The sequence below is a fragment of the Pseudomonas sp. HP_14 genome (assembly GCF_055283875.1).
Genome location: NZ_JBTOQI010000024.1, coordinates 1 through 47,862, shown reverse-complemented (window position 1 = coordinate 47,862; position 47,862 = coordinate 1). Strand labels below are relative to the sequence as shown.

Genomic DNA, 47,862 nt, shown 5'->3' with positions numbered 1-47,862 from the left:
CGCGATAAGGCTGAACGCGGTTCAATTCAGATCGCGTCCAGCCTTATCGCGAGCAAGCTCTGCTCCCACAGGCTCAAAGATCCGTACGCAACACCAGGTCCACCATCAAATCATCCGCCAGGGTTTCCAACGCCTGTTGCAGATCATCCAGCACCAGCGATTCAGGCACGCCCAACACCGCATCCGCATGGAACAACAGCTCGCTGCTCATGGGGGCGGGTTTGACTTCGGTGACCAGCCTTTCAACGTTGACGCCCTGTTCTGAAAGCAATCGAGTGATGTCGCGCACGATGCCAGGCCGGTCGTTGCCTACCAGCTCCATACCAATGTGTTTCCACGCGCCAGGAACTTCGATGGCTGTTTCGGCGAACAGCACGCGTATGCCTCGACTGGATAACTCAACCAATGCGCTTTTCAATTCTTCGTGAGAGTCCGCAGGCACGCTGAGCCGCAGGATACCGGCGAACTGACCCGCCAGATGGGACATGCGACTTTCCAGCCAGTTACCGCCGTGATCAGCGATGCATTTGGCGATAGCTTCAACCTGGCCCGGCTTGTCGGGGGCAAATACTGTGATAACAAGATGATCCACTGCTGACTCCTTATGGTCTTGAATCCGCGCCAGCCCGATGGGCCGCGACAACGAAACCAGTATAGGCAAGGCTGCCCGTCACGCACCGGCATGGCACTGCTGCCATTTTGTGTACGATTTCCATTTTTATCTGGAACAATCGGCAATATCCTTGAGAACATCTTGATCCTGATGATGACTGGCCATGAAATTTCAGTCGCGAAGTGACATATTCAGTCTCGTTTCCACCCGGCGATACCATCATGTAGTATCCCGCCTCGCGCACTACATGATGTTGACCCTAACAACAGAGCGCCCCCTCCGGGCGTAAAAAGCTGAGCAGAGTGAGGCAAGTGCAATGACTGAACACGTTCAAGTCGGTGGCCTGCAGGTCGCCAAAGTCCTGTATGACTTCGTGAATAACGAAGCGCTTCCCGGGACCGGTCTTGATGCTGCTGGCTTCTGGATCGGTGCAGACCAGTTGATCAATGAGCTGGCCCCTAAAAACAAGGCACTGCTCGCTAAACGTGATGACTTGCAGGCGCAGATCGACGCCTGGCACCAGTCCCATGCCGGACAGGCCCACGACGCCTCGGCTTATAAAGCTTTCCTTGAGCAAATCGGTTATCTGCTGCCAGAAGTGGCGGATTTCCAGATCACGACGCAAAACGTCGATGAAGAAATCGCTCGCATGGCTGGTCCACAGTTGGTGGTGCCGGTGATGAATGCCCGCTTTGCCCTCAACGCCTCGAACGCCCGCTGGGGCTCGCTGTATGACGCCCTGTATGGCACCGACGCGATCAGCGAAGCCGATGGCGCTGAGAAAGGCAAAGGCTACAACAAGGTTCGCGGTGACAAGGTCATCGCGTTCGCCCGCGCCTTTCTGGACGAAGCCGCGCCACTGGCCGCAGGCTCCCATGTTGACTCCACTGGCTACAAGCTGATCGACGGCAAACTGGTGATCAGTCTCAAGGGCGGTAGCAATACCGGCCTGCAGGACGACGCGCAGTTGATCGGTTATCAAGGTGACGCACCAGCACCGACCGCCGTGCTGCTCAAGCACAACGGCCTGCATTTCGAGATTCAGATCGACGCCTCCAGCCCGATTGGCCAGACCGATCAGGCCGGAGTCAAGGACGTGCTGATGGAAGCCGCCCTGACCACCATCATGGACTGCGAAGACTCTATCGCCGCCGTGGACGCCGACGACAAGGTCGTGGTGTACCGCAACTGGCTGGGCCTGATGAAAGGCGATCTCGCCGAACAGGTCTCCAAAGGCGGTGAAACCTTCACCCGCACCATGAACGGTGATCGTCACTACACCGCACCCAATGGTGGCGACGTGAAGCTGCACGGTCGCTCGCTGCTGTTCATCCGCAACGTCGGTCACTTGATGACCATTGACGCGATCCTAGACAAGAACGGCCAGGAGGTACCGGAAGGCATTCTGGATGCTCTGCTGACCAGCCTTGCGGCGATCCACAGCCTCAATGGCAACACCACGCGCAGCAACAGCCGCACGCGCTCTGTGTACATCGTCAAACCGAAGATGCATGGCCCGGAAGAAGCGGCGTTCACCAACGAACTGTTTGGTCGCGTCGAAGACGTTCTGCGTCTGCCACGCAACACGCTCAAAGTCGGGATCATGGACGAGGAACGCCGGACCACGGTCAACCTCAAGGCGTGCATCAAAGCCGCCAGCGAGCGCGTGGTGTTCATCAACACGGGCTTCCTGGATCGCACTGGCGATGAAATCCACACCTCCATGGAAGCCGGCCCGGTCGTGCGCAAAGCACAGATGAAAGCCGAAAAATGGATCAGCGCCTACGAAAACTCCAACGTAGATATCGGCTTGAGCTGCGGCCTGCAAGGTCGTGCGCAGATCGGTAAGGGCATGTGGGCCATGCCGGACCTGATGGCGGCGATGCTGGAGCAGAAAATCGCTCACCCAATGGCAGGCGCGAACACCGCCTGGGTTCCGTCGCCGACGGCCGCTGCGCTGCACGCGCTGCACTATCACAAGGTTGACGTGTTCGCCCGTCAGGCTGAACTGGCCCAGCGCACTCGCGCCTCGGTGGATGACATCCTGACTATCCCGCTCGCGCCGAACACCAACTGGACGCCCGAGGAAATCCAGAACGAACTGGATAACAACTCACAGGGCATCCTCGGTTACGTGGTGCGCTGGATCGATCAGGGTGTTGGTTGCTCGAAGGTGCCAGACATCAACGATATTGGCCTGATGGAAGACCGCGCCACGCTGCGTATCTCCAGCCAGCACATCGCCAACTGGCTGCGCCACGGCGTGGTCAACGAGACGCAGGTAATGGACAGTCTCAAGCGCATGGCACCTGTGGTTGACCGGCAAAATGCGGGGGACTCGCTGTACCGTCCGCTGGCGCCGGATTTCGACAGCAACATCGCGTTCCAGGCGGCGGTTGAACTGGTGATCGAAGGGACTAAACAGCCTAACGGCTACACCGAGCCGGTCTTGCACCGTCGGCGTCGTGAGTTCAAGGCGAAGAACGGGTTGTAGATAACAGATTGGCCGCGGGATTTTTTTTCGCGGCCAGATTGATTCGGTATTCCTGACACTGCGCTGTCGCCTGGCAAACAAGTGACTTGCAGGAGCTGCCGAAGGCTGCGATGGCGGTGCGTCAGGATAAACGCATCGCAGCCTTCGGCAGCTCCTACAGAGAGGCTTGGCACCCCTCACTCCACCCCCAACTCCTTCTTGACCAGTTTCACCAGATGCTTGGTGTTAATGGGCTTGAGCAGGAAGTCGAGCACGCTCAGGTGCATGGCGTCGATGGCGTCGCGCACATTGGCATCACCCGAAACAATGATGATCGGCAGCGAAGCACGCTCGGAATCGCGGACCTGACGAATCAGATCCAGACCGTTGCAGGGCGCCATGCGCAAGTCGGTTATCAACAGGGCGATGCTGTCCCGGGTGCGTATCAATTCCATGGCGCTGTTACCGCCAGCGGCCGTCAGGCAACTGATGTCATTGAGGCTGAGAATCTCGGCCAGCAACTCGCGTGCATCCCGATCGTCGTCCACGATCAGCACCCGTTGCTCCGAACTGGACGGCGGCGCGAGCATCACTTCATTCAGAGCCTCGCGCTCTTCATCGCTCAAAATATCGTAATCCAGCATAACCGCCCCATTCCCTTGCACTGACTGACAAAAACACCGGGTTTTACCCGGAGATATCTCTGTGCTTTTGCAGGCGTCCTTGCATTGACCCAGACGCCGTCCAAGGCATCGTACAACTATGTACAGGTGCTTTTTACACCATGACGGGAATAGTCAGAAATCTTTTTATTGCCGTAAGACTTACGTCCAATGGGCACTACCCCTCAAGCGGTCGACCATAGCTGTCAATAAAAACAAAGCGGTGCAGGTCATGAGTAGAGCCGATGCATTCACCCAGGCCGGGAAAACAGCGGTGTTGCAGAACATTCACGGCACCATGCAGTTCCTGCAGAAATTCCCGCCATTCGACCATATGGAAAACGCACATCTCGCGTATCTGGTCGAACAATGCCAACTGCGTTTTTACGGCGCCGATGACAGCATCATCAAGCCTGGCGATGGGCCAGTAGAGCACTTCTACATCGTCAAACAAGGACGAGTGGTCGGCGAACGCCCGCACACAGCAAAAGGCGGAACGGAAACCACCTTTGAAATCACCACCGGCGAATGCTTCCCGCTGGCCGCTCTACTGGGTGAACGGGCGACGCGTACCGAGCATCTGGCGGCAGAAGATACGTTCTGCCTGCAGCTAAACAAGCAGGCCTTCATCAAGCTGTTTGCCTTGTCCACAACCTTCCGCGACTTTGCCCTGCGAGGCGTCAGCAGCCTGCTTGATCAGGTCAATCAGCAAGTCCAGCAACGCGCGGTAGAGACTCTTGGCACTCAATACTCACTGAACACCCGGCTTGGCGAATTGGCCATGCGCCATCCGGTGATGTGCACGCCGGATACCCCGATGCGCGAGGCGGTGAAGATGATGCACGAGCAGCAAGTCGGCAGCATCGTGATCATCGATCAGCACCAGGCACCACTGGGCATCTTCACCTTGCGTGACCTACGCGAGGCCGTCGCCGATATCAGCGTGGATTTCAGCCAGCCGATCCAGAGCCGCATGATTCAGGCTCCCTTCCATCTCAGCCCTGACGCCAGCGCTTTTGATGCAGCCATCGCCATGACCGGTCGGCACATTGCGCATGTCTGCCTGGTCAGAGACGGTCGCTTGTGCGGCGTGGTGTCAGAACGGGACCTGTTCTCTCTGCAAAGGGTCGACCTGGTTCATCTGGCTCGCACCATTCGCACGGCACCGCGCATCGACAGCCTGTGCAATTTGCGCGGCGATATCGTGCAACTGGTCGACCGCATGCTGGCCCATGGCGCATCGTCGACCCAGATCACTCAGATCATCACCCTGCTCAACGACCACACCGTATGCCGTGTGATCGAGCTGACGCTGCAAGAGCGTGGCGACCCTGGCATACCCTTCAGTTGGCTGTGTTTCGGCAGCGAGGGCCGTCGCGAGCAGACGCTGCATACCGATCAGGACAACGGCATCTTGTTCGATGCCAAGGACGCCGCTGAAGCAGAGCATATTCGCGGTCTACTGCTGCCGATTGCCGAGCGCATCAACCAGAACCTGGCCCTGTGCGGATTCACGTTGTGCAAAGGCAACATCATGGCCAGCAATCCGCAGCTGTGCCTGTCCAGAGCTGAATGGTCTCGACGCTTTGCCGCGTTCATTCGCGACGCAACTCCCGAGAACCTGCTCAACTCCAGCATCTATTTTGACCTGCGCGTGGTGTGGGGCGAAGAAAGCGGCGGCGAGCAATTGCGCCAACAGATCCTCGACCAGGTCGCTGACAACCGCCTGTTCCAGCGCATGCTGGCGGAGAATGCGTTAAGGCAGCGCCCGCCGGTGGGACGCTTCAAGGACTTCGTATTAGCCCGCAAAGGCAGCGACAAGGACACCCTGGACCTCAAGACTCAGGGCCTGACCCCCTTCGTCGATGGTGCGCGCGTGCTGGCGCTGGCCAATGGCATTGGCGTGAACAACACGCTCGAACGGTTGCGCAAACTGGTCGAGAACGAAGTCATCGACCCGCAGGACGGTGCAGCCTATGAAGAGGCCTATCACTTCATTCAACAAACCCGCATGCAGCAGCATCAACTGCAAAGCAGACAAAACCTGCCTTGGTCCAACCGTATCGACCCAGACACCCTCAACCATCTGGATCGGCGGATTCTGCGTGAATCACTGCGCCAGGCACAACGCCTGCAAACCAGTCTGACGCTGCGTTACCAATTATGAGTCTGTTATCCGGCATGAACCTGTTTCAGTGGCTACGACCTCGTCCTCCCAGAGCAACACTGGAAAAACGCGATCAACAACGCCTGGCCAACCTCGCTTCGGCAGCGCCCCTTAGCGAACACCCGCTGCGGCAGCAACGCTGGGTCGTGGTCGATCTGGAAACCAGCGGCCTGAACCTGAACCGTGATCAGGTGCTATCCATTGGTGCCGTCGTCATCGAAGACGGCGCCATCGACCTGAGCCAGCAGTTCGAGCGAACGTTGCTGTGTCCCAACCATAAAGTCAGCCCCGCCGTATTGATCCACGGCCTGGCCCCCAGCGCCATTGCGGCGGGTAGCGAGCCTGTACAGGCCCTGCTGGATTTCATGGAGTTCGTGGGTGAAAGCCCACTACTGGCGTTTCATGCGCCTTTTGATCAGCACATGCTCAGCCGGGCCCTGAAAGAAAACCTGGACTACCGACTGGAGCATCACTTCCTTGATGTGGCGGACATAGCACCGATGCTTTTTCCACAGGCTGGCTTCCGCAAGGCCGGGCTTGATGACTGGACGCAATTCTTCGGGCTGCATGCAGAAGAGCGCCACCACGCCAGCGCCGATGCATTGGTAACGGCAGAGCTGGCGCTCATCCTGTTCAGCCACGCCCGCCGCCAACAGATCGACAGCCCCGCCCGCCTCGACCAGAGCCTGAGCCAATGGCGTCGGCGGCAGCAGAGTCATTCGTTTTAAAGGCACTGAGCAGAACGGTAGGAGCGAACTTGTTCGCGAGCACTTCTACAGACGATGAATATTTATAGCCCGCACCATCTCTTCGCGAACAAGTTCGCTCCTACCGGGGATATTCAAACCTGTGAGCGTCAAGCCCCGCCCGCCTCGACCAGAGCCTGAGCCAATGGCGTCGGCGGCAGCAGAGTCATTCGTTTTAATACCCGTTCCGACGGGCTTAGTGATCCGTGGGAGCGTGGCTTGCCCGCGAATGCCGGCGCCCCGGTTTATCAGGTCTACCGTGTCATCGTTCTTCGCGGGCAAGCCTCGCTCCAACAGGGTGTCGCATAGTGCCAACTATAAAACTTGTGCACATAGGCTGTTAGCGGCTCTGTGGATAACATGTTCGCTTAACCCTAAGTCCCATACAAACCGGGGCCTCCAACCAGCCGATCAAAAAACAACCAGCGTATCCCACGGTTTTTATTGGTTTTTCATTGTGGATAAAGCATCCACTGAGTAACTCATTCATCCACAACTACCCACAAAGTCTGTTGGCGCTTCTGTGGACAAGTTGTTTGCTTACCTCTACAGGCCATGTATATAAAGGCCTGCAAGCAAATGATCAAAAAGCGATCAATTACTGCAAAAAAGCTGGAATCCGCTTCTGTCAACCTTGAAAGACGCGGCTTTCAGCAGTTTTCCACAGATCATAGGCGATATCTCCAGAGTTGCCCCCAAAGTCTGTTGGCGCATCTGTGGATAAGGTGTTTGTGTTCGGCTACAGGCCTTATATTACATGGCCCACAAAGAAATGATCAATTATTGATCAGTAACCGCAATAAACTGCCATTCTGAATAAGTCACGGTTTTTATTGGTTTTTTACAGGGTGAACAATCGACTTTCCCACAATTGCTGTGGGTGGCCTTGTGGATAAGATGTTTGCTGAAGCAGGGAATGCGCGGCCCGGTTAGGCTCGCCAGGATCTGATCAAATTTTGATCACTTACAACCCTGCATGAGCGCGCTTGCCCGCGATTGCGTCAGCACAGGCGATATATTCATCGACCGGCAGACCAAATCGCGGGCAAGCGCGCTTCTACAGGTTTCTAATGGATCACTCGTGATTAACCGCCACGCCCTTCAGATACGGTGCAGGCTCGGCTCCCAGGTTTTCAAGCACGCGGGCGCTATACCAGTCGATGAAGTTGACCACGCCAAACTCGTAGGTTTTCGAGTAAGGACCTGGCTGATAGGCGTCGGAGTTGATCCCGCGCTGGTTTTCTTCAGCCAGACGGCGGTCCTGATCGTTGGTCGCGTCCCAGACTTCGCGCAGGCGAGCAACATCGTAGTCCACACCTTCAACGGCATCCTTGTGTACCAGCCATTTGGTGGTAACCATGGTTTCCTGAGCGCTGATCGGCCACACCGTGAACACGATGATGTGATCGCCCATGCAGTGGTTCCAGGAATGCGGCAGGTGCAGGATGCGCATCGAGCCCAGGTCCGGGTTGGTGATCCGGCCCATGAGTTTCTTGCAGCCCTGTTTGCCGTCCATGGTCATGGACACCGTGCCCTTGAGCAGCGGCATGCGCACGATACGGTTGCGCAAGCCAAAAGCGGCGTGAGCGAACGGGATCTTTTCAGCCTCCCAGGCCGCAGCAGATTCGGCGACGTGGTCCTTGAACGACTGCGTGGCACGCGGATCTGTTACGTCATCCCATTCCAGCAACGTATTGAGCAATTCCGGGTGTGAGCCGCTGCAGTGGTAGCACTCGCGGTTGTTTTCCAGCACCAGCTTCCAGTTGGCTTTTTCCATCAAGGTGGTCTGCACCGCCACCTTGGTGTTTTCCATGTCGTACGGTTCCATGTAGTGCTTGAGGGTCTGCAGGAACTCGTCGATGGCAGGCGGGTTTTCCGCGAGACTGATAAAGATGTAGCCGCCCGCGGTTTTCACGTTGATCGGCTTGAGGCTGAAGTTCTTCATGTCGAAGTCGTCGCCCATCTCGCTGCCCGCGTACAACAGGCGACCATCGAGCTCGTACGTCCACTGGTGGTAAGGGCAAACCAGCTTGGCGACTTTGCCTTTTTCCTTGGTGCACAGGCGCGAGCCGCGATGACGGCAAACGTTATGAAAAGCGTTAACAGCGCCATCCGGGCCACGCACGACAACCACGGGATTCTTGCCGATCTGCAGCGTCAGGTAGTTACCCTTGGCCGGAATCTCGGCGGTCATGCCTGCGATCAGCCACTCTTTATGGAAGATCTCCTGCATGTCGATTTCAAACAACCGCTCATCACTGTAGAAAGGCTGCGGCAGCGAATAGGTGCGTTCGCGATTCTGCAGCATCTCGGCAGTGGCCTTACGTGCCGGTTCCAGCGGATCGCCCAAGCTCAAGGTTGCGGTGACGTCCATCGTTTGAAGTCCTCATGACCATACGGTTTACGGTCGGCGAATGTGGCTAATACGGTTCTTTGTGGCGTTTGGCACGCAAGGCAGCGATTGTTTTGCTGCTCATGCTTTTCGATAAACATTTAGTGGCGAGTGTGGAGTCCGGCGCAGACTTGACCTTATCCATGGGCGACATGGCCGAATCCGTTCCCGACGCGCTAATGCAGGTAATCAGGGGCTGGTCGCGATAAGTACGCCGATGTCGCTGGCAGGTAAGTGGGTGGTCTGCGCCTTACGCAGAATTCGCATCATGAGGCCGGTCGTCGGCCGTTGGAGATTCAGCATGTCCCAAAGCTTCCTGAGCCCGGTAAATACCCAGACATGGGCCAATGGCCGTCACCTGGTGCGCGTCGTCAAGGTTATTCAGGAAACCTGGGATGTGCGCACCTTTTGCTTCATGGCCGATCAGCCAATCATGTTCTTTTTCAAGCCCGGCCAGTTCGTGACCCTGGAGCTTGAAATCGAAGGCGTGCCGGTGATGCGCTCGTACACCATTTCCAGCTCGCCTTCGGTGCCTTACAGCTTCTCGGTGACGATCAAGCGTGTGCCAGGCGGTAAGGTTTCCAACTATCTCCATGACACGCTGCATGAAGGTCAGGAGCTGGCGGTCCACGGTCCGGTCGGGCTGTTCAATGCCATTGACTTCCCGAACCCGAAAATCCTCTACCTGAGTGGCGGCGTCGGCATCACGCCGGTGATGTCCATGGCACGCTGGTTCTACGACACCAACGCCAACGTCGATATGGTGTTCGTGCACAGCGCCCGCTCGCCAAAAGACATCATTTATCACCGCGAGCTGGAGCACATGGCGTCGCGGATCGACAACTTCAGCCTGCACCTGATCTGCGAGAAGCACGGCCTTGGCGAACCCTGGGCGGGTTATCGCGGGTATCTGAATCAGAAGATGCTTGAGTTGATGGCACCGGACTTCATGGAGCGCGAGGTGTTCTGCTGCGGCCCTACACCGTACATGACGGCCGTCAAACGCCTGCTGGAAGCCAACGGTTTCAACATGGCGCAATACCATGAGGAATCGTTCGGCGCGACACCTCCCGAAGCCCGTGCCGATGCTGTGGAACAAGCCGAAATCGCTGCTGAAGCACCGGAAGTCGATGCCTCGGATCTGCACCAGGTGGAATTCACCGACACCGGCAAGAGCATCCGCGTGGCACCGGGCGAAACCGTTCACGCCGCCGCCGCCAAGCTCGGCCTGATGATCCCCAAAGCGTGCGGTATGGGCATCTGCGGGACCTGCAAGGTAATGAAGCTCAGCGGCGAAGTAGAAATGGAGCACAACGGCGGGATCACCGAAGAAGACGAAGCCGAAGGCTACATCCTGTCGTGCTGCAGCATTCCGAAGGGGGATGTGCGGATCGAGTATTGATCGCTGGGCGATTGATACCGGTAGGAGCGAACTTGTTCGCGAGGCGGCTCGGCAGGCGAATTATTCATCGTCCTTACAAACATCTCGCGAACAAGTTCGCTCCTACCGGAGTACGTGGTTAAGTTGGAGCGAGCGGGAGGCGCTCCAACGAACTCAAAGCTTGTTACAAACTAAACCTTGAAACCATGCTGTTCAGGTCAACCGCCAGACGCGTCAGCTCACCACTTGCAGCGCTGGTCTGTGCTGCACCGTCGGAAGACTGGGCCGACAGGTCGCGGATGTTGACCAGGTTGCGGTCCACTTCACGAGCAACTTGAGCCTGCTCTTCCGCGGCACTGGCGATCACCAGGTTGCGCTCGTTGATTTCGACCACGGCGGTGTTGATGGTGTCCAGCGCCAGGCCTGCGCCTTTGGCGATGTTCAGGGTCGATTCGGCACGCTCGGTACTGTTGCGCATTGAGCTGACAGCCTGCTCAGTGCCACCTTGAATGCTGCCGATCATGCGCTCGATTTCGCTGGTCGACTGCTGAGTGCGATGCGCCAGAGCACGCACTTCGTCAGCCACCACAGCAAAGCCACGGCCTGCTTCACCCGCACGCGCAGCTTCAATGGCGGCGTTAAGGGCCAGCAGGTTGGTCTGGTCGGCGAGACCGCGAATCACATCAAGCACTTTGCCGATGTCACGGGACTCCTCAGCCAGATTACCGATCAGGTCCGCAGTGCTTTGCACATCACCGCTCATGCGCTCGATGGCATTCACTGTTTCCTGAACCAGATCACGACCGTCGCCCGCCGACGCAGTGGCGTTTTTCGAGGCTTCGGAAGTACTGACCGCGTTACGCGCCACTTCTTCCACGGCGCTGGTCATCTCGTTGACAGCCGTGGCGGCTTGTTCAATTTCGTTGTTCTGTTTCGAGAGCCCACGAGCGCTCTCGTCGGTGACCGCGTTCAGCTCTTCAGCAGCAGAGGCTAGCTGGGTGGCGGAACCGGAAATGCGGGTCAATGTGTCACGCAGCTTTTCCTGCATTTTCTGCATGGCAGCCAGCAAACGACCGGCTTCGTCTGTGCCATCGACTTTGATCGGACGAGTCAGATTGCCCTCGGCGATGGTCTCTGCCGCTTCAAGCGCAGAACTGATCGGCAGGGTAATGCTCTTGGTCAGCAACCAGGCGAACAGCATGGTCAGGACGGTGGCGACGATCAGCAGGCCGACGACCAGATTGAACGCTGACGAATATTCGTCGGCAGCCGCCTGATTGGTGTTAGTCAATTGCTTGGTGTTGAGGTCGGCCAGCCTGGCCAGGACCACATTCATCTTGTCGGAGTTGGATGCTGACTCCGCATTGAGCAGCCTGGCCATCTCATCGACCTTGCCTGCACGGCTCAAGGCGATGACGCGCGCTTCGATTTGGCGGTACTCGCCCAACAACTGCACAAACTCGTTGTAGGCTGCTTTCTCCTCCGGGGACTCGATCAGTTTTTCATAAACCGCCTGGGCATCGCTGATCTGTTTGTTGCGCACGGCGAACAATTCGATGGTCTTGTCCTGAACGTCCTGTTCGCGATTGGTCAGCAAGCGATAGGACAGAACCCGCATACGAATACCCGCCACAGTCAGCCCGTTCAGGCTCTGAATGCTGGGCACGCTGTTCTGCGCAACCTGGTCACCCGCGGTGCGGATCTTGCTCATCTGTGTCAACGCAAATACGCCAAGGATAAGCATCAGCGTGCCGATCAAGGCAAACCCGAGGAACGCGCGCGGAGCGATGTTCATTTTTCGTAATGACATGTTTTTTTCCAGAAAAGGAGGAGCATTCCCTGCGAATAGGAGATTTAAAGCGCTTGCGATTCCATGCCTATCGGTCGATGGGCGGAAGTCTTGAGGTGAGCGATCTCAAATTGAGACGCGGCAGAAAGTCGCAGTCTTTTTGAAATGCGGCGTAATGCCATGCAAGTCATTGAAAGGTAACGTTTACGGGGCTTTGGTCTGAAAATTCCGGAATATCGGAGGCCATCTGTTTCCTCGGTCGAGCCGGACTGACGAGCAGCAGGAACCAGATCGTCAAATCACAGTCAACAGGGCCTGTTTATGCACTTGCCTTCAGGGAGGACGCCAGCGCGCCAAAACGCCGTTATTTAAGTGGCTTAACTGGTATGCGCAGTGACTTTTCTTTAAGGTGTGCGCCCGTTGAAATTTGCTTGAGAAATCAAAATGTTGGAAGCATCCCTTAGCCAGTTGGAACAACTTGTCACTGACCTGGTGCAACAGAACCAGCAGTTGCAGAACACGAACACTCAGCTCAGCACAGAGCTGGCCCAAGCCAGGGATGACAACGACAGTCTGCAACTGAGCCTGATGGAGCAGGAAGAGAAACAAGGCGCCACTGCTGCGCGCATTCAAGCCCTTGTTGACCGTGCGACCAGCGCAAGCGCAGTCAGCGCATGAGCACTGACAGAAACGGGGTGACAGTCGTTTCGATTCTCGGCAACGACTATTCGATCAAAGCGCCTGCCGGTGAAGAGCAAACCTTGCAGCAAGCCACCGCATTGCTCCGCGCATCGCTGGCCGATACCAAACGCAAATACCCGACCCTGATCGGCGACCGCTTGCTGGTACTGGCGGCCTTGAACCTGTGCTCGCAGCAAATCGAACTCAAGCAGCAGCACCAGCTGGAACTAGACCGCTGCCGGGAGCAGGTCGATGCAACGGTGGATGCGATTTCCAGGACGATTGCGCAGAACTGATTCGAATACACAGGTAGGAGCGAACTTGTTCGCGAGGCGGCGCAGCTGACACACCGTATCGCCAGCCTCGCCAACAAGTTGGCTCCTACCGGAATTGCATCGCGATTTAAGCCCCCATCACCAACCGGATATCCGCCGCCAGCTCGCGCACGCGCTCTTCCTCGGTGTCCCACGAGCACATGAAGCGTGCACCGCCGTTGCCGATGAAGGTATAGAAGCGCCAGCCTTTAGCCGTCAGTGCTGCGATGGCAGGTTCTGACAATTGCAGGAACACACCATTGGCCTGCACCGGGAACATCAGTTCAACGCCCGGGATGTCCTGAACCAGCGACGCCAGCAGTTGCGCGCAATGGTTGGCATGATTGGCGTGTTTGAGCCAGGCATCACCTTCCAGCAACCCAACCCAAGGGGCTGACAGGAAGCGCATCTTCGACGCCAGTTGCCCGGCCTGCTTGCAGCGGTAGTCAAAATCTTCAGCCAGCTTATGGTTGAAGAACAGAATCGCCTCGCCCACCGCCATGCCGTTCTTGGTGCCACCAAAGCACAGCACGTCAACGCCCGACTTCCAGGTCAGCTCTGCCGGAGAACACCCCAGAAAAGCACAGGCATTAGCGAACCGCGCGCCGTCCATGTGCAGATTCAGATTCAACTCTTTGCAGGTTGCGCTGATCGCCTTGAGTTCTTCTGGCTGGTAAACACTGCCGACTTCGGTGGCTTGGGTCAGGGTCACAACACGAGGTTTAGGGTAGTGAATATCCTGACGTTTGAGCGCCACTTCGCGGATCGACTCAGGCGTCAGTTTGCCCTGTTCACTGCGTGCGGTGAGTAGCTTGGAGCCGTTGGAGAAAAACTCCGGAGCGCCGCATTCGTCAGTTTCTACGTGGGCCGTTTCCGAACAGATAACGCTGTGATAGCTCTGGCACAGCGACGACAGCGCCAGGGAGTTGGCGGCCGTACCGTTGAAGGCAAAAAACACTTCGCAATCGGTTTCAAATAATTTACGGAATTGATCAGAGGCGCGCGCGGTCCATTCGTCATCGCCGTACGCGCGCTGATGGCCGTGATTAGCCTGTTCCATCGCAGCCCAGGCTTCAGGGCAAATGCCCGAATAGTTATCACTGGCAAACTGCTGGCTTTTATCGGTCATGGCCGAATCCTTGTCATTGATTATGCTGCGCACTGTAGCGAAGATCGCATCGCAGCAAAACCGTTGGAGCGAGGCTTGCCCGCGAAGAACGATAATGCGGTGTATCTGCTGTATCGAGGTGCCTGATTCGCGGGCAAGCCTCGCTCCAACGCCCCCCTATTCCCGGAGAGATATGGACCTGTCGAACCCGCCTTACCTCCCCGGACGCGACAAGGCGCTGGACTTGCTCAAGTGGCTGGCGATGCTGGCCATGGTACTCGACCATTTGCGCTATGTCGGTTGGTCGATAGATGTGCTGTACGTGCCTGGACGGTTCGCCTTCCCTTGGTTTTGCCTGGCGATCGCGGCAAATCTGGGGCGCAAGTCCGCGCTGTTTCCTGACCCCAAAGTGCAGTGGCGTTATCTGGGCTGGATGCTCTTTTTTGCTGTACTGGCCGAGCTCCCCTATCGGCTGTACATGGCGGATGAAGTCCACACGCTGAACGTCTTGCCGACGCTGGTTCTCGGCCTGCTGATCGCCCAGGGCTGGCGACACCGATTGCCTGCAACGCGATTGATGGCACTGGGTTCGCTGCTGATAGCCGCACTTTTTCACAAATACCTGATGTTTGGTTTCTTTGGCACGCTGCTGCCGTTGGCACTGCTGCTGGTGCTGCATCGGCCGCTCTGGTTCGCGTTGTTGCCGGGCGTGATTTGCGTGGCGGGCAACGCCTGGCCGCAAATGTTCGCGGGCGCAGCGTGGGGCGATCCGATCTCGATTGGCTCGCTAGTTGCCTGCCTGATCGCGCCCATGCTCGGGCTGGCCCTGTTGCGCCGTCGTTTGAGCTTCCCAGTCAAACCGATGCGGCGCTGGGCCTACGCGATTTATCCGGTGCACTTTCTGGTGCTGTTGGGATTGCGGGAAATATTGGCGACATGGATCACGCCCGCCCCCCTGTAGGAGTGAGCTTGCTCGCGATGGCGTCTAGTCAGATGATAATTGCCTGAATGACACAGCGAATCGCGAGCAAGCTCACTCCTACAGGGAATGGGGTGGGCTGAAAATCCCGGTAGACAAAACGCCACCAGCGCCTTTATCTTCTGCGCTGGCCACCGCAGTGGCCAACGTCGCTCGGACGGTTCCGGGCGCTTACGTATCTGAGGCCTCCATGGCAGACTTACCTTCGCCGCGCCGTTTTGCGCGCATCGATCGACTCCCCCCGTACGTCTTTAATATCACCGCCGAGCTGAAAATGGCCGCTCGCCGTCGTGGTGAAGACATCATCGACTTGAGCATGGGCAACCCCGACGGGCCAACCCCACCGCACATCGTCGAAAAACTCGTTACCGTTGCCCAGCGTGAAGACACTCACGGCTACTCGACTTCGCGTGGCATTCCGCGTCTGCGTCGGGCGATTTCCAACTGGTACAAAAAACGCTACGACGTCGATATCGATCCGGAAGAAGAAGCCATCGTCACCATTGGCTCGAAGGAAGGTCTGGCGCACTTGATGCTCGCCACCCTCGATCAGGGCGACACGGTGCTGGTGCCAAACCCGAGCTATCCGATTCACATCTACGGTGCCGTGATTGCTGGCGCTCAAGTGCGTTCGGTGCCACTGATCCCGGGTGTGGACTTCTTCGCCGAGCTGGAAAAAGCCATTCGCGGCTCGATCCCGAAACCGAAAATGATGATCCTCGGTTTCCCGTCCAACCCGACAGCGCAGTGCGTGGAGCTGGACTTCTTCGAACGCGTGGTTGCGCTAGCCAAACAGTACGACGTTCTCGTGGTTCACGATCTGGCCTACGCCGACATCGTCTACGACGGCTGGAAAGCCCCGTCGATCATGCAGGTGCCGGGCGCCAAAGACATCGCGGTCGAGTTTTTCACCCTGTCCAAAAGCTACAACATGGCGGGCTGGCGGATCGGCTTCATGGTCGGCAATCCGGAGCTGGTCAACGCCCTGGCACGGATCAAGAGCTACCACGACTACGGCACGTTCACCCCGCTGCAGGTTGCGGCCATTGCTGCACTGGAAGGCGATCAACAATGCGTGCTCGATATTGCCGAGCAGTATCGCCAACGCCGCAACGTGTTGGTCAAAGGCCTTCACGAACTGGGCTGGATGGTGGAAAACCCGAAAGCGTCGATGTACGTCTGGGCCAAGATTCCGCCCGCCTACGCACATATGGGCTCATTGGAGTTCGCCAAAAAGCTGCTGGCTGAAGCCAAGGTTTGCGTGTCACCGGGTGTCGGTTTTGGTGAATACGGCGACGATCATGTGCGCTTCGCGCTGATCGAGAATCAGGACCGGATTCGCCAGGCCGTGCGTGGTATTCGCGGCATGTTCCGGGCGGATGGACAGTTGCCCGCAAAAGCAGTGGTCTGATTGCGACATTAGCGGCATAAAATCCCCCGGCATCCCCGGGGGATTTTTGTTTGTGAACAGCGGCTCTGTAGGAGTGACCGGGGTGGCGCTCCACCTTGCTCGCGATCGGCTGCGAAGCAGTCGTAAATCAGTATCCACATTTATCCTGACACACCGCAACCAGCCAATTTGTGACCGCTTCGCGGTCAATCGCGAGCAAGCTACGCTCCTACAGATTCAAGCCCTTATCACTCTATTTACTCTTCCCCAGGATGCCATGTCGTAAACGCACCTTTGTGTGGCGTGCGCAGGCATTTGGCGTCCTCGGTCCGGCCCTAGTATCGCTGTCAAAGGGCCCTGCTTAGATGCTGCGGCTCTACCGATAAGTCAGGCGCGACGCCGCCGCTGGGAGAACCGCGATGTTCAGCAAGAACGACCAAATCCAAGGCTATGACGATGCACTGCTGGCCGCGATGAATGCCGAAGAGCAGCGTCAGGAAGATCACATCGAGCTGATCGCCTCGGAGAACTACACCAGCCAGCGCGTGATGGAAGCCCAGGGCAGCGGCCTGACCAACAAATACGCCGAAGGGTATCCGGGCAAGCGCTATTACGGCGGTTGCGAGCATGTGGATAAAGTTGAAGTGCTCGCCATCGAACGCGCCAAGCAATTGTTCGGCGCTGATTACGCCAACGTGCAGCCGCACTCCGGCAGCTCGGCCAACGCCGCGGTTTATCTGGCATTGCTGCAAGCGGGTGACACCGTATTGGGCATGAGTCTGGCCCACGGTGGTCACTTGACCCACGGCGCCAAAGTCAGCTTCTCCGGCAAGCTCTACAACGCGGTCCAGTACGGCATCGACACCAATACCGGCCTGATCGATTACGACGAAGTCGAGCGCATCGCCGTTGAATCCCAGCCAAAAATGATCATCGCCGGTTTCTCGGCCTATTCGAAAACCCTCGACTTCCCGCGCTTCCGGGCCATCGCTGACAAGGTCGGCGCTTACCTGTTTGTCGACATGGCCCACGTTGCCGGACTGGTCGCTGCCGGTCTGTACCCGAACCCGCTGCCGTACGCCGACGTGGTGACTACCACCACTCATAAAACCCTGCGCGGCCCGCGGGGTGGTTTGATTCTTGCCAAGGCCAACGAAGAGATCGAGAAAAAGCTCAATTCCGCAGTGTTCCCTGGCGGCCAAGGCGGCCCGTTGATGCACGTGATCGCCGCCAAGGCGGTGTGCTTCAAGGAAGCCATGGAACCGGAATTCAAGGCGTATCAACAGCAAGTGATCGATAACGCACAGGCCATGGCGCAAGTGTTCATCGACCGTGGCTTTGACGTGGTCTCCGGCGGCACCGATAACCACCTGTTCCTGGTCAGCCTGATCCGTCAGGGCCTGACCGGCAAAGACGCCGACGCCGCACTGGGTCGTGCGCACATCACCGTCAACAAGAACTCGGTGCCGAACGACCCGCAATCCCCATTCGTGACTTCGGGCCTGCGTATTGGCACCCCGGCAGTTACCACTCGCGGCTTCAAAGTCACCCAATGCATCACGCTGGCCGGCTGGATCTGCGACATCCTCGACAACCTCGGCGATGCCGACGTCGAAGCCAATGTCGCCAGTCAGGTTGCAGCCCTGTGTTCCGATTTCCCGGTTTATAGCTGAGTCAGGAGTAGTTATTCATGCAGCATTACTCAGGCTTCGGCCTCTTCAAACACTCCCTCAGCCACCACGAAAACTGGCAGCGCATGTGGCGCACGCCAACCCCGAAAAAAGTCTACGACGTGGTTATTGTCGGCGGCGGGGGGCACGGTCTGGCGACGGCTTATTACTTGGCCAAAGAGCACGGCATCACCAACGTGGCCGTGGTCGAAAAGGGCTGGCTGGGCGGTGGCAACACGGCGCGCAACACGACCATCGTGCGCTCCAACTATTTGTGGGATGAGTCAGCTCATCTTTACGAACACGCGATGAAACTGTGGGAAGGCCTGTCTCAGGACCTGAACTACAACGTGATGTTCTCCCAGCGTGGCGTTTACAACTTGTGCCACACGCTGCAGGACATGCGTGACTCCGAGCGCCGGGTCAGCGCCAACCGCCTCAACGGCGTAGACGGCGAACTGCTCAACGGCAAACAGGTGGCGGAAGAAATCCCGTATCTGGATTGCTCGAAAAACACCCGCTACCCAATCATCGGCGCCACCGTGCAACGTCGCGGCGGCGTAGCCCGTCACGATGCCGTGGCCTGGGGTTTCGCCCGTGCCGCTGACGCCTTGGGCGTTGACCTGATCCAGCAGACCGAAGTGACCGGCTTCCGCAAAGAAAACGGCGTGTGCATCGGTGTCGAAACCAATAAAGGTTTCATCGGCGCCAAGCGCGTCGGTGTGGTCACGGCCGGTAACTCCGGGCACATGGCGAAACTGGCTGGCTTCCGTCTGCCGATTGAATCTCACCCGCTACAAGCGCTGGTGTCCGAGCCGATCAAGCCGATTATCGACAGCGTGATCATGTCCAATGCGGTACACGGTTACATCAGCCAGTCCGACAAGGGCGATCTGGTGATCGGTGCCGGTATCGACGGCTGGGTGGGCTACGGTCAGCGCGGTTCCTACCCGGTGATCGAACACACGATTCAGGCCATCGTCGAGATGTTCCCGGTGTTGTCCCGCGTGCGCATGAACCGTCAGTGGGGCGGCATCGTCGACACCACGCCGGACGCCTGCCCGATCATTTCCAAGACCCCCGTGCCGAACATGTTCTTCAACTGCGGTTGGGGCACCGGTGGCTTCAAGGCCACACCGGGCTCGGGCAACGTGTTTGCGGCAAGTCTGGCTAAAGGTGAAATGCATCCATTGGCCAAACCTTTCTCCATCGACCGTTTCCACAACGGTGCACTCATTGACGAACACGGCGCTGCCGCTGTCGCTCACTAACAGGAGATTCACCCATGCTGCACATCTTCTGTCCTCACTGTGGCGAACTGCGCTCTGAAGAGGAATTCCACGCGTCTGGCCAGGCACACATCCCGCGTCCACTGGACCCGGCGGCCTGCACCGACGAGCAATGGGGCGACTACATGTTCTTCCGCGATAACCCTCGCGGGCTGCATCACGAACTGTGGATCCATGCCGCTGGCTGCCGTCAGTACTTCAACGCGACCCGCGACACCGTGACTTACGAAATTCTCGAAACCTACCCGATTGGCACCAAACCGCAGTTCAGAAACCCTGCGTTTGAGAAGACAGCCAGCGGCGAGGGAGACCAGGTATGAGCCAGACCAACCGACTGCCCAATGGCGGCCGCATCGACCGCAGCAAAGTGCTGAACTTCAACTTCAACGGTCAGACCTATCAAGGCTTTGAGGGCGACACGCTCGCCGCAGCCCTGCTGGCCAACGGGGTTGATGTGATTGGCCGCAGCTTCAAGTATTCCCGCCCTCGCGGCATCTTCGCGGCAGGATCTGAAGAGCCGAACGCGGTACTGCAGATTGGCGCTACCGAAGCGACCCAGATCCCGAACGTGCGCGCCACGCAACAGGCGTTGTATTCGGGTCTGGTCGCGACCAGCACCAACGGCTGGCCGAGCGTGAACAACGACGTGATGGGGATTCTTGGCAAAGTAGGCGGCAAGCTGATGCCGCCGGGCTTCTACTACAAAACCTTTATGTACCCGCAGTCGTTCTGGATGACGTACGAAAAGTACATCCGCAAGGCCGCCGGCCTCGGTCGTTCGCCGACTGAAAACGACCCGGACACTTACGACGCCATGAACCAGCACTGCGACGTGCTGATCGTCGGTGGTGGCCCCGCAGGTCTGGCCGCTGCTCTGGCGGCCGCTCGCAGCGGTGCCCGGGTGATTCTGGCCGATGAGCAGGAAGAGTTCGGCGGCAGTCTGCTGGACAGCCGCGAAAGCCTGGATGGCAAACCGGCTGCTGAATGGGTCGCGACCGTTATTGCCGAGCTGAAAGGCTTGAAGAACGTTGTGTTGCTCCCACGCGCTACGGTCAACGGTTACCACGACCATAACTTCCTGACCATTCACGAGCGTCTCACCGACCACCTCGGTGATCGTGCGCCTATCGGTCAGGTGCGTCAGCGCATGCATCGGGTTCGTGCCAAGCGTGTAGTGCTGGCCACCGGCACTCACGAACGCCCATTGGTCTACGGCAACAACGACGTGCCGGGTAACATGCTGGCCGGTGCCGTTTCCACTTATGTGCGCCGTTATGGCGTGGCACCGGGCAAGAAACTGGTGTTGTCGACCAACAACGACCACGCCTACCGCGTCGCGCTGGATTGGCTCGACGCCAGCCTGCAAGTAGTGGCGATTGCCGATGCACGTCACAACCCACGTGGCGCACTGGTTGAAGAAGCTCGCGCCAAAGGCATTCGCATCCTGACCGGCAGTGCGGTGATTGAAGCCCGTGGCAGCAAGCACGTCACCGCTGCTCGTGTGGCCGCCATTGATGTCAGGGCCCATCGAGTAACAAGCCCCGGCGAATGGCTCGAATGCGATCTGGTCGCCAGCTCCGGCGGCTACAGCCCTATCGTCCACCTCGCGTCGCACTTGGGCGGCAAACCCGTCTGGCGTGAAGACATTCTCGGTTTCGTACCGGGCGAAGCGCCGCAGAAGCGCGTTTGCGTCGGCGGCGTGAATGGCGTCTACGCGCTGGGCGACACGCTGGCTGATGGTTTCGAGGGTGGTGTGCGCGCGGCCAGCGAAGCCGGGTTCAAAGTCGTCGAAGGCGTTCTGCCGAAAGCCCTGAGCCGCGCTGAAGAGCCAACGCTGGCCCTGTTCCAGGTGCCTCACGACAAACCCACTGCCCGTGCGCCGAAGCAATTCGTCGACCTGCAGAACGATGTCACTGCGGCGGCTATCGAGCTGGCGACCCGTGAAGGCTTCGAGTCGGTGGAACACGTCAAACGCTACACCGCACTGGGTTTCGGCACCGATCAAGGCAAACTGGGTAACGTCAACGGCCTGGCCATCGCTGCACGGTCGCTGAACGTGACCATCCCGGAAATGGGCACCACCATGTTCCGCCCGAACTACACGCCGGTGACCTTCGGCGCAGTAGCCGGTCGTCACTGCGGGCATATCTTCGAGCCGGTACGTTTCACCGCCCTGCACGCCTGGCACGTGAAGAACGGTGCCGAGTTCGAAGACGTCGGTCAGTGGAAACGCCCTTGGTACTTCCCGAAAGCTGGTGAAGATATTCATGCTGCCGTGGCCCGTGAATGCAAAGCCGTGCGCGCAAGCGTTGGCCTGCTGGACGCGTCAACACTCGGCAAGATCGACATTCAAGGCCCGGATGCCCGTGAGTTCCTCAACCGCATCTACACCAATGCGTGGACCAAGCTCGATGTCGGCAAGGCGCGCTACGGCCTGATGTGTAAAGAAGACGGCATGGTCTTCGACGACGGGGTTACTGCCTGCGTCGCCGACAACCATTTCATCATGACCACCACCACGGGCGGCGCGGCACGCGTGCTGCAATGGCTGGAAATTTACCAGCAGACTGAATGGCCTGACCTGAAGGTGTACTTCACCTCCGTGACTGACCATTACGCGACCCTGACCCTGTCTGGCCCGAACAGCCGCAAGCTGCTCAGCGAAGTGACCGACATCGATCTGGACCGTGAGGCGTTCCCGTTCATGACCTGGAAAGAAGGTCTGGTCGGCGGTGTTCCAGCGCGAGTGTTCCGTATTTCGTTTACCGGTGAGCTGTCTTACGAGGTCAACATCCAGGCTGACTACGCCATGGGTGTCCTGGAAAAGATCATCGAAGCTGGCAAGCAGTACAACCTGACGCCGTACGGCACCGAAACCATGCACGTGCTGCGGGCCGAAAAGGGTTTCATCATCGTCGGTCAGGACACTGACGGCTCGATGACCCCGGACGACCTGAACATGGGCTGGTGTGTAGGCCGCACCAAACCGTTTTCGTGGATCGGCCAGCGCGGCATGAACCGTGAAGACTGCGTGCGTGAACAACGCAAGCAACTGGTGGGCCTCAAGCCGGTTGATCCAGCCAAATGGCTGCCGGAAGGTGCGCAACTGGTGTTCGACCCGAAACAGTCGATCCCAATGACCATGGTCGGTCACGTAACTTCCAGCTACGCGGCCAACTCCCTGGGCTATTCGTTTGCCATGGGCGTGGTTAAAGGCGGCTTGCAGCGCATGGGCGAGAGGGTGTTCTCACCGCAGGCGGACGGCAGCGTGATCGAAGCCGAAATTGTCTCCTCGGTGTTCTTCGATCCGAAGGGTGAGCAGCAGAACGTTTAAGGCTGGTGCTCCCCCTGTAGGAGTGAGCTTGCTCGCGATCGGCTGCGAAGCAGCCGTAGAAATGGTGAATGCGCCATTATCTGAAAGTCATTCCGACTTTATCGCGAGCAAGCTCACTCCTACAGGGGCCAGGTTCAAAACAGAATTCAAAACAGGTGCTCTATGACCACAGCCAACGTTTACCAGCAGCGGCCATCGACCGGCGAGAAAGCCGAGTCACCGCTGTTTCATGCAGACCTCAATAGCCTGGTCGGTAAAGGGCGCGCCAACCCTGGCGTGACTTTGCGCGAGAAAAAATTACTCGGTCACCTGACCATTCGTGGCGATGCTCACGACCCGGCGTTTGCTGCGGGTGTGCACAAAGCTCTGGGTATGGAACTGCCTGGCGCATTGGCGCTGGTTATCAGCGGAGAAAGCTCGATTCAGTGGCTTGGCCCGGACGAGTGGCTGCTGATCGTGCCGACCGGCGAAGAGTTTGCCGTGGAGCAGAAGCTGCGCGCAGAACTGACCGGCCTGCACATCGCTATCGTCAACGTCAGTGGCGGTCAGTCGATTCTCGAATTGAGCGGCCCGAAAGTCCGCGAAGTGCTGATGAAGTCCACCAGCTACGACGTACACCCGGACAACTTCCCGGTGGGTAAAGCCGTCGGCACCGTGTTCGCCAAGTCTCAACTGGTCATCCGCCGTACTGGCGAAGAAACCTGGGAATTGCTGATCCGCCGTAGCTTCTCCGATTACTGGTGGATGTGGTTGCAGGATGCGAGCGCCGAGTACGGCCTGACGGTTCAGGCCTGAGTACGCACCCCGGTAGGAGCGAACTTGTTCGCGAGACGCCATACCTGACACAACGCGCCGTCAGTCTCGCCAACAAGTTGCCTCCTACCGGGAAATCATGATTTCAGGAGTTGATTAATGAGTCGCGCCCCCGACACATGGATTCTGACCGCCGACTGCCCCAGCGTGCTGGGCACGGTGGACGCGGTGACCCGCTATTTGTTCGAGCAGGGCTGCTACGTCACTGAGCACCACTCGTTCGACGACCGGCTCTCCGGCCGCTTCTTCATTCGTGTGGAATTCCGTCAGCCAGACGGTTTTGACGAACAGGGCTTCCGCGCAGGGCTGAGCGAGCGCGGCCAAGCCTTTGGCATGATCTTCGAGCTGACTGCGCCGAACTACCGGCCAAAAGTCGTGATCATGGTTTCCAAGGCCGATCATTGTCTGAATGACCTGCTCTATCGTCAGCGCATCAACCAACTGTCCATGGACGTGGTTGCTGTGGTGTCCAACCATCCGGATCTGGAACCGCTGGCGCGCTGGCATGAGATTCCGTACTACCATTTCCCCTTGGACCCTAACGACAAGCCCGCTCAGGAAAGCAAAGTCTGGCAGGTGATCGAGGATTCCGGCGCCGAGCTGGTGATTCTTGCCCGTTACATGCAAGTGCTGTCGCCGGACCTGTGCCGCAAGCTGGACGGCAAGGCGATCAACATTCACCACTCGCTGCTGCCCGGATTCAAAGGCGCCAAGCCTTACCATCAGGCTTACAACAAAGGCGTGAAACTGGTGGGTGCGACCGCGCATTACATCAACAACGATCTGGACGAAGGTCCGATCATTGCCCAAGGGGTAGAAGTGGTGGATCACAGTCATTACCCCGAAGACCTCATCGCCAAAGGCCGGGACATTGAGGGCCTGACGCTGGCCCGGGCAGTGGGTTATCACATTGAGCGGCGTGTGTTTCTTAACGCCAACAGGACAGTGGTTCTTTAAAAGCACCGCTTCGCGGTATCGCGAGCAAGCTCACTCCTACAGGTAGACGCGAACAACTGTAGGAGTGAGCTTGCTCGCGATGGCGGCGGCATGAACGACATCAATCCAGGCAAACACCCCAGAGCAATCAGTGCGTTGCTTCGTACCTAACAAAAGCAGCGCATTTCCCCGCGACATAACAACAAAATCGAGGTGAAAGAATGGCTGACAATCGTGGTGTGGTGTATCTCGGCGCTGGCAAGGTCGAAGTACAGAAAATCGACTATCCAAAAATGCAGGACCCGCGTGGTCGCAAGATCGAACACGGCGTCATTCTGCGCGTGGTTTCTACCAATATCTGTGGCTCGGACCAACACATGGTTCGCGGCCGCACGACTGCACAAACCGGCCTGGTACTGGGCCATGAAATCACGGGCGAAGTGATCGAAAAAGGCACTGGCGTCGAAAATCTGAAAATCGGCGACCTGGTATCAGTGCCCTTCAACGTAGCGTGCGGTCTGTGCCGCTCCTGCAAGGAGCAACATACCGGCGTGTGCCTGACCGTCAATCCGGCTCGCCCGGGCGGTGCCTACGGCTACGTCGACATGGGCGACTGGACCGGCGGCCAGGCGGAATACGTGCTGGTGCCTTATGCCGACTTCAACCTGCTCAAGCTGCCGGACCGCGACCGGGCCATGGAAAAAATCCGCGACCTGACCTGCCTCTCGGACATTCTGCCCACCGGTTATCACGGCGCAGTCACAGCCGGTGTAGGTCCAGGAAGTACCGTATACATCGCTGGCGCTGGCCCGGTCGGTCTGGCAGCAGCGGCATCGGCACGTCTGCTGGGCGCGGCGGTGGTGATCATCGGTGACGTGAACCCGGCCCGTCTGGTTCATGCCAAGGCTCAGGGTTTTGAAATTGCCGACCTGTCCCTCGATACCCCGCTGCACGAGCAGATCGCCGCGCTGTTGGGCGAACCGGAAGTGGATTGCGCCGTTGACGCGGTGGGCTTCGAAGCTCGCGGCCATGGCCATGCGGGAGTGCAGCATGAAGCTCCGGCCACCGTCCTCAACTCGTTGATGGGCGTGGTGCGTGTGGCGGGCAAAATCGGTATTCCCGGCCTTTACGTGACCGAAGACCCGGGCGCTGTCGATGCGGCCGCAAAAATGGGTAGCCTGAGTATTCGCTTTGGTTTGGGCTGGGCCAAATCTCACAGCTTCCACACCGGCCAGACCCCGGTCATGAAGTACAACCGTCAGTTGATGCAGGCGATCATGTGGGACCGCATCAAGATTGCCGATATTGTCGGCGTCGAAGTCATCAGCCTCGACGATGCGCCACGCGGTTATGGCGAGTTCGATGCCGGTGTGCCGAAGAAGTTTGTGATCGATCCGCATAAGCTGTTCAGCGCGGCGTAAGTCGCACTTATCGCTCTGAAACTGCGTCGCGCTCATCGCGGGCAAGCCTCGCTCCCACAGGAAAATGCGATCAACTGTGGAGCGAGGCTTGCCCGCGATGTGGGCGACGCAGGTTTGCTTTAACTCATCAGACAAACGCAAGGAACATTGCCAACCCGCCCAAGGTCGAACACGTGTTTCTACCGGCAGCAGCCGGATTTTCTGGTTTGAGGGGTTTGTTGCAATGAAGATTTCCCGCGGTGTAGCACTGGCAACCTTGATGGCCGTCGCCGCCAGTCCGGTGTTCGCTTTCAATCTGAATGACGCGGCCAACGCCGTTTCCAACGCCACTAATGGCAATCAGAAAGCCACCGCAGCGCCTGAAGCTGCAGGCCTGCTCAATCTGTTGGGCTCAAATTTGAACGTCACACCCGAGCAAGCCGTCGGCGGCACAGGCGCACTGCTGGGTTTGGCTAAAAACAAGCTTGCCGGTAACGATTACAGCCAATTGAGCAAATCGGTGCCCGGCCTTGATCAACTCGCTGGGACCAGCGCCTTGAGCAGCCTTGGCAGCCTTAATGGCCTGGGAGGTCTGTTGGGTAACTCGGGCAACAGCGCTGAAAGCTCGGTGCTGAACAGCGCTCTGGGTAACGTACAAAGCATGGGCGACGTGAACAAGGCGTTCAGTGCTTTGGGCATGGACAGCTCAATGGTCAGCCAGTTTGTGCCGTTGATTCTGCAATACCTGGGTCAACAAGGTGCTGGCGGTTCTGCACTGCAGAGCCTGGGCAGTGTGTGGGGCGCAGGCAGCTAACTCAAGCTTGAGACGCATCGCCGCGCAAAGTGGCGATGCGTGCGTTCTTTTCCTGCCACAACTGATTAACCCAGCCCTGTACCTTCTCGCGAAACAGCGGATCATTTTCGTAGTCGCCCTGCCATAGCGCAGGATTAAGCTCACGAGTCTGAATGTCGATGATCACTCGTGGCACGTCACCGCACAGCAAGTTCCAGAACCCCGGGATGCGGTCGCCGGGATAGACGACTGTCACGTCCAGAATCGCATCCAGCTTTTCGCCCATAGCCGCCAGCACAAACGCCACCCCGCCGGCCTTCGGCTTCAGCAGGTGTGAGTAGGGCGAGCTTTGTTCTGCATGCTTGGATGGCGTAAAGCGCGTCCCTTCCAGGTAGTTGACCACGGTAACTGGCTGATTTTTATACAGCTCACAGGCCTGACGGGTGATCTCAAGGTCATGGCCTTTAAGCTCAGGGTTCTTCGCCAGGAACGCCTTGGTGTAGCGCTTCATGAACGGGTAATCCAGTGCCCACCAGGCCAGGCCCAGCAGCGGCACCCAGATCAGCTCTTTCTTCAGGAAGAATTTGAAAAACGGCGTGCGCCGATTCAGCGCCTGGATCAGCGCCGGAATGTCTACCCATGACTGGTGGTTGCTGATGACCAGATAAGAAGTGTCGCTGCGCAGGCCTTCGTCGCCACGGATTTCCCACTGGGTTGGAATGCACAAAGAGAAGATCAGCTTGTCGACTTCAGCCCAGGTTTCGGCAAACCACACGACGGCTCGCGAACAACTGTCGCGCATCTGACCACTGAACGTCAGCTTGAGCAGGCCGAAGATCAGTAACGGACCGATCATGACCAGCGTGTTAAGCAACAACAGCAATGTGACAAAACAGCCAGTGAGCAGGCGACGCATACGGATCTCTGGAGGACTACAAGGGCCGCCATGATAAAGAGCAACAGCGCTCGCGCCAAATCCGCTGGTCGTGGACAAATGTTTCACGAGGTTACGGGTAAGCTCTGACCTGCGAACGATGTGTGATCGCGATGTCTAAAATCGCGAATGAATGACCTGTAGGAGCTGCCGAAGGCTGCGAAAATATTTACCTCATGGACCAATTCGCAGCCTTCGGCAGCTCCTACAGAACCGCGTAACCCAAAAAAGGTACCTACCCAGTGAAATCAACCCTGGCGCTATTGTCCCTGTTGGCATTGCCTGTAATGGCTGCCGAGCCGACGCTGTATGGCCGTTACGAAAACATCAAGGTCGCGGAAATCGGTGAAACCTTCAAAGCCAAGATGGATACCGGAGCGCTGACCGCATCGCTGTCGGCCAAGGACATCGAGCTGTTTACCCGCGATGGTGACGACTGGGTACGTTTCCGTCTCGCCACCAAAGGTGCCAGCAACAAGGTGTACGAACACAAGGTTGCGCGGATCAGCAAAATCAAGAGCCGTGCCGAGGGTGACGATGAGGACGAAGATCTCGATCCAACCAAGCGCCCCGTGGTCGATCTGGAGTTGTGCCTGGGCAGTGTCAAACGCACTGTGGAAGTGAACCTGGTAGACCGTAGCCACTTCAATTACCCGCTGCTGATCGGTGCCAAGGCCTTGCGCGAGTTCGGCGCAGCGGTGAACCCGGCGCGGCGTTATACGGCGGACAAGCCGGATTGTTGATCACCAAGGTATGACGTGACCTCCTGCAGGAGTCGCCCGGTGTCCCTGATACCACGCTGTCGCGCAGCAAACATGGGACCTGTAGGAGTGAGCTTGCTCGCGATTTCGGTCTATCAGTTGGTGAATATATTGCCTGTGCTGACGTAATCGCGAGCAAGCTCACTCCTACAGAGACGCAGCAGTTCCCAGAGAGAAATTTTTCCAGCCCAACAAAAACGGCGCCCTTGCGGGGCGCCGTTTTTGTTTAGCAGCCTTGAATCAGGCGTGAACCAACGCTGGCGCTGGTTCGCGTACAACCGGCTGCAAAGGCAGCAGCGGTGCGTGCGGATCAGCGGCGACAGACTCTCGCCATGCATCCAGCCACTCAGGGTGGCTCTCGCTCCAGACTTGTTCATGCAAGCGGCCCAACGCAACCGGGTCACTCAGCAACATCAAGCGGTCATGGTTGCTGAGTTTCTCAGGCCCGACAGCCAACGCATGACGTACGCGTTCCATCCGTACGAACTCGATAGGCTCGGCGATCCGGTGACGCGAGGTCGCCAGGGCGCAGGCCAGCGCGTTCTGCTGCGGATCGACCACGGCGCGGATGAAGCCTTGCTTCAGTGCGTGCCAACGGTTCTCGTGGGTGTACAGATCAGTGGACACCAACTCTTGCGGCGGCGTGTGCTCTTCCGGAATCAAGAAGAACTTCTCGTCGCGAGCCTTGAGGCCCAGACCAGTACGGCTGGAAATCACCGACACCGGAATCGACAGCATCAGCGAACCAACGATAGGCGCCAACCACCACAGGAAGCTTGGGTTCAACCAGGCCACCAGCAGCGCCCAGCAAGCACCCAACAGGGTTTGCGGACCATGACGCTTGACCGCTTCGAGCCACGGCGTGGAGTCGTCGTCACGTTGTGGCGAGTTCCAGGTCGCAGCCCAGCCCAGGAACGCAGCCAGTACGAAGCGGGTGTGGAACAGCATGCGCACCGGAGCCAGCAGCACCGAGAACAGCATTTCCATCAGCATCGACAGGGTGACTTTGATCTTGCCGCCGTAACCGACTGCGCCTTTGGCCCAGATCAGGATGATGCTGAGCAGTTTAGGCAGGAACAGCAGCACGATGGTCGTCGAGAACAGCGCAACGGCTTTTTCCGGGTGCCATTGTGGCCACAGCGGATACAGCTGACGCGGTTCAAGGAAATAGGTCGGCTCCATCAATGTGTTCACCGCCAGCAGGGCCGTGGACAACACCAGGAAGAAGAACCATAACGGCGCCGACAAGTACGACATTACGCCCGTCAGGAACACCGCACGGTGAACCGGGTGCATGCCTTTTACCAGGAACAGCCTGAAGTTCATCAGGTTGCCGTGGCACCAGCGACGGTCACGCTTGAGTTCGTCCAGCAGGTTTGGCGGAAGCTCTTCGTAGCTGCCCGGCAAATCGTAGGCAATCCACACGCCCCAACCCGCACGACGCATGAGCGCAGCTTCAACAAAGTCGTGAGACAGAATCGCACCGGCAAACGCCCCTTTACCCGGCAACGGCGCCAAGGCGCAGTGCTCGATAAACGGCTTCATGCGGATGATCGCGTTGTGGCCCCAGTAGTGGGATTCGCCCAACTGCCAGAAGTGCAGACCGGCCGTGAACAACGGACCGTACACGCGAGTAGCAAATTGCTGCATGCGCGCATAAAGAGTGTCCATGCCCGAAGCGCGTGGCGCGGTCTGGATGATACCGGCGTCTGGCGTGGCTTCCATCAAGCGCACCAGACTGGTCAGGCATTCGCCGCTCATGACGCTGTCAGCGTCGAGCACGACCATATAACGGTAATCACCGCCCCAGCGACGGCAGAAGTCGTCAAGGTTGCCGCTTTTACGTTTTACGCGACGGCGGCGACGGCGATAGAAGATCTTGCCGAAGCCTTTGGTTTCGCGACAGACATCCAGCCAGGCCTGCTGCTCGGCCACGCAAATGTCGGTCTCGTTACTGTCACTGAGCACGAAGAAGTCGAAACGATCAAGGTCACCGGTAGCCGCAACCGACTCGAAAGTCGCTCGCAGGCCAGCGAATACACGAGGTACGTCTTCGTTGCAGATCGGCATGACCAACGCGGTACGAGCGCCCTTCTCAATCGGCTCATTACCTGCACTGGCACCGGAGATTCGGTATTTGTCACGGCCGGTGAGCAATTCCAGAAAGCCCATCAAGGCGGTCCAGAAACCTGCCGAGACCCAGCAGAACAGAATACCGAACAGCAACAGAATGCTGGTCTGCAAGGCATAGGGCAGAACCTGCCACATGGTCTGCACGAAGGTCTGGTGAGTGATTTCGTCCAGCGAAACCAGCGACCAGCCCTGATACGGCAGAATGCCTTTCATGTACCAGCCAGCAACAATCGTCTGACCAAGCATCAGGATCAACAGGATGTAACGACGAATCGAACCCACAGTGCGCCAGCGCGCCTTGGGCAGATCGCGTTCAACTTTAGGCTCGACCGGGTTACTGCGGCCCGTCAGACGACGCCACATGCGAACCAGGATATTGGTCCGCCATGGCTCAGGCACAACCTTGGTGCGATTGATCGGCGGCGTAGCCTTCAGGCACACCCGGCCATTCGCATCGAGGACGAGCATCTCGGCCTCTTCCAAAGCCTCGGCAGTGGTCAGCGTCAATCGGCGACCCACCGAAGCCTGTGCGGCTTCGGCAGGGTCGCTGACTGGTTGAGCAGACAAACGCTCGTGCAATTCGGCGAACGAGGTGCAGCCAGCCAGTTCGGCTCGCTGCTCATCGCTCATCGGAAGGTGCGCCAGGTACTCGCTGAGCGATACTGGCACCGGTACGGAATTACTCATCGGCTGGCAACTGGTAGCTCCAGGTCTCGGTCATGACTTGCAGCGTCTTGGCCGGTTCCGGAATGGTGGGCGCAGCCTCGGCTTCTGGCTGCTTGGTCTCTTTGCCGTCTTTGTCTTTCGCAGCGTCAGCTTTCGCGGCGTCAGCCTTGGCTACGTCTGCTTTTGCATCAGCTGGCTTGGCTGCATCAGCCGGTTTGGCGGCGTCCGCTTTGGCATCAGCAGGTTTGGCTGCGTCAGCCTTGGCCACGTCGGCTTTCGGATCTTTGGCGGCGTCTGCCGGGGCTTCTTTCTTCGGAGCCTCTTTAGGCGCTGCTTTTTTCTCGTCACCGATATGCGCTTTGGCAGCAACCAGTACCGCAGGTTCCTTGCCTGGCTCAGCCGGGATTTCACGCAGCAGGTAGGCCTGCATCTCGATCGGCTTGTTAGCGTCTTTGACCTTGACCCGCAGCGTCAGGCGATAGCCTTTGGTCACCGGGTTGTAGCGCAGGTTGTTTTCAACCAGCTCGGTATTGGTGTCGGTGGTGACCTGGCTGCGGATGGTCTTGTCTTCAGGCATCGAAGCGAGGATAGGACCCACGAAGTCGACCTGGAACGCAACGCTGCCGTCCAGCTGACGAATCAGGTTGGACTGACGAATGTCACCAGCGGAACGCAAGGTCTGCTTGACCCAACCCAAATCAGGCGAGTGAATGGCTTTCTCGTCCATGGTCCAGTGGATGCGGTAGTTGAAGTCAACTGGCTCGCCCGGTGCTGGCAGAGTATCCGGCTTCCAGAAGGCAACGATGTTGTCGTTGGTTTCATCGGCAGTCGGGATTTCCACCAGATCAACGGTACCCTTGCCCCAATCGCCTTTAGGCTCGATCCACGCGCTTGGACGCTTGTCGTAGCGATCGTCCAGATCTTCATAGCTGCTGAAGTCACGACCACGTTGCAGCAGACCGAAACCGCGCGGGTTCTCTACCGAGAAGCTGCTGACGGCGAGGTGTTTAGGGTTGGTCAGCGGACGCCACAGCCATTGGCCGTTGGCTGCCTGAATCGACAGACCGTTGGAGTCATGCAGCTCGCGACGGTAGTTCTGCACACGCGAAGGCTGATTGGCCCCGAACAGGTACATGCTGGTCAGCGGTGCAACACCGAGCTTGCTGACCTTGTCACGCAGGTACATGCGCGACTGAACGTCAACCAGCGTGTTGGTGCCAGGACGCAGGGTCAGCTTGTAGGCACCGGTTGCGCGCGGGGAGTCGAGCAGAGCAAAGATCACCAGATGATTGTCATCGGTGCCTGGCTTCTCGATCCAGAACTCGGTGAAACGTGGAAACTCTTCCCCGGAAGGCAATGCGGTATCGATTGCCATGCCACGGGCCGACAGACCGTAAACCTGACCCTTACCGATAACGCGGAAGTAGCTCGCGCCCAGCATGGTCATGATTTCGTCTTGTTTGTCGTCTTTGTTGATCGGGTACAGCACTCGGAAACCGGCGTAACCCAGTTTCTCGGTCGCTTTAGGATCGAACTTCACGTCGCCAAAATCAAAGCGGCTTGAATCGTACTTGATCTCTTCAACGGTAGTCGCAGTGACTTCGTTGATTTTGACCGGGGTGTCGAAGTGCATACCCTGGTGATAGAACGAGACTTTGAACGGCGTTCTGTCGCCAGCCCATTCGGCACGGTCTTCACGGAAACGGATTTTCTGATAGTCCGCGAACTTCATGTCACGGAACTCGGCAGGCAGATTGCTGCGCGGGGCTTCGTACTTCTTATCGGCCAGTTCTTTCGCTCTGCTCGCGACGTCATCAAGACTAAACGCCCACAGTTGAGTGGCACTGAACAGTGAGATCAGAGCTGAACTTGCCAATAGCGCGCTACGCAACCGCTTGCCAGGTGTCTTTACCGCATTACAGGGACTAACAATCACGAGCAACCCTCGCCGAAAACAGATGAAGAAACCAACGGCCAGCTATCAATTGCCGGGTTGGCGAGCATTGTTCCGACTCCGAAAGAACCTAATGATTCCCCAAACGGTGTCGGACCAGCTTCTGACCTTGCCAAACGGTGCCACAAACGCGGATACCCGGACGGCGCGATTATCTAGTAGCGCGCGCCACAACGCACCATGTCCGATGAAGTATTTATTGCTATACAGCCTAATAAATCCGGGGGAAGTACGCCAAACCGGTCGTTTAGCCTTCCAGCAAAAAAGTCACGGGGCCATCATTCACCAAATGAACTTGCATGTCTGCACCAAATTGGCCCGATTCGACCACGGCATACGAGCTTTTTGCCTGCCTCAGTAAATAGTCAAATAACTCTGCACCCAAGGCCGGCGGCGCTGCTTTGGAGAAGCTCGGCCGCATGCCACTTTTGGTATCGGCTGCCAGGGTGAACTGCGAAACCAACAACAAACCACCTGCGACATCGCGCAAGGATAGATTCATCTTGCCGTCAGCATCGCTGAACACCCGGTAGTTAAGCAGCTTATGTAGCAGCTTGTCGGCACTGGCCTGAGTGTCTTGAGGCTCGACGCCGACCAAGACCATCAAACCCTGATCGATAGAACCGACAATTTGCCCGTCGACTTCGACACGTGCGCTGCTGACGCGTTGTAGCAAGCCTTTCATGCCCATTCCTTGTGATTCAATCGCGCATCAAACAGATACCTGTGGGAGCGAATTCATTCGCGAATAGAGTTCATAAGGCGATAAATCTATAGCGGATGTACCGCCCACTTCGCGAATGAATTCGCTCCCACAGTGAACCCCATTTCAATTCAAACAGGCGCAATCCCCAAATCAAGCCTCTTCAGGCGGCAAATCCAGCAAACGGGCGGCAACCTGTGCGGCAGCCCGGACCAGTGCATCGGTGATGCCCGGCTCCGAAGCAGCATGCCCCGCATCGCGAATCACCTGCAGCTCGCTGTTTGGCCAGGCCTGATGCAACTCCCAGGCGTTGTCCAGCGGGCAGATCACGTCATACCGACCGTGCACGATGATGCCCGGTAAATGAGCAATCCTGGGCATGTCACGAATCAGCTGATTCTCTTCCAGGAAAGAATTATTGGTGAAGTAGTGGCACTCAATGCGCGCGATGGACAGTGCGCGTTGGGGCTCGGAGAAGCGATCAACCACTTGCGGATTGGGCCGCAGCGTAGCTGCACGGCCTTCCCAGGTAGACCAGGCTTTGGCGGCATGCATCTGGGCAATCTGGTCGTTACCGGTCAGGCGCTTATGGAACGCGCTCAGCAGATCACCGCGCTCATCCAGCGGGATCGGTGCCACGTAATCCTGCCAGTAATCCGGGAACATGCGGCTTGCACCGGCCTGATAGAACCATTCGATCTCTTGCGGACGCGCCAGAAAGATACCGCGCAGGATCAACGCATGGACACGATCCGGATGAGTCTGGGCATAGGCCAGCGACAAGGTCGAACCCCACGAACCACCAAACAGCACCCATTTATCGATGCCCAGATGCTCACGAATCCGCTCCAGGTCGGCGACCAGATCCCAGGTGGTGTTGTTCTCAAGGCTCGCATGCGGCGTCGAGCGACCGCAGCCGCGTTGGTCGAACGTAATGATGCGGTACAGATTGGGATCGAAATAACGACGGCTTTGCGCATCGCAACCCGCACCGGGGCCGCCATGAATGAATACCACCGGCAGACCTTCCGGTGATCCGCTTTCATCGACATATAGAACATGCGGCGCCTCCACAGCCAGATCGTGCCGGGCGTAGGGTTTGATCTGCGGATACAAGGTCTGCATAGGTGCTCCGTGAGTGCGATTCGGGGTCTTCTATTATTTTGCCGCTGGCCATCATAAACCCGAAACGAGGAATGTTCATGCTGTCGCTCACAGCTCGTGTCGAGAGTGGAACGATCAATGCAAGCGGTTTGCCAATTGCCCAAAAGGGCGAACCAGAGCGACATGAGCCTGTCGAACCGACGGACGTGTCGTGGTTAATTCAGGAATTTGCAGGAAAAATTTGCAGACACGCCCTACAGTCAAAGAAATCCCATCCTTCATTCGTCTGACTACTTGAGGTCGTATCGATGTCTCAGGAACCACTTGTTCGTGACGCTGAAGTGGCCGCATTTCGCGCCGCTGTTCTCGCCAAACTCACCTATGCGGTGGGTAAGGACCCTGACCATGCGTTTGAGCATGACTGGTTCGAAGCCGTAGCCCTCGCTGCTCGCGACCACATGGTCGAGCATTGGATGGACCACACCCGGCAGATTTATCGCAAGGTCCAGAAACGGGTGTATTACCTGTCGCTGGAATTCCTTATCGGCCGTTTGCTGTACGACAGCCTGAGCAACCTCGGCCTGCTGGAAGTCGCCCGAGAGGCAATGACTGAACTGGGCGTCGATATCGAACGCATCAAGTTGCTGGAGCCCGACGCGGCGCTGGGTAACGGCGGTCTTGGTCGTCTGGCAGCCTGCTTCATGGAAAGCATGTCGACGCTCGGCATCGCTGGCCATGGTTACGGTATTCGTTACGAGCACGGTTTGTTCCGCCAGGCAATCGTCGACGGCTGGCAGCAGGAGCAAACCGAAAACTGGCTGGACTTCGGCAACCCATGGGAATTCGAGCGGCCAGAAGTCGTGTACCCGATCGGTTTCGGCGGCAGTGTCGACACCCTCACCAACGAGGACGGTGAACAGCGCCAGGTCTGGCGTCCATCTGAAACCGTCCGCGCCATTGCTTACGACACGCCAGTGGTGGGATGGCGAGGTAAAAGCGTGAACACCCTGCGTCTGTGGCGTGCCCGTGCGGTAGGCGACTTGCATCTGGAACGCTTTAACGCCGGTGACCACTTTGGTGCAGTGGCCGAGGTGGTGCGCGCAGAAAGTATCTCTCGCGTGCTTTACCCGAACGATGCCACCGAGGCCGGTCAGGAATTACGTCTGCGTCAGGAATATTTCTTCGTCTCTGCATCATTGCAGGATTTGCTGCGTCGCCATCTGAACATGCATGCGACGTTGATGGATCTGCCGGAACACGCGGCCATCCAGATGAACGACACGCACCCGTCCATCGCCGTCGCCGAACTGATGCGTCAGTTGATCGACAACCACGGCATCGCGTGGGACGCCGCGTGGAAAATCACGGTGGGCACCCTCGCCTACACCAACCACACCTTGCTCCCCGAGGCGCTGGAAACCTGGTCGGTAGGCCTGATGGAGCGGATGTTGCCGCGCCACATGCAGATCATCTACATCATCAACGCTCAGCACATCGACACCCTGCGCGCCAAAGGCATTCACGATTTCGACGTGCTGCGCGCTGTGTCCCTGATCGAGGAAGAAAATGGTCGTCGCGTGCGCATGGGCAACCTGGCGTTCCTCGGCTCCCACAGCATCAACGGCGTATCGGCGCTGCACACCCAGTTGATGCGCAAGACGGTTTTTGCCGAACTGCACAAGCTGTATCCAGACCGGATCAACAACAAAACCAACGGCATTACCTTCCGCCGCTGGCTGTTCCAGTCCAACCCCAAGCTCACGCAGATGCTCACCGAGTCGCTGGGCGAGGACGTGCTGGACAGCGCAGAAACGCGACTGATCGAACTGGAGCCGTTCGCTGACAAGAGCTCTTTCCGCAAGCAATTTGCGGATCAGCGCCTGCACAGCAAGCGTGCGCTGGCGGCGATCATCAAGGAGCGTCTGGGGATCGTGGTCAATCCGGCGGCGATGTTCGATGTGCAGGTCAAACGGATTCACGAATACAAACGTCAACTGTTGAACCTGTTTCACACCGTTGCGCTGTATCAGGCCATTCGCGCTCAACCGGGCACCGATTGGGTGCCACGCGTAAAAATCTTCGCGGGCAAGGCCGCAGCCAGTTATCACTCAGCCAAGCTGATCATCAAGCTGACGAATGATATTGCTCGCACGGTCAACAGCGACCCTACCGTACGCGGCTTGCTCAAAGTCGTATTTTTGCCTAACTACAACGTCAGCCTGGCGGAAAGCATCATTCCGGCAGCCGACTTGTCGGAGCAGATTTCTACTGCCGGGCTGGAAGCATCGGGCACCAGCAACATGAAATTCGGCCTCAACGGTGCGCTGACCATCGGTACGCTGGACGGCGCCAACGTCGAAATGAGCGAGCAAGTGGGTCTGGAGCACATGTTCATTTTTGGCATGACCGCTCAGGAAGTCGAAGCCCACAAGCAAGTCGGCGACTTCAGCGCTTACGCTGAGGCCGCGGCATCGGGTCGGCTCAACGACGTCCTGCAAGCTATTCGTGGCGGCGTATTTTCGCCGGATGACCCTAACCGCTATGCCGGCCTGATCGATCAACTGCTGGCTTACGACCGCTTTCTGGTCTGCGCCGACTTTGATTCTTACTGGGATGCTCAGGCCAGGGTCGAAGCTCACTGGCACGACTCGAAAGAGTGGTGGCGCTCTGCGGTGCTCAATACGGCGCGCATGGGGTGGTTCTCGTCAGACCGGACGATCCGGGAATACGCGGGGGACATCTGGAACGCGCTGGATTGATCAAGCGACCTGCTCTCACTTTGGCCAAACAGCCCAGGTGAGAGCGGTGCAGACCTGACACCGTCCCACAAGGGCAACTCGGACTGGTAGGACCGAATTTATTCGGGAGGGCGGTGTTTCAGCCGATACACAGGCTCGAGATTTACCGGCCCCTTCGCGAATAAATTCGCTCCTACCGGGACTGTTTTTGCAGGCCAATACGGGTACTTCACATGGGTTGCATTCTAATCATGCAGTACAGGGTGATAGCTCGTTTCAGCCACCGCTTCAGCATTTTCCGGCTACGCTTTGCCCACGCGTGAACTCAATGGGTGATAACCCAGTCTTATGGGCAGTATTACGTCTCGACTCGCGCTAAACTGCGCGGGTTTTTTATTCCCCCTATTCGGAGCTATCCATGTCCCGCGTTACCCTGAGTCGCTATTTGATTGAGCAGACCCGCAGCAACAACACTCCTGCCGATCTGCGCTTCCTGATCGAAGTGGTGGCGCGAGCGTGCAAGGAAATCAGCCACGCCGTTTCCAAAGGCGCGCTGGGCGGTGTGCTCGGCAGCATGGGCACTGAAAACGTTCAGGGCGAAGTGCAGAAGAAGCTCGACGTGATCTCCAACGAAATCCTGCTCGAAGCCAACGAGTGGGGCGGTCACCTGGCGGGCATGGCGTCCGAGGAAATGGACAACGCTTACCAGATCCCGGGCAAATACCCTAAAGGTGCCTACCTGCTGGTTTTCGACCCACTGGATGGCTCGTCGAATATCGACATCAACGCCCCGGTCGGCACTATCTTCTCCGTACTGCGTTGCCCGAACGAATACCTGAGCCAGAACGAGCCCTTGAATGAAAAGGCCTTCCTGCAACCAGGTACTCAGCAAGTCGCGGCTGGTTATGCGATCTACGGCCCGCAAACCATGCTGGTACTGACGTTGGGCGATGGCGTCAAAGGCTTCACCCTGGACCGCGAAATGGGCAGTTTCGTACTGACCCACGAAGACATCAAGATCCCGACTTCCACTCAGGAATTCGCGATCAACATGTCCAACCAGCGTCACTGGGAAGCGCCGGTACAACGTTACGTTGACGAATTGCTGGCGGGCGAAGACGGCCCACTGAAAAAGAACTACAACATGCGTTGGGTTGCCGCGATGGTTGGCGACGTGCACCGCATCCTGACCCGCGGCGGTCTGTTCATGTACCCACGTGACAGCCGCGAGCCTTCCAAGCCGGGCAAACTGCGCCTGATGTACGAAGCCAACCCGATGTCGTTCCTGGTTGAGCAAGCTGGCGGCGCGTCTACTGACGGTCATCAGCGCATCCTCGACATTCAACCGGACGGCCTGCACCAGCGTGTTGCGGTGTTCCTGGGCTCGAAAGAAGAAGTTGAGCGCGCAACCTCGTACCACAAGGCCTGAATCTCATGACCGCCCCTTGGCTCCCGCTGCTGGAATGGTGGTTCGGCTCTGCCGAGTCGCCCTCCGAAGCGGCGAAAGCCAAGGGCAAGTTGTGGTTTGGCAAGGACAACGCTCAGGACACCGAAGCGCAGATGCGTTTTGGTGATCTGGTCGAATCCGCCCTGGCAGGCGGGCTTAAAGAGTGGGCTGAAAGCCCTGCCGGTTGGCTGGCTCTGATACTGCTGCTCGACCAACTGCCGCGAATGATCTATCGCGACACTCCCAAAGCCTATGCCGGTGACCTGCGTGCGCAGGCACTTGCGACACACGGCCTGAAACTCGGCCGCGATCAGCATCTTGATCCGCTGCAACGTACCTTCATCTATCTGGTGCTGGAACACTGCGAAAACATCGACGCGCAAAACGGCGCTGTTGCCCGCTTCACCGAACTCCTCCCCCTGCTCCCCGCCACAGACCGCGAATACTTCAACAGCAGCCTCGATTACGCCGAGCGTCACCGTGACATCATCGCCCGTTTTGGCCGCTTTCCGCATCGCAACGAAATCCTCGGCCGTGTTTCAACACCCGAAGAAATCGATTTCCTGAAACAGCCTGGATCACGGTTTTAAGGCTCAACAAGCTCGAAAATATTGTCACAACCGTCCAGCAGCAAAAAGACGTCAGCCACGGAGCTGAATTCGCCACGCCCAATTTCTTCCTGCCCAGCAAATAAGTTGCCCCTGTAGGAGTGAGCTTGCTCGCGATAGCGTCAAGTCAGACGATAATTCATTTACGGATGTACCGCATCGCGAGCAAGCTCACTCCTACAGGTCAACCGTTTGCTGCGGGCCAGCGCAGTGACAGTGACACCGAGGGTTTACCACAAGGTATCTATGTACTGGATTTATTCCTAAACGGAACCAGATCGCCATTTTCTCTTCTAAGCTCACGGTATTACGCCAGCATCCGTGCCCACTCGACCGTCTGCTGCGGCGTTGCCCTTTCCGTTCAGGAGCTTCATCCATGTCTCTGCGCTCTCTAGCGTTGTTGTCGTTTCTCGTATTGCTGACCGCATGCAGCAAGGTTAATCAGGAAAATTACTCGAAGCTGTCCGCCGGTATGCCCAAGGCTGAAGTTGAGCAACTGCTGGGTAGCCCGACTGAATGCTCCGGCGCGCTGGGCATGTCCAGTTGCACATGGGGCGATCAAAAGAGTTTTATCAGCGTGCAGTATGCCGCTGACAAGGTTGTACTTTTCTCGGGTCAAGGTTTGAAATAAGAAATGATCAAATTACTTGTGCGTTTTGGTCTGGTCGTAATGGCCAGCTTTCTCGCAATCGGTTTTGCGCACTCCGCAGAAAACCTTGAGCCCAGAACCGTAGGTGCTGTTGACCTCAAGCAATATCAGGGCACTTGGTATGAAATCGCTCGTTTGCCAATGTTCTTCCAGCGCAATTGCGCGCAATCCGAAGCGCATTACGCCCTCAAGGAAGATGGCAACGTTGGCGTAACCAACCGCTGCCGGACGATCGAAGGCGAATGGCAGGAAGCAACAGGTACAGCCACACCGCAAGTGCCGGGTAAAACCGACAAGTTGTGGGTGGAGTTCGATAACTGGTTTTCCCGCTTGATCCCTGGCGTCGCCAAAGGTGACTACTGGGTGCTCTACATCGGCGACGGCTACAAGACTGCTGTTGTAGGCAACCCGGATCGCAAATACCTGTGGCTACTGTCGCGCACGCCAACGATATCCAAAGAGGTGAAAGAGCATCTGCTCAGTCAGGCACAGCAGCAGGGGTACGACACCACCAAGCTGGTCTGGCGGGTTGAGGATTCAAAAATCGGGAAGTAGACAAACACGGGGATGAAATCAAAACATGACCTGTAGGAGTGAACTTGTTCGCGAGGCTTCATATCTGGTGCGCCGCTCAAGCCGCTTCGCCAACAAGTTAGCTCCTACAGGGAATGCATTTCAACTCAAAGGAATGCGTTTATCCTTCGAAAATCATCACCCCAACAATTCCCGCAATACCTGCGCAAACTCCCGGTTGCTCTGCTCTTCCCCGGCGTGATGCCCTTCGCGCACGACCCATTTACCGTTGACCATCACGTCACGGATCTGCCGATCACTGCCTGCAAAAAGCCACCGGTTGAGAATCGCATCACCCGATGCCGTGGCGATGTAAGGGTCATTGCCATCCAGTACCAACCAATCAGCACGAAGCCCCACCTCTAACCGGCCAATAGGCTGACCCAATGCCTGAGCGCCACCGGCCAGTGCTGCATCAAACAGCGTCCTGCCGACCATGGGTTGATCACTGCGATACAGACGGTTGCGACGTTGATCCCGCAAGCGCTGACCGTATTCCAGCCAGCGCAACTCCTCGACCACACTCAACGACACATGGCTGTCAGAACCAATCCCCCAGCGCCCGCCTTGAGCAATGTAGTCCACGGCCGGAAAAATCCCGTCGCCCAGATTCGCCTCAGTGGTCAGGCACAATCCGGCGACTGCGCCGCTTTTCGCCATGTGAGCCACTTCATCAGGCTCGACATGGGTGGCGTGCACCAGACACCAGCGCTCATCTACCGGGGCGTTTTCGTACAGCCATTGCACTGGCCGACGGCCGCTCCAGTTCAGGCAGTCATCGACTTCCTTTTGCTGCTCGGCGATGTGGATATGTACCGGACATTGCTGATCGCTAGCGGCCAGCGCAGCGCTGATCTGCTCTGGCGTTACCGCACGCAGTGAGTGAAAACACAATCCCAGTTGCTGTGCGGGCTGCTCGCGCAATACAGGTTGCAGACGGGCTTGCAGATCAAGGTAGCTGTCGGTGCTGTGGATAAACCGCCGCTGACCTTCGTTGGGCGCTTGCCCGCCAAAGCCGGAGTGGCTGTAGAGCACCGGCAACAGGGTCAGGCCGATCCCGACGGAGCTTGCCGCCTGACTGATTTGCAGCGCCAGCTCTGCCGGGTCCGCATAAGGCTTGCCGGTGGTGTCCTGATGCACGTAGTGAAATTCGGCGACCGAGGTAAAACCGCCCTTGAGCATTTCGATGTACAACTGACGGGCAATGACGCCTAACTGCTGCGGGCTGATCTTCCCAACCAGGCGGTACATCAAATCGCGCCAGGTCCAGAAGCTGTCATTCGGATTGCCCGCCACCTCCGCCAGCCCGGCCATTGCCCGCTGGAACGCATGGGAATGCAGATTCGGCATGCCAGGCAGCAACGGCCCTTTAAGCAACTCAGCGCCTGAAGCCTCAGCCTCCTTGGCGATATGAGTGATCACACCGGCGGCGCTGACTTCGACACGAACGTTGTTGGCCCAGCCGCTGGGCAACAACGCACGCTCGGCAAAGAAGGCGGACATGGCTCTGAATCCCGTGGAAAGTGATTTGTATATACATATACAGACGTTTGCACGCTCGGTAAACTCCGGCAAGCTTGCCGCCGAACAGGTTAATGGTTAGCGTGAACACACGTTATAAATATCCGTGCGCTGCAAGATTAGCGCCGACCTGCACCTGAATTACCTTCGAAAAAGGATTGCCCCAAGTGCCGACTCCGCCCGCCACTTCTCCATTGGCTGCCCAGATGGGCGACAGTCCGGCCCCGCTGTACGCCCGCGTCAAGCAGATGATTGCTCAGCAGATTCAGTGCGGTAACTGGCCGCCGCACCACCGCGTACCGTCGGAAAGCGAGTTGGTAACCCAGTTGGGCTTCAGCCGTATGACCATCAACCGCGCACTGCGTGAGATGACTGCAGAAGGCTTGCTGGTGCGTATGCAAGGTGTCGGCACTTTCGTCGCCGAGCCCAAGAGTCAGTCGGCATTGTTTGAAGTCCACAACATCGCGGATGAAATCGCGGCTCGTGGTCATCGTCACACCTGCAAGGTCATCCTGCTGAAAGAAGAAGCTGCTGGCTCCGAACGAGCTTTGGCGCTGGATATGCGCGAAGGCCAGCGGGTCTTTCACTCGTTGATCGTGCATCTGGAAAACGATCTGCCGGTACAAATCGAAGACCGTTACGTGAATGCACTGGTCGCGCCGGATTACCTGAGCCAGGACTTCACTGTACAAACTCCGTATGCCTATCTTTCACAGGTAGCGCCGCTGACTGAAGGTGAGCATGTGGTCGAGGCGATCCTGGCTGAGCCCGATGAATGCAAACTGTTGCAAATCAGCGCTGGCGAGCCTTGCCTGTTGATCCGCCGCCGCACGTGGTCCGGTCGACAGCCAGTCACCGCTGCGCGCCTGATCCACCCCGGTTCCCGTCATCGCCTGGAAGGACGTTTCAGCAAATGAGCCAACTGACCGTTTTGCGCGCCGCCAACTATCCACGCATGCCATGGAAAAACGGCAGCGGCAGCACCGAAGAAATTGCCCGCGACGCCGGTCAGGACCTGGAGGGCTTCGGCTGGCGTCTGTCGATCGCGGATATCGAGCAGCCCGGTGGTTTCTCCCTGTTCCCCGGTTATCAGCGCATCATTACCGTGCTGCAAGGCGTGGGCATGACGCTGGATATCGACGGCAAAACGACCGAGCCACTGTTGCCAGGTGATCCCTTCGCATTCAGCGGCGACAGCCAGGTCAGCTGCACATTGATCGAAGGTGCGATTCGGGATTTCAACCTGATCTACTCGCCGGACCGCTACCGCGTCAGCCTGCAGTGGGTAGATGTGCTCAAACCTCAGCGGCTGTTCAGTTCAGCGTGTACCCTGCTGCTGTTCAGCGCGGCAGAGCAGATGGCTGCGAACATGGCCGAGCATCCACCGCAATTGCTGGAAAAGCATGACTGCCTGCAATTGAATAATGAATCTGGCGCGTTGCTGGAAGTGGTGCTGTATGCGCCGCGCGCCAGTCGCTGCTGCTTGATTGAACTGACCAAAATCTAACGCGCCCCTGTAGGAGTGAGCTTGCTCGCGATTGCGGTATGTCAGTCACCGCCGAATCGCCCGATCTAATGCAATCGCGAGCAAGGTGGAGCGCCACCCCGGTCACTCCTACAGATTGAACGCCAGCGCTAACCAAGGACGCCGCACCTGCCAATGACGACATCAATCAATAACAAAAAAGAAACCCCAAGAGCCATCGCCATTCTTGCCAGCTTCCTGGCCTCCGAATCAGCCGGTGGCATCGTGTTGATGGGCGCCGCACTGGCGGCTTTGATCGTCGCCAACTCCGGGCTGTCCGCTGGCTATTTCGCGGCGCTGCACAGCGTCTGGTTGGGGCTTTCAGTTGAGCTATGGATCAACGACGGCCTGATGGCGATCTTCTTCCTGATGGTCGGCCTGGAAATCAAACGTGAAGTGCTCGCGGGCGGCCTGGCCACTTGGGGTCAACGCGCCCTGCCCGGCTTTGCAGCGGCCGGCGGCATGCTGGTGCCTGCGCTGATCTACATCGCAGTCAACTGGGGCAACCAGGAAACCATGAGCGGCTGGGCGATCCCCGCTGCTACCGACATTGCCTTCGCGCTGGGCGTGCTCTCGCTGCTGGGTAAACGCGTGCCGACCTCGCTGAAAGTCTTTCTCGCCGCGCTGGCGATTCTCGACGATCTGGGCGCAGTCACTATCATCGCCTTCTTCTACAGCACCGGCCTGAACATGCCGATGCTGCTGGCCTCTTTCGCAACGCTGGCGGTACTGATTGTGATGAATCGCCTGCGGGTACGTCGCCTGTTGCCGTACTTGTTGCTGGGTGCTGCTCTGTGGTTCTTCGTTCTGCAATCGGGCGTTCACGCGACGTTGGCCGGTGTCGCTCTGGCGCTGTGCATTCCGCTGGGCAAGCCTGAAGAAGAGGCTCGCTCGCCGCTGCTCTTCCTCGAAGAGAAGCTGCATTACTGGGTCGCGTTCGCCATCGTGCCCATCTTCGGCTTTGCCAATGCCGGGGTGTCGTTGTCGGGAATATCTCTGCAGAACCTGATTGATCCTGTGCCGCTGGGTGTCGCGCTGGGCTTGTTCTTTGGCAAGCAGATCGGCGTATTCCTCGCAGCAGTACTGGCTATCCGCTCCGGCCTGGCCTCGTTACCGGAAGGCAGCAACTGGGTACAGTTGTATGGCGTGGCGATCCTCTGCGGCATCGGCTTCACCATGAGTCTGTTCATCGGCAACCTTGCTTTCCCCGGTTCTGCGCATCTGATCGACGAAGTAAAAGTTGGCGTGTTGATGGGCTCGGGGCTTGCTGCAATCGCTGGCGTCATTCTGTTGCGCAGCCGAATCAGCAAGGGCTGAAAATTTATTTTCAAATCGCTGCATCCAGATGGGTTTCTCGCGGGTAGTACAGATACGCAGCCGGTTTGGCTGTTAAGCGATGAACCCAAAACTGGAGATGTCTGCATGAACGCAAAACGCTTGCTCTGCTTGACTGGTGCTGCAATGGCTTTCACTTGCCTGGCGCCCTCTGCCTTCGCTCAAAGCAACCTGCCGGAAACCGTGCGGGTTCCGGATGGCTTCAAAGTCAGCATGGAAACCACCGGTGTCGGCGAGATCACTTACGAGTGCCGCGCCAAAGCCAACGCCGCTGAAGGCATGGAATGGGCATTCGTGGGTCCTAAAGCCGTGCTCAATGATCGCAGCGGCAAGCAAGTCGGCACTTACTACGGCCCGCCAGCCACCTGGGAAGCCAAAGACGGTTCGAAAGTAACCGGTACTCAGCTCGCCGTGGCCCCGTCCAGCGCAGGCAACCTGCCGTATCAGTTGGTCAAAGCCAACCCGGCTGACGGCAAGGGCGCGATGACCGGCGTTGCTTACATTCAGCGTACCGCGCTCAAAGGCGGCGTAGCGCCAGCCAAAGCGTGTGCCGAGAGCAATAAAGGCGCGAAAGAAATCGTTAAATACCAGGCCGACTATATCTTCTGGTCTGCCAAGTAATTAGCGCGAGCCTGCGCAGGAACTCGGCTATGCTCCTGCGCGGGTGCTCCGATTCAAATCGGGGTAGAAGTACTCTGTAAACGGCGTATTGAATTGTCCTCCCACGAATCCCTGTTCGATTACGAAGCTGTACTGGATGCCTGCGCACGAGGCGAGCGGCAGGCGCTTGAGCGTCTGTATGCTCAGGAAAGCGCTCGTTTGCTCGGTGTTGCGCAGCGCCTGGTGCGTGACAGCGCGTTGGCGCAGGACATCGTGCACGACGCCTTCATCAAGGTCTGGACTGGCGCAGCGAGCTTCGACAAGGCCCGAGGCTCGGCCCGTGGCTGGATATTCAGCATCACCCGAAATCTGGCGTTGAACGCCCTTCGCAACAATGCCCGTGAGGTGCAGAGCGAAGATGAAGACGAACATGGCGAAGCACAGGCGACGCTGGAAGGCTGGAACGCAACGGTGGACAGTTTTGACTGGCGGGTGAACCCAGGGCGGATCGAATTCTGTCTGGAGCAGCTTGAACCGGTACGTCGCAATTGCGTGTTCCACGCTTACGTGGACGGCTATTCACATCAAGAGATTGCGCAAAAAATCGGCGCGCCGCTGGGCACTGTAAAAGCCTGGATAAAGCGCAGCCTGAATGCATTACGGGAGTGCATCGGATGAGCAACAGCTCGGGCACTGAACCCCAAAAACCGCTGAACGAGTTGGCGGGCGAATATGTGCTGGGCACTTTGTCTGCTCACCAACGCATTGAAGTAGAGCGTCGGCTGCCCAACGAGCCCGCCTTGCGGGCCGCGGTCGATGCGTGGGAAGCACGTCTGCTGCCACTGACGGACATGGTGGAACCGCAAAACCCGCCACCACATCTGTGGGCGCGGATCGAGCGCAGCCTGGATGATTTGCTTGCGCCGCAGAAAGCCATCAAGCGTGATGTGCAGAGCTGGTGGAACAACCTGTCGATCTGGCGTGGTCTGGCCGGTGCCGGGTTGGCGGCGTCACTGGTGTTGGGCATGACCTTGCTCACTCAATCACGCACGACTCCATCGCCGTCTTATCTGGTAGTGCTGGTCGCGCCGCAGGACAAAGCTCCGGGCTGGGTGATTCAGACCAGTAATTCACAAGACATCCAGCTCATCCCGCTGAGCGTTACCGAAGTGCCCGCCGACAAGGCGCTGGAGTTCTGGACCAAGGGTGATGACTGGCAAGGCCCGGTATCGCTCGGGCTGGTGAAGCCAGGGCAAACCCTGCAAGTGCCACTGGATAAACTGCCGCCGTTGCAGCCTAATCAGCTGTTCGAGCTGACGCTGGAACAGGCCACCGGCTCGCCGATTGGCAAACCTACCGGGCCGATCCAGTTCATCGGTCGCGCGGTTAAGGTGATCTGACCCAAGCCGCGCACCAATTTGTTACCGAGCGCCCCAAGACGAAGCGAGTCGTAACGACTTTGGACGGCTCACTGTTCGCGTGCATCAGGCGCCCCTTGACCGCCTATCTTCTGAGCTCCTGTCCCCGCTCCTCGTCGAACCCGCCTGCTTAACTCGCCCAGCCACCTCTTGAAAATTAATATAACCTTTTGAATTTAAAACTCTTTCTGTAGGAGTGAGCTTGCTCGCGATGACGTCAGATCAGCCGCAAATACATCGACTGACACGACGCTATCGCGAGC

39 protein-coding genes are annotated in these 47,862 nt (G+C 57.9%); 28 read left to right on the top strand and 11 right to left on the bottom strand.

The window, feature by feature from the left end:
• Positions 1-73: 73 nt before the first annotated feature.
• On the bottom strand, positions 74-592 hold the full coding sequence (locus tag ACYASS_RS16900) for a glycine cleavage system transcriptional repressor (protein WP_463586967.1): 519 nt from the start codon (positions 590-592) through the stop codon (positions 74-76).
• A gap of 337 nt (positions 593-929) precedes the next feature.
• Between ACYASS_RS16900 and ACYASS_RS16895 the strand changes: the two genes are divergently transcribed.
• Positions 930-3,107: a malate synthase G gene (locus tag ACYASS_RS16895; protein ID WP_463586966.1), complete on the top strand. Its 2,178-nt coding sequence runs from the start codon at positions 930-932 to the stop codon at positions 3,105-3,107.
• Positions 3,108-3,283: 176 nt separating this feature from the next.
• Here the strand turns inward: ACYASS_RS16895 and ACYASS_RS16890 are convergent, their stop codons facing one another.
• Positions 3,284-3,730, bottom strand: coding sequence for a response regulator (locus ACYASS_RS16890; RefSeq protein ID WP_162874639.1), 447 nt, complete (start codon positions 3,728-3,730; stop codon positions 3,284-3,286).
• Positions 3,731-3,980: 250 nt separating this feature from the next.
• Here ACYASS_RS16890 and ACYASS_RS16885 point away from each other — a divergent pair, with 250 nt between their 5' ends.
• Positions 3,981-5,915, top strand: coding sequence for a putative nucleotidyltransferase substrate binding domain-containing protein (locus tag ACYASS_RS16885; RefSeq protein WP_463586965.1), 1,935 nt, complete (start codon positions 3,981-3,983; stop codon positions 5,913-5,915).
• A gap of 14 nt (positions 5,916-5,929) precedes the next feature.
• Positions 5,930-6,643: a 3'-5' exonuclease gene (locus ACYASS_RS16880; RefSeq protein WP_243244344.1), complete on the top strand. Its 714-nt coding sequence runs from the start codon at positions 5,930-5,932 to the stop codon at positions 6,641-6,643.
• Between the two features lie 1,093 nt (positions 6,644-7,736).
• Here the strand turns inward: ACYASS_RS16880 and gbcA are convergent.
• Positions 7,737-9,035 (bottom strand): glycine-betaine demethylase subunit GbcA, encoded by a 1,299-nt coding sequence (gene gbcA / locus ACYASS_RS16875; RefSeq protein WP_463586964.1) that lies wholly within the window; start codon positions 9,033-9,035, stop codon positions 7,737-7,739.
• A 319-nt stretch (positions 9,036-9,354) separates the two neighbouring features.
• Here gbcA and gbcB point away from each other — a divergent pair, with 319 nt between their 5' ends.
• Complete coding sequence (gene gbcB, locus ACYASS_RS16870) at positions 9,355-10,455, top strand: glycine-betaine demethylase subunit GbcB (protein ID WP_187522715.1); 1,101 nt, start codon at positions 9,355-9,357, stop codon at positions 10,453-10,455.
• 163 nt (positions 10,456-10,618) lie between these two features.
• Here the strand turns inward: gbcB and ACYASS_RS16865 are convergent, their stop codons facing one another.
• The gene (locus tag ACYASS_RS16865; protein WP_463586963.1) at positions 10,619-12,244 is read right to left on the bottom strand and encodes a methyl-accepting chemotaxis protein; all 1,626 of its coding nucleotides are present in this window, start codon (positions 12,242-12,244) and stop codon (positions 10,619-10,621) included.
• A 423-nt stretch (positions 12,245-12,667) separates the two neighbouring features.
• Here ACYASS_RS16865 and ACYASS_RS16860 point away from each other — a divergent pair, with 423 nt between their 5' ends.
• On the top strand, positions 12,668-12,901 hold the full coding sequence (locus ACYASS_RS16860; RefSeq protein WP_243244206.1) for a hypothetical protein: 234 nt from the start codon (positions 12,668-12,670) through the stop codon (positions 12,899-12,901).
• The gene (locus tag ACYASS_RS16855) at positions 12,898-13,200 is read left to right on the top strand and encodes a cell division protein ZapA (protein WP_122664095.1); all 303 of its coding nucleotides are present in this window, start codon (positions 12,898-12,900) and stop codon (positions 13,198-13,200) included. Before ACYASS_RS16860 ends, ACYASS_RS16855 begins: the two co-directional genes overlap by 4 nt.
• Positions 13,201-13,306: 106 nt before the next feature.
• Here the strand turns inward: ACYASS_RS16855 and ACYASS_RS16850 are convergent, their stop codons facing one another.
• Positions 13,307-14,347 (bottom strand): threonine aldolase family protein, encoded by a 1,041-nt coding sequence (locus tag ACYASS_RS16850; RefSeq protein WP_463586962.1) that lies wholly within the window; start codon positions 14,345-14,347, stop codon positions 13,307-13,309.
• Between the two features lie 172 nt (positions 14,348-14,519).
• Between ACYASS_RS16850 and ACYASS_RS16845 the strand changes: the two genes are divergently transcribed.
• The 10 genes from ACYASS_RS16845 (at position 14,520) to ACYASS_RS16800 (ending at position 26,951) form a co-directional block, all read left to right on the top strand.
• Positions 14,520-15,287 carry a TraX family protein gene (locus ACYASS_RS16845; protein ID WP_463586961.1) on the top strand — a complete coding sequence of 256 codons (768 nt, stop codon included), beginning with the start codon at positions 14,520-14,522 and terminating at the stop codon, positions 15,285-15,287.
• 208 nt (positions 15,288-15,495) lie between these two features.
• On the top strand, positions 15,496-16,716 hold the full coding sequence (alaC, locus tag ACYASS_RS16840; protein WP_463586960.1) for an alanine transaminase: 1,221 nt from the start codon (positions 15,496-15,498) through the stop codon (positions 16,714-16,716).
• Between the two features lie 398 nt (positions 16,717-17,114).
• A complete protein-coding gene (glyA, locus tag ACYASS_RS16835; protein WP_463586959.1) occupies positions 17,115-18,368 on the top strand; it encodes a serine hydroxymethyltransferase in 1,254 nt (417 codons plus the stop codon).
• A 17-nt stretch (positions 18,369-18,385) separates the two neighbouring features.
• Positions 18,386-19,636 (top strand): sarcosine oxidase subunit beta family protein, encoded by a 1,251-nt coding sequence (locus ACYASS_RS16830; RefSeq protein WP_074752295.1) that lies wholly within the window; start codon positions 18,386-18,388, stop codon positions 19,634-19,636.
• 14 nt (positions 19,637-19,650) lie between these two features.
• Positions 19,651-19,974 (top strand): sarcosine oxidase subunit delta, encoded by a 324-nt coding sequence (locus ACYASS_RS16825; RefSeq protein ID WP_087265976.1) that lies wholly within the window; start codon positions 19,651-19,653, stop codon positions 19,972-19,974.
• Positions 19,971-22,988, top strand: a complete 3,018-nt coding sequence (locus ACYASS_RS16820) for a sarcosine oxidase subunit alpha (RefSeq protein ID WP_463586958.1) — start codon at positions 19,971-19,973, stop codon at positions 22,986-22,988. The genes ACYASS_RS16825 and ACYASS_RS16820 overlap by 4 nt, the downstream gene beginning before the upstream one ends.
• A gap of 162 nt (positions 22,989-23,150) precedes the next feature.
• Positions 23,151-23,783: a sarcosine oxidase subunit gamma gene (locus ACYASS_RS16815; RefSeq protein ID WP_463586957.1), complete on the top strand. Its 633-nt coding sequence runs from the start codon at positions 23,151-23,153 to the stop codon at positions 23,781-23,783.
• A 117-nt stretch (positions 23,784-23,900) separates the two neighbouring features.
• On the top strand, positions 23,901-24,758 hold the full coding sequence (gene purU, locus ACYASS_RS16810; protein WP_463586956.1) for a formyltetrahydrofolate deformylase: 858 nt from the start codon (positions 23,901-23,903) through the stop codon (positions 24,756-24,758).
• Between the two features lie 200 nt (positions 24,759-24,958).
• A complete protein-coding gene (gene fdhA, locus ACYASS_RS16805) occupies positions 24,959-26,158 on the top strand; it encodes a formaldehyde dehydrogenase, glutathione-independent (RefSeq protein WP_095092539.1) in 1,200 nt (399 codons plus the stop codon).
• Positions 26,159-26,381: 223 nt separating this feature from the next.
• Positions 26,382-26,951, top strand: coding sequence for a DUF2780 domain-containing protein (locus ACYASS_RS16800; protein WP_463586955.1), 570 nt, complete (start codon positions 26,382-26,384; stop codon positions 26,949-26,951).
• A gap of 1 nt (position 26,952) precedes the next feature.
• On the opposite strand, the gene ACYASS_RS16795 is transcribed toward ACYASS_RS16800, so the two are convergent.
• Complete coding sequence (locus ACYASS_RS16795) at positions 26,953-27,846, bottom strand: acyltransferase (protein ID WP_463586954.1); 894 nt, start codon at positions 27,844-27,846, stop codon at positions 26,953-26,955.
• A gap of 260 nt (positions 27,847-28,106) precedes the next feature.
• Here ACYASS_RS16795 and rloA2 point away from each other — a divergent pair, with 260 nt between their 5' ends.
• Complete coding sequence (gene rloA2, locus ACYASS_RS16790) at positions 28,107-28,607, top strand: retropepsin-like aspartic peptidase RloA2 (protein WP_463586953.1); 501 nt, start codon at positions 28,107-28,109, stop codon at positions 28,605-28,607.
• 258 nt (positions 28,608-28,865) lie between these two features.
• Here the strand turns inward: rloA2 and mdoH are convergent, their stop codons facing one another.
• The 4 genes from mdoH to pip form a co-directional block, all read right to left on the bottom strand.
• On the bottom strand, positions 28,866-31,445 hold the full coding sequence (mdoH, locus tag ACYASS_RS16785) for a glucans biosynthesis glucosyltransferase MdoH (protein WP_463586952.1): 2,580 nt from the start codon (positions 31,443-31,445) through the stop codon (positions 28,866-28,868).
• Positions 31,438-33,366, bottom strand: a complete 1,929-nt coding sequence (locus ACYASS_RS16780) for a glucan biosynthesis protein G (RefSeq protein WP_463586951.1) — start codon at positions 33,364-33,366, stop codon at positions 31,438-31,440. The genes mdoH and ACYASS_RS16780 overlap by 8 nt, the downstream gene beginning before the upstream one ends.
• Before the next feature lie 259 nt (positions 33,367-33,625).
• Complete coding sequence (gene dtd, locus ACYASS_RS16775) at positions 33,626-34,063, bottom strand: D-aminoacyl-tRNA deacylase (RefSeq protein WP_463586950.1); 438 nt, start codon at positions 34,061-34,063, stop codon at positions 33,626-33,628.
• A 171-nt stretch (positions 34,064-34,234) separates the two neighbouring features.
• Positions 34,235-35,206, bottom strand: coding sequence for a prolyl aminopeptidase (gene pip / locus ACYASS_RS16770; protein WP_463586949.1), 972 nt, complete (start codon positions 35,204-35,206; stop codon positions 34,235-34,237).
• Between the two features lie 287 nt (positions 35,207-35,493).
• Here pip and ACYASS_RS16765 point away from each other — a divergent pair, with 287 nt between their 5' ends.
• From ACYASS_RS16765 to ACYASS_RS16745, 5 genes are all read left to right on the top strand, one after another.
• Positions 35,494-37,944: a glycogen/starch/alpha-glucan phosphorylase gene (locus tag ACYASS_RS16765; RefSeq protein WP_463586948.1), complete on the top strand. Its 2,451-nt coding sequence runs from the start codon at positions 35,494-35,496 to the stop codon at positions 37,942-37,944.
• A gap of 397 nt (positions 37,945-38,341) precedes the next feature.
• On the top strand, positions 38,342-39,352 hold the full coding sequence (locus ACYASS_RS16760) for a class 1 fructose-bisphosphatase (protein WP_027902274.1): 1,011 nt from the start codon (positions 38,342-38,344) through the stop codon (positions 39,350-39,352).
• A 5-nt stretch (positions 39,353-39,357) separates the two neighbouring features.
• Positions 39,358-39,960: a DUF924 family protein gene (locus tag ACYASS_RS16755; RefSeq protein ID WP_463586947.1), complete on the top strand. Its 603-nt coding sequence runs from the start codon at positions 39,358-39,360 to the stop codon at positions 39,958-39,960.
• Between the two features lie 394 nt (positions 39,961-40,354).
• On the top strand, positions 40,355-40,609 hold the full coding sequence (locus ACYASS_RS16750; RefSeq protein WP_243244187.1) for an outer membrane protein assembly factor BamE: 255 nt from the start codon (positions 40,355-40,357) through the stop codon (positions 40,607-40,609).
• A gap of 3 nt (positions 40,610-40,612) precedes the next feature.
• A complete protein-coding gene (locus ACYASS_RS16745) occupies positions 40,613-41,182 on the top strand; it encodes a lipocalin family protein (RefSeq protein WP_463586946.1) in 570 nt (189 codons plus the stop codon).
• 156 nt (positions 41,183-41,338) lie between these two features.
• Here the strand turns inward: ACYASS_RS16745 and ACYASS_RS16740 are convergent, their stop codons facing one another.
• The gene (locus tag ACYASS_RS16740) at positions 41,339-42,703 is read right to left on the bottom strand and encodes a formimidoylglutamate deiminase (protein ID WP_463586945.1); all 1,365 of its coding nucleotides are present in this window, start codon (positions 42,701-42,703) and stop codon (positions 41,339-41,341) included.
• A 224-nt stretch (positions 42,704-42,927) separates the two neighbouring features.
• On the opposite strand from ACYASS_RS16740, the gene hutC reads away from it, so the two are divergent.
• From hutC to ACYASS_RS16710, 6 genes are all read left to right on the top strand, one after another.
• Positions 42,928-43,638, top strand: coding sequence for a histidine utilization repressor (gene hutC / locus ACYASS_RS16735; protein ID WP_243244343.1), 711 nt, complete (start codon positions 42,928-42,930; stop codon positions 43,636-43,638).
• Entirely contained in the window at positions 43,635-44,228 is a 594-nt protein-coding gene (locus ACYASS_RS16730) for a HutD/Ves family protein (protein ID WP_463586944.1), read from the top strand. Before hutC ends, ACYASS_RS16730 begins: the two co-directional genes overlap by 4 nt.
• A gap of 153 nt (positions 44,229-44,381) precedes the next feature.
• On the top strand, positions 44,382-45,563 hold the full coding sequence (gene nhaA / locus ACYASS_RS16725; protein WP_463586943.1) for a Na+/H+ antiporter NhaA: 1,182 nt from the start codon (positions 44,382-44,384) through the stop codon (positions 45,561-45,563).
• Positions 45,564-45,668: 105 nt separating this feature from the next.
• Positions 45,669-46,202: a DUF3455 domain-containing protein gene (locus ACYASS_RS16720; RefSeq protein ID WP_243244182.1), complete on the top strand. Its 534-nt coding sequence runs from the start codon at positions 45,669-45,671 to the stop codon at positions 46,200-46,202.
• 93 nt (positions 46,203-46,295) lie between these two features.
• Positions 46,296-46,859 carry a sigma-70 family RNA polymerase sigma factor gene (locus ACYASS_RS16715; protein ID WP_463586942.1) on the top strand — a complete coding sequence of 188 codons (564 nt, stop codon included), beginning with the start codon at positions 46,296-46,298 and terminating at the stop codon, positions 46,857-46,859.
• Positions 46,856-47,581, top strand: coding sequence for an anti-sigma factor (locus ACYASS_RS16710; RefSeq protein WP_463586941.1), 726 nt, complete (start codon positions 46,856-46,858; stop codon positions 47,579-47,581). The genes ACYASS_RS16715 and ACYASS_RS16710 overlap by 4 nt, the downstream gene beginning before the upstream one ends.
• Positions 47,582-47,862: the final 281 nt, after the last annotated feature.

Coding starts and splice junctions, on each gene's coding strand:
- ACYASS_RS16755 (WP_463586947.1), top strand. CDS start 39,358: ATGACCGCCCCTTGGCTCCCGCTGCTGGAATGGTGGTTCGGCTCTGCC.
- ACYASS_RS16865 (WP_463586963.1), bottom strand. CDS start 12,244: ATGTCATTACGAAAAATGAACATCGCTCCGCGCGCGTTCCTCGGGTTT.
- ACYASS_RS16820 (WP_463586958.1), top strand. CDS start 19,971: ATGAGCCAGACCAACCGACTGCCCAATGGCGGCCGCATCGACCGCAGC.
- mdoH (WP_463586952.1), bottom strand. CDS start 31,445: ATGAGTAATTCCGTACCGGTGCCAGTATCGCTCAGCGAGTACCTGGCG.
- nhaA (WP_463586943.1), top strand. CDS start 44,382: ATGACGACATCAATCAATAACAAAAAAGAAACCCCAAGAGCCATCGCC.
- ACYASS_RS16745 (WP_463586946.1), top strand. CDS start 40,613: ATGATCAAATTACTTGTGCGTTTTGGTCTGGTCGTAATGGCCAGCTTT.
- ACYASS_RS16855 (WP_122664095.1), top strand. CDS start 12,898: ATGAGCACTGACAGAAACGGGGTGACAGTCGTTTCGATTCTCGGCAAC.
- ACYASS_RS16825 (WP_087265976.1), top strand. CDS start 19,651: ATGCTGCACATCTTCTGTCCTCACTGTGGCGAACTGCGCTCTGAAGAG.
- fdhA (WP_095092539.1), top strand. CDS start 24,959: ATGGCTGACAATCGTGGTGTGGTGTATCTCGGCGCTGGCAAGGTCGAA.
- gbcB (WP_187522715.1), top strand. CDS start 9,355: ATGTCCCAAAGCTTCCTGAGCCCGGTAAATACCCAGACATGGGCCAAT.
- ACYASS_RS16795 (WP_463586954.1), bottom strand. CDS start 27,846: ATGCGTCGCCTGCTCACTGGCTGTTTTGTCACATTGCTGTTGTTGCTT.
- ACYASS_RS16800 (WP_463586955.1), top strand. CDS start 26,382: ATGAAGATTTCCCGCGGTGTAGCACTGGCAACCTTGATGGCCGTCGCC.
- ACYASS_RS16760 (WP_027902274.1), top strand. CDS start 38,342: ATGTCCCGCGTTACCCTGAGTCGCTATTTGATTGAGCAGACCCGCAGC.
- ACYASS_RS16730 (WP_463586944.1), top strand. CDS start 43,635: ATGAGCCAACTGACCGTTTTGCGCGCCGCCAACTATCCACGCATGCCA.
- glyA (WP_463586959.1), top strand. CDS start 17,115: ATGTTCAGCAAGAACGACCAAATCCAAGGCTATGACGATGCACTGCTG.
- purU (WP_463586956.1), top strand. CDS start 23,901: ATGAGTCGCGCCCCCGACACATGGATTCTGACCGCCGACTGCCCCAGC.
- ACYASS_RS16890 (WP_162874639.1), bottom strand. CDS start 3,730: ATGCTGGATTACGATATTTTGAGCGATGAAGAGCGCGAGGCTCTGAAT.
- ACYASS_RS16740 (WP_463586945.1), bottom strand. CDS start 42,703: ATGTCCGCCTTCTTTGCCGAGCGTGCGTTGTTGCCCAGCGGCTGGGCC.
- alaC (WP_463586960.1), top strand. CDS start 15,496: ATGGCAGACTTACCTTCGCCGCGCCGTTTTGCGCGCATCGATCGACTC.
- ACYASS_RS16860 (WP_243244206.1), top strand. CDS start 12,668: ATGTTGGAAGCATCCCTTAGCCAGTTGGAACAACTTGTCACTGACCTG.
- ACYASS_RS16765 (WP_463586948.1), top strand. CDS start 35,494: ATGTCTCAGGAACCACTTGTTCGTGACGCTGAAGTGGCCGCATTTCGC.
- dtd (WP_463586950.1), bottom strand. CDS start 34,063: ATGAAAGGCTTGCTACAACGCGTCAGCAGCGCACGTGTCGAAGTCGAC.
- ACYASS_RS16845 (WP_463586961.1), top strand. CDS start 14,520: ATGGACCTGTCGAACCCGCCTTACCTCCCCGGACGCGACAAGGCGCTG.
- ACYASS_RS16850 (WP_463586962.1), bottom strand. CDS start 14,347: ATGACCGATAAAAGCCAGCAGTTTGCCAGTGATAACTATTCGGGCATT.
- ACYASS_RS16720 (WP_243244182.1), top strand. CDS start 45,669: ATGAACGCAAAACGCTTGCTCTGCTTGACTGGTGCTGCAATGGCTTTC.
- ACYASS_RS16815 (WP_463586957.1), top strand. CDS start 23,151: ATGACCACAGCCAACGTTTACCAGCAGCGGCCATCGACCGGCGAGAAA.
- ACYASS_RS16710 (WP_463586941.1), top strand. CDS start 46,856: ATGAGCAACAGCTCGGGCACTGAACCCCAAAAACCGCTGAACGAGTTG.
- ACYASS_RS16895 (WP_463586966.1), top strand. CDS start 930: ATGACTGAACACGTTCAAGTCGGTGGCCTGCAGGTCGCCAAAGTCCTG.
- pip (WP_463586949.1), bottom strand. CDS start 35,206: ATGCAGACCTTGTATCCGCAGATCAAACCCTACGCCCGGCACGATCTG.
- ACYASS_RS16830 (WP_074752295.1), top strand. CDS start 18,386: ATGCAGCATTACTCAGGCTTCGGCCTCTTCAAACACTCCCTCAGCCAC.
- hutC (WP_243244343.1), top strand. CDS start 42,928: ATGGGCGACAGTCCGGCCCCGCTGTACGCCCGCGTCAAGCAGATGATT.
- ACYASS_RS16750 (WP_243244187.1), top strand. CDS start 40,355: ATGTCTCTGCGCTCTCTAGCGTTGTTGTCGTTTCTCGTATTGCTGACC.
- ACYASS_RS16885 (WP_463586965.1), top strand. CDS start 3,981: ATGAGTAGAGCCGATGCATTCACCCAGGCCGGGAAAACAGCGGTGTTG.
- ACYASS_RS16880 (WP_243244344.1), top strand. CDS start 5,930: ATGAACCTGTTTCAGTGGCTACGACCTCGTCCTCCCAGAGCAACACTG.
- gbcA (WP_463586964.1), bottom strand. CDS start 9,035: ATGGACGTCACCGCAACCTTGAGCTTGGGCGATCCGCTGGAACCGGCA.